The 57106-nt window shown below is 68.1% G+C and carries 54 protein-coding genes, 1 tRNA gene and 1 pseudogene (2 of these 56 running past the window's edge); 49 read left to right on the top strand and 7 right to left on the bottom strand.

The genetic code is table 11. The features are described 5' to 3' along the window. From argH to FJX73_03500, 30 genes and pseudogenes are all read left to right on the top strand, one after another. Positions 1–461: the 3' end of an argininosuccinate lyase gene (gene argH / locus FJX73_03645; GenBank protein MBM3469867.1), read on the top strand. It extends 1018 nt beyond the left edge of the window; only the last 461 of its 1479 coding nucleotides appear in the window; its start codon lies off the left edge, out of view; the stop codon is at positions 459–461. Positions 462–472: 11 nt separating this feature from the next. Next, positions 473–925 (top strand): arginine repressor, encoded by a 453-nt coding sequence (locus FJX73_03640; GenBank protein ID MBM3469866.1) that lies wholly within the window; start codon positions 473–475, stop codon positions 923–925. 63 nt (positions 926–988) lie between these two features. Then, the gene (locus FJX73_03635; GenBank protein MBM3469865.1) at positions 989–1990 is read left to right on the top strand and encodes a PhoH family protein; all 1002 of its coding nucleotides are present in this window, start codon (positions 989–991) and stop codon (positions 1988–1990) included. Then, positions 1987–3411, top strand: a complete 1425-nt coding sequence (locus FJX73_03630; protein ID MBM3469864.1) for an HDIG domain-containing protein — start codon at positions 1987–1989, stop codon at positions 3409–3411. Before FJX73_03635 ends, FJX73_03630 begins: the two co-directional genes overlap by 4 nt. Before the next feature lie 9 nt (positions 3412–3420). Next, positions 3421–3891, top strand: coding sequence for an rRNA maturation RNase YbeY (ybeY, locus tag FJX73_03625; GenBank protein ID MBM3469863.1), 471 nt, complete (start codon positions 3421–3423; stop codon positions 3889–3891). Positions 3892–3900: 9 nt separating this feature from the next. Next, positions 3901–4365 (top strand): diacylglycerol kinase family protein, encoded by a 465-nt coding sequence (locus tag FJX73_03620; protein MBM3469862.1) that lies wholly within the window; start codon positions 3901–3903, stop codon positions 4363–4365. Between the two features lie 62 nt (positions 4366–4427). Then, positions 4428–5708, top strand: a complete 1281-nt coding sequence (locus tag FJX73_03615) for an HlyC/CorC family transporter (GenBank protein ID MBM3469861.1) — start codon at positions 4428–4430, stop codon at positions 5706–5708. Then, positions 5708–6331 carry a DUF502 domain-containing protein gene (locus FJX73_03610; GenBank protein ID MBM3469860.1) on the top strand — a complete coding sequence of 208 codons (624 nt, stop codon included), beginning with the start codon at positions 5708–5710 and terminating at the stop codon, positions 6329–6331. Before FJX73_03615 ends, FJX73_03610 begins: the two co-directional genes overlap by 1 nt. 56 nt (positions 6332–6387) lie before the next feature. After that, positions 6388–6765, top strand: a complete 378-nt coding sequence (cdd, locus tag FJX73_03605) for a cytidine deaminase (GenBank protein ID MBM3469859.1) — start codon at positions 6388–6390, stop codon at positions 6763–6765. Positions 6766–6905: 140 nt separating this feature from the next. Beyond that, positions 6906–8177: a magnesium transporter gene (locus FJX73_03600; GenBank protein MBM3469858.1), complete on the top strand. Its 1272-nt coding sequence runs from the start codon at positions 6906–6908 to the stop codon at positions 8175–8177. A 30-nt stretch (positions 8178–8207) separates the two neighbouring features. Further along, a complete protein-coding gene (locus FJX73_03595; GenBank protein MBM3469857.1) occupies positions 8208–9416 on the top strand; it encodes a divalent metal cation transporter in 1209 nt (402 codons plus the stop codon). A 3-nt stretch (positions 9417–9419) separates the two neighbouring features. Continuing rightward, positions 9420–10160: a DNA repair protein RecO gene (recO, locus tag FJX73_03590; GenBank protein ID MBM3469856.1), complete on the top strand. Its 741-nt coding sequence runs from the start codon at positions 9420–9422 to the stop codon at positions 10158–10160. Between the two features lie 40 nt (positions 10161–10200). Beyond that, complete coding sequence (locus tag FJX73_03585) at positions 10201–10455, top strand: hypothetical protein (GenBank protein MBM3469855.1); 255 nt, start codon at positions 10201–10203, stop codon at positions 10453–10455. A 143-nt stretch (positions 10456–10598) separates the two neighbouring features. Beyond that, on the top strand, positions 10599–11492 hold the full coding sequence (locus FJX73_03580) for a glycine--tRNA ligase subunit alpha (GenBank protein MBM3469854.1): 894 nt from the start codon (positions 10599–10601) through the stop codon (positions 11490–11492). Continuing rightward, positions 11443–13623 carry a glycine--tRNA ligase subunit beta gene (locus tag FJX73_03575; protein ID MBM3469853.1) on the top strand — a complete coding sequence of 727 codons (2181 nt, stop codon included), beginning with the start codon at positions 11443–11445 and terminating at the stop codon, positions 13621–13623. Before FJX73_03580 ends, FJX73_03575 begins: the two co-directional genes overlap by 50 nt. 16 nt (positions 13624–13639) lie before the next feature. Beyond that, positions 13640–16534: a pyruvate, phosphate dikinase gene (locus FJX73_03570; protein MBM3469852.1), complete on the top strand. Its 2895-nt coding sequence runs from the start codon at positions 13640–13642 to the stop codon at positions 16532–16534. Positions 16535–16538: 4 nt separating this feature from the next. Beyond that, the gene (locus FJX73_03565) at positions 16539–17603 is read left to right on the top strand and encodes a deoxyguanosinetriphosphate triphosphohydrolase (protein ID MBM3469851.1); all 1065 of its coding nucleotides are present in this window, start codon (positions 16539–16541) and stop codon (positions 17601–17603) included. A gap of 42 nt (positions 17604–17645) precedes the next feature. Beyond that, positions 17646–19601 carry a sodium-translocating pyrophosphatase gene (locus FJX73_03560; protein ID MBM3469850.1) on the top strand — a complete coding sequence of 652 codons (1956 nt, stop codon included), beginning with the start codon at positions 17646–17648 and terminating at the stop codon, positions 19599–19601. Between the two features lie 105 nt (positions 19602–19706). Further along, positions 19707–20276, top strand: coding sequence for a ribosome-associated translation inhibitor RaiA (raiA, locus tag FJX73_03555; protein MBM3469849.1), 570 nt, complete (start codon positions 19707–19709; stop codon positions 20274–20276). 41 nt (positions 20277–20317) lie between these two features. Then, the gene (locus tag FJX73_03550; protein MBM3469848.1) at positions 20318–20971 is read left to right on the top strand and encodes a hypothetical protein; all 654 of its coding nucleotides are present in this window, start codon (positions 20318–20320) and stop codon (positions 20969–20971) included. A 91-nt stretch (positions 20972–21062) separates the two neighbouring features. Continuing rightward, positions 21063–23711, top strand: coding sequence for a preprotein translocase subunit SecA (secA, locus tag FJX73_03545; GenBank protein MBM3469847.1), 2649 nt, complete (start codon positions 21063–21065; stop codon positions 23709–23711). Beyond that, the gene (gene lnt / locus FJX73_03540; GenBank protein ID MBM3469846.1) at positions 23708–25714 is read left to right on the top strand and encodes an apolipoprotein N-acyltransferase; all 2007 of its coding nucleotides are present in this window, start codon (positions 23708–23710) and stop codon (positions 25712–25714) included. Before secA ends, lnt begins: the two co-directional genes overlap by 4 nt. Before the next feature lie 48 nt (positions 25715–25762). Beyond that, on the top strand, positions 25763–26851 hold the full coding sequence (prfB, locus tag FJX73_03535; GenBank protein MBM3469845.1) for a peptide chain release factor 2: 1089 nt from the start codon (positions 25763–25765) through the stop codon (positions 26849–26851). Continuing rightward, entirely contained in the window at positions 26851–27540 is a 690-nt protein-coding gene (locus tag FJX73_03530; protein MBM3469844.1) for a DUF2993 domain-containing protein, read from the top strand. The genes prfB and FJX73_03530 overlap by 1 nt, the downstream gene beginning before the upstream one ends. Before the next feature lie 1327 nt (positions 27541–28867). Next, positions 28868–30568 (top strand): polysaccharide pyruvyl transferase CsaB, encoded by a 1701-nt coding sequence (gene csaB, locus FJX73_03525; GenBank protein ID MBM3469843.1) that lies wholly within the window; start codon positions 28868–28870, stop codon positions 30566–30568. 102 nt (positions 30569–30670) lie between these two features. Beyond that, positions 30671–30934, top strand: coding sequence for a stage V sporulation protein S (locus FJX73_03520; GenBank protein MBM3469842.1), 264 nt, complete (start codon positions 30671–30673; stop codon positions 30932–30934). 9 nt (positions 30935–30943) lie between these two features. Then, positions 30944–31897: a ribose-phosphate pyrophosphokinase gene (locus FJX73_03515; protein ID MBM3469841.1), complete on the top strand. Its 954-nt coding sequence runs from the start codon at positions 30944–30946 to the stop codon at positions 31895–31897. Positions 31898–31904: 7 nt separating this feature from the next. After that, a complete protein-coding gene (locus tag FJX73_03510) occupies positions 31905–33392 on the top strand; it encodes a glutamate--tRNA ligase (protein ID MBM3469840.1) in 1488 nt (495 codons plus the stop codon). Then, a pseudogene (locus FJX73_03505) lies at positions 33391–33564 on the top strand (acyl-CoA dehydrogenase). The gene FJX73_03510 and the pseudogene FJX73_03505 overlap by 2 nt, the downstream one beginning before the upstream one ends. Before the next feature lie 20 nt (positions 33565–33584). Then, on the top strand, positions 33585–34043 hold the full coding sequence (locus FJX73_03500) for a hypothetical protein (GenBank protein ID MBM3469839.1): 459 nt from the start codon (positions 33585–33587) through the stop codon (positions 34041–34043). Here FJX73_03500 and FJX73_03495 read toward each other — a convergent pair. Further along, positions 34040–35776 carry a glutamine--tRNA ligase/YqeY domain fusion protein gene (locus FJX73_03495; protein ID MBM3469838.1) on the bottom strand — a complete coding sequence of 579 codons (1737 nt, stop codon included), beginning with the start codon at positions 35774–35776 and terminating at the stop codon, positions 34040–34042. The genes FJX73_03500 and FJX73_03495 overlap by 4 nt on opposite strands. Before the next feature lie 116 nt (positions 35777–35892). Between FJX73_03495 and FJX73_03490 the strand changes: the two genes are divergently transcribed. From FJX73_03490 to FJX73_03440, 11 genes are all read left to right on the top strand, one after another. Beyond that, positions 35893–35966 (top strand) — tRNA-Gln (locus FJX73_03490). 71 nt (positions 35967–36037) lie between these two features. Then, the gene (locus FJX73_03485) at positions 36038–36361 is read left to right on the top strand and encodes a helix-turn-helix domain-containing protein (GenBank protein MBM3469837.1); all 324 of its coding nucleotides are present in this window, start codon (positions 36038–36040) and stop codon (positions 36359–36361) included. Between the two features lie 126 nt (positions 36362–36487). Further along, positions 36488–37678 (top strand): ATP phosphoribosyltransferase regulatory subunit, encoded by a 1191-nt coding sequence (gene hisZ / locus FJX73_03480; protein ID MBM3469836.1) that lies wholly within the window; start codon positions 36488–36490, stop codon positions 37676–37678. Continuing rightward, positions 37675–38325, top strand: coding sequence for an ATP phosphoribosyltransferase (locus tag FJX73_03475; GenBank protein MBM3469835.1), 651 nt, complete (start codon positions 37675–37677; stop codon positions 38323–38325). Before hisZ ends, FJX73_03475 begins: the two co-directional genes overlap by 4 nt. Then, positions 38318–39649 (top strand): histidinol dehydrogenase, encoded by a 1332-nt coding sequence (gene hisD / locus FJX73_03470; GenBank protein ID MBM3469834.1) that lies wholly within the window; start codon positions 38318–38320, stop codon positions 39647–39649. The genes FJX73_03475 and hisD overlap by 8 nt, the downstream gene beginning before the upstream one ends. Further along, positions 39646–40758, top strand: a complete 1113-nt coding sequence (locus FJX73_03465) for a histidinol-phosphate aminotransferase family protein (GenBank protein MBM3469833.1) — start codon at positions 39646–39648, stop codon at positions 40756–40758. Before hisD ends, FJX73_03465 begins: the two co-directional genes overlap by 4 nt. Further along, on the top strand, positions 40755–41336 hold the full coding sequence (gene hisB / locus FJX73_03460) for an imidazoleglycerol-phosphate dehydratase HisB (protein MBM3469832.1): 582 nt from the start codon (positions 40755–40757) through the stop codon (positions 41334–41336). The genes FJX73_03465 and hisB overlap by 4 nt, the downstream gene beginning before the upstream one ends. A gap of 24 nt (positions 41337–41360) precedes the next feature. Further along, positions 41361–41984 carry an imidazole glycerol phosphate synthase subunit HisH gene (gene hisH / locus FJX73_03455; protein ID MBM3469831.1) on the top strand — a complete coding sequence of 208 codons (624 nt, stop codon included), beginning with the start codon at positions 41361–41363 and terminating at the stop codon, positions 41982–41984. Between the two features lies 1 nt (position 41985). Further along, complete coding sequence (locus tag FJX73_03450) at positions 41986–42735, top strand: 1-(5-phosphoribosyl)-5-((5-phosphoribosylamino)methylideneamino)imidazole-4-carboxamide isomerase (protein ID MBM3469830.1); 750 nt, start codon at positions 41986–41988, stop codon at positions 42733–42735. Further along, on the top strand, positions 42735–43523 hold the full coding sequence (gene hisF, locus FJX73_03445) for an imidazole glycerol phosphate synthase subunit HisF (protein MBM3469829.1): 789 nt from the start codon (positions 42735–42737) through the stop codon (positions 43521–43523). The genes FJX73_03450 and hisF overlap by 1 nt, the downstream gene beginning before the upstream one ends. Beyond that, complete coding sequence (locus FJX73_03440) at positions 43523–44176, top strand: bifunctional phosphoribosyl-AMP cyclohydrolase/phosphoribosyl-ATP diphosphatase HisIE (protein MBM3469828.1); 654 nt, start codon at positions 43523–43525, stop codon at positions 44174–44176. Before hisF ends, FJX73_03440 begins: the two co-directional genes overlap by 1 nt. A gap of 16 nt (positions 44177–44192) precedes the next feature. On the opposite strand, the gene FJX73_03435 is transcribed toward FJX73_03440, so the two are convergent. From FJX73_03435 to FJX73_03410, 6 genes are all read right to left on the bottom strand, one after another. Continuing rightward, the gene (locus FJX73_03435) at positions 44193–45344 is read right to left on the bottom strand and encodes a BMP family ABC transporter substrate-binding protein (GenBank protein ID MBM3469827.1); all 1152 of its coding nucleotides are present in this window, start codon (positions 45342–45344) and stop codon (positions 44193–44195) included. A gap of 77 nt (positions 45345–45421) precedes the next feature. Further along, positions 45422–46282, bottom strand: coding sequence for an ABC transporter permease (locus FJX73_03430; GenBank protein MBM3469826.1), 861 nt, complete (start codon positions 46280–46282; stop codon positions 45422–45424). Then, positions 46275–47378: an ABC transporter permease gene (locus FJX73_03425; GenBank protein ID MBM3469825.1), complete on the bottom strand. Its 1104-nt coding sequence runs from the start codon at positions 47376–47378 to the stop codon at positions 46275–46277. Before FJX73_03425 ends, FJX73_03430 begins: the two co-directional genes overlap by 8 nt. After that, positions 47375–48808, bottom strand: a complete 1434-nt coding sequence (locus tag FJX73_03420) for an ABC transporter ATP-binding protein (protein ID MBM3469824.1) — start codon at positions 48806–48808, stop codon at positions 47375–47377. The genes FJX73_03425 and FJX73_03420 overlap by 4 nt, the downstream gene beginning before the upstream one ends. 149 nt (positions 48809–48957) lie before the next feature. Continuing rightward, the gene (hpt, locus tag FJX73_03415; GenBank protein ID MBM3469823.1) at positions 48958–49515 is read right to left on the bottom strand and encodes a hypoxanthine phosphoribosyltransferase; all 558 of its coding nucleotides are present in this window, start codon (positions 49513–49515) and stop codon (positions 48958–48960) included. A 2-nt stretch (positions 49516–49517) separates the two neighbouring features. Beyond that, positions 49518–49862 carry a hypothetical protein gene (locus FJX73_03410; protein ID MBM3469822.1) on the bottom strand — a complete coding sequence of 115 codons (345 nt, stop codon included), beginning with the start codon at positions 49860–49862 and terminating at the stop codon, positions 49518–49520. 57 nt (positions 49863–49919) lie between these two features. Between FJX73_03410 and FJX73_03405 the strand changes: the two genes are divergently transcribed. From FJX73_03405 to FJX73_03370, 8 genes are all read left to right on the top strand, one after another. Then, a complete protein-coding gene (locus tag FJX73_03405; GenBank protein MBM3469821.1) occupies positions 49920–51173 on the top strand; it encodes a HEAT repeat domain-containing protein in 1254 nt (417 codons plus the stop codon). Positions 51174–51221: 48 nt separating this feature from the next. Then, the gene (locus tag FJX73_03400; GenBank protein ID MBM3469820.1) at positions 51222–51572 is read left to right on the top strand and encodes a divalent-cation tolerance protein CutA; all 351 of its coding nucleotides are present in this window, start codon (positions 51222–51224) and stop codon (positions 51570–51572) included. Further along, complete coding sequence (gene amrB / locus FJX73_03395) at positions 51451–52419, top strand: AmmeMemoRadiSam system protein B (GenBank protein ID MBM3469819.1); 969 nt, start codon at positions 51451–51453, stop codon at positions 52417–52419. Before FJX73_03400 ends, amrB begins: the two co-directional genes overlap by 122 nt. Before the next feature lie 29 nt (positions 52420–52448). Next, positions 52449–53213: a 5'/3'-nucleotidase SurE gene (gene surE, locus FJX73_03390; GenBank protein MBM3469818.1), complete on the top strand. Its 765-nt coding sequence runs from the start codon at positions 52449–52451 to the stop codon at positions 53211–53213. 89 nt (positions 53214–53302) lie between these two features. Beyond that, a complete protein-coding gene (gene ftsE, locus FJX73_03385) occupies positions 53303–53989 on the top strand; it encodes a cell division ATP-binding protein FtsE (protein MBM3469817.1) in 687 nt (228 codons plus the stop codon). Then, entirely contained in the window at positions 53955–54905 is a 951-nt protein-coding gene (locus FJX73_03380; GenBank protein ID MBM3469816.1) for an ABC transporter permease, read from the top strand. The genes ftsE and FJX73_03380 overlap by 35 nt, the downstream gene beginning before the upstream one ends. After that, positions 54902–56044, top strand: coding sequence for a hypothetical protein (locus FJX73_03375; GenBank protein MBM3469815.1), 1143 nt, complete (start codon positions 54902–54904; stop codon positions 56042–56044). Before FJX73_03380 ends, FJX73_03375 begins: the two co-directional genes overlap by 4 nt. An 85-nt stretch (positions 56045–56129) precedes the next feature. Continuing rightward, a protein-coding gene (locus FJX73_03370) for a S41 family peptidase (protein ID MBM3469814.1) crosses the window boundary here: on the top strand, positions 56130–57106 show its 5' portion. 241 nt of this gene lie beyond the right edge of the window; only the first 977 of its 1218 coding nucleotides appear in the window; its start codon is at positions 56130–56132; its stop codon lies off the right edge, out of view.

Genomic DNA, 57106 nt, shown 5'->3' with positions numbered 1-57106 from the left:
CCTTTCGATCAGCCGGGATGGCTGTCGCTGCCATGACCCTGGTTGTAGAGGGGATGGTGATCCGTCCGGAACGGATGAGGGAGGCCCTGCGGGGCGGGCACCTCACGGCGACTGAGGTCGCGGATTACCTGGTGCGGCGCCGGGTTCCGTTCCGCGAGGCGCACCGCCTTGCCGGTCAGGTGGTGTGCGCGGCCGAGGCCGCAGGCCGCGAGCTGTGGGAGTTGCCACTGGAAGACTACCGCCGGATCTCCCCGGAGTTCCAGGGCGATGTGCTGGACGCTGCTACCCCCGAGGGCGCAGTTGCCTCCAAGGACGTGCCAGGTGGCACGGCGCCCGCAAGGGTCGCGGGGGCAATGGAGTCCGCTCGCGCCGCGCTGGAGGCGCAGCGTGCCTGGCTCAATCAGGTTCGGGCTGCTCAACAGGCAGCCACCGCCCGCCTGTTGAGCGCCGCCCCAGAATAGGGGGCCTATCTATGCGGAAGAGGGATCGCCTCCTGCTCGAGATCGTCGCCCGCCACCCTATCAGAACCCAGTCGGGTCTGGTGAAGGCGCTGCGTCGTGCCGGCGTCAAGATAACGCAGGCCACGGTTTCACGGGACATTCGGCGCCTCGGCCTGATCAAGGTCCCGACCGGCGTCGGTGGCTACCGGTACCAGGCCCCTGCGCCGGCGCGCCCGCCTGCGGGTGAAGCCGAGGCCAGGCTGCGCCGCGCCTTCGCGGACTATCTGGTGAACGTGGAGGAGGGCAGCGGCCTCGTGCTGGTCAAGACCACGTTCGGCAGCGCCGGCGCGGTGGCAGAGGCCATTGATGTTGCCGCCTGGCCCGAGGTGGCCGGGACCGTGGCCGGCGACAATACCATCCTGGTAGTACCGCGCCGACCAGGTCGGCGCGCCGCCCTCCTGCGCAAGCTCCGCGCGCTCACCTGAGGCGGCTGAGCCGGGAGGAGGGTTCCGGCCGGCTGCCGAAGGTGGTCGCAACAGGAGGCCCGATTGGCGCAGCCTGGCACGAGCGAAGTCACAGTCCCCCTTCCCCCCGGCACCGACATCGTGGCCGTGGTGGGACAGCAAGACGCGCTCCTCCGGGTCATCGAGGAGGAGACCGGAGCATCGGTTGCGGTTCGCGGCGACGCTCTGGTAGTTCGCGGTTCGCCTGCGCAGGTGGATTCGGCCGTCCGGCTTCTCCGGCAGTTGATCGCCACCGCCAGATCCGGGCAGATGGTGGCCCCGTCCGACATGCGCCGCACCCTGCGCCGGAGCCAAGGCCTTGCCGCGGCCGGGGAGGTGACGCTCGGGGGCGAGACCCTCGTCGTCACCGCCAGCGGCAAACAGGTCGTCCCGCGCACGAGCGGGCAACGGGCGTACGTCGAGGCCATGAAGCACCACGATCTCACGTTCGCGGTTGGCCCGGCAGGGACCGGCAAGACCTACCTGGCGGTGGCAATGGCTACGGTGGCGCTGCGCGCCCGGAGCGTGCAGCGGATCGTGCTGACGCGACCGGCGATCGAGGCAGGGGAGAAACTCGGGTTCCTGCCCGGAGACATCGCGGCCAAGGTGGATCCCTACCTGCGCCCGCTCTACGATGCCCTCTACGAGATGGTTGGGCCCGAGCGGTTCGGCCGGCTCAGCGAGCGCGGGGTTATCGAGGTGGCACCCCTGGCGTTCATGCGCGGCCGGACACTCAACGATGCGTTCATAATCCTGGACGAAGCGCAGAACACCACCCGCGAGCAGATGAAGATGTTCCTGACGCGGTTAGGGTTTGGATCCAAGGCGGTCGTCACAGGAGACATCACGCAGATTGACCTCCCGCGCGATCGGGCCTCAGGCATGGTTGAGGCGCGCGAGATCTTCAGGGGGCTGGAGGGGATCGCCTTCGTCGAGCTGACCGAGGGGGACGTCGTGCGCCACGAGCTGGTCCAGACGATCGTGCGGGCCTATGAGCGATTCGAGGCCTCCCGTGGCGAGGGCCCATCCGGGGCATCGCCATCATGAGGGCATCCTCGCTGATCCGCCCGATGTGGGTGAGGCGGGTTCTGCTGGGTCTGGTGACCCTTTTCTGCTTGGTCTTGATCATCGGCCTGGACTATCTTCCTACAGGGATATCCTGGGCCAGCGTGGCCGGCGCGACCTTGGTTGTCGGACTGGTGCTGGCAGTAACCGGGGTCTATCTGTGGCAGCACCAGCGCGAGATCTGGGAAGCCGACCGGCTCCTGGTCCTCTGGAGCCTGGTGGCGATAGGCACGCTGGGCCTTGCGCAGGTCTTCGGTGCGCCGCGTTTCAGCAACTATCTGGCTCCAGCGCCGGCAGGGGCAATGCTGCTGTCCATACTGCTGCGTCCCAGGCCGGCCCTGTTCTCGTCCGCTGCCTTCGCCATCCTGGTTGGCCTAGCCGCCGAGCAGCAGTTCCCGACGGTTGTGGTTGTCTTCATCGGCGGCTTGGTCGGCGTCTTTGCCTGCCGTCAGGTCAACCACCGGTCGGACTTCGGCGCTGCCGGGCTGCTCGTGGGCGCGGCCAGCGCGATCGCGGCGCTGGCCACAGGGCTGCTGGAGGGTCTGCCCATCTACCCTGCCATCGCGACCAACGCCGCCTACGCCTTCGGCAGCGGATTGCTCGCGGCGGTCGTCGCCGTTGGGGTCCTTCCCTTCCTGGAGCAGCTCTTTGGATTGATCACCCCGATCAAGCTCCTGGAGCTGGCCAGCCCGGCGCACCCATTGCTCCGGCGCCTCCAACTGGAGGCACCCGGGACATACCACCACAGCATCATGGTGGCCAACATGGCCGAGGCCGCGGCCGAGGCCGTGGGTGCCGACGCGCTGTTGGCCCGCGTGGGCACCTACTACCACGACATCGGCAAGCTCCGCCGACCCGCGTTCTTCGTGGAGAACCAGGTCGGCATAGATAACCCACACGACAAGATGACGCCGAGCCTGTCGGCGCTCACGGTCAGTGCCCACGTCCGGGACGGGATAGACCTCGCGCGCGAGTACGGGCTTCCCCAGCCGGTGGCCGACTTCATCCCCCAGCACCACGGCACAGCGCTGCTGACGTACTTCTACCACCAGGCCCTGGAACGCGGAGATCCCCTGGACGAGTTCGCGTTTCGGTACGAGGGACCCAAGCCGCAGACTCCAGAGGCGGGTGTCGTGATGCTGGCCGATGCCGCGGAGGCGGCAGTCCGGTCTCTCAACCGGCCCACCCCGGACCGGCTGGAGGACGTGGTGCGCAGGATCATCCGAGACAAGCTGGAGGACGGCCAGCTCGACGAGTGCGGCCTGACCTTTCGCGACCTGGGCCGGACCGCCTCTGCGTTCGCGCGGATTCTGGCAGGGGTGCTGCACCCGCGCCTGGAGTACCCTGATCTCGAGGGGGAACTCGCACGGCGACGCCGCGACCGCCCGGCCAAGGCGCGCTGAGGTGGTTTGATGCGCGTCCACATCGCGGCGGCGGGCGTCCGGCACTCAATTCCCCTAGGCCTGCTCAGGGGGGCGGCCCTGACGGCGATGAGGGCCACCCGGTGCCCCCGCAGGGCAGAGATTGAGATCGCCCTCGTGGACGACGCCACAATCGGCCGGCTCAACCGCCGGTTCCTGGGTCACCGGGGACCTACCGACGTGCTGGCATTCCCGGGTGAGCCGGCCTCCCCGGCGGCGCGGACTCATTCAGCAGAGCCGGGCCTGCGCGGCCCCTTGCTTGGGGAGATAGTGATCTCTGTGGAACGGGCCCGTGCCCAGGCGCGCGACGCCGGCTGGTCGGTTCGCCGTGAGGTGGTGCTGCTGTTGGTGCACGGCCTTCTCCATCTGCGTGGCTACGACGACCACGCGGTGCGAGACGCCGGAGTGATGCGGGCGCTCGAGCGAAAGATCCTGGAGCGGATCTTCGGATCAGGAGGGTAGGGTTGAAACATGCGGCACACACTGTGGCAGAGCTTCGAGTACGCGGGCCGCGGGCTGGTAGCGGCCATGAACTCCCAACGGACCATGCGGATTCACGTTCTCATCGCGTGCGCGGTGTCTGCCGCTGTGATGTGGCTGGAGCTGCCGGCCGCGGAGACCACCGTTCTCATCGTCGCGATGGCCGGCGTGATGGCCGTCGAGCTGTTGAACACCGCGGTGGAGGCGGTGGTGGACATGCACGTCGGCGGCCGGCACGATTCACTGGGCGGGCGGGCGAAGGACATGAGCGCGGCGGCCGTGCTGGTTGCCGCGATAGGCGCCGCGATCGTGGGCGTGGTCACCCTGGGGCCACCCGTGGCGACCGCGGTCGGGATGGGAAGGGCCGACGCCCTATTCGCCGGCCGGGTGGTTGTGCTGCTTGGTGTGCTGACCTGCGCGACCCTGGCCCTCTGGCAGGCCGGTTCGCGGCGGTAGGTCTGTGATATAATCTAGGAGATCCGGCTGCCGCCCGGCCAAAAAGGCAGGCACAACTTCCCTTGGACGCGTCAAGTTATGCGATCGAACTGCTGCTCCTGGGCCTTCTGCTTCTCCTCTCGGCCTTCTTCTCGGGATCCGAGACGGCTCTGTTTGCGGCCAACCGCCTCAAACTGCGTCACCTCAAGGAGGATGGCAACTCCCGGGCCAGGGCCGCGCTGGGCCTGCTGGACAATCCAGCCCGGCTCCTCTCGACCCTTCTGATAGGCAACAACATAGTCAACATGGCAACGGCGGTCGTCGCCACAACCGCCCTGGTCAGGTGGCTGGGGCCGGAACGTGGCCCGGTCTACGCCTTCGCCGCTGTCACGCTGGCGGTGCTGTTGTTCGCAGAGATCACCCCCAAGACTATCGCGGCCCATCACGCCGATCGGTTCTCCCTGCTGGCCGCCCGCCCGGTCGCATGGTTCTCGGCGCTGCTCGCGCCGGTCAACCGCGTCCTGTCGTTCCTGACGAACGTACTGGCACGGCCGCTGGGAGGGCGCGTGCGTCCCGACGCGCCGATGGTGACCGAGGAAGAGATCCAGATCCTGGTCCGCATGGGAGAGGAGCAGGGGGTCCTCGAGCAGGACGAGAGCGAGATGATCCACTCTATCATCGAGCTCGGTGACACCGTCGTGCGTGAGGTGATGGTACCGCGCGTGGACATGGTTTGTGTCGAGGCCGATGACCCGATCGAGGCGATCCTGGACGTCGTCCGCACTCACGCACACTCGCGGGTCCCGGTCTACCACGATACCGTGGATCACATCGTCGGCCTGGTGCACGTGAAGGACCTGCTCTCGGGATTCAAGGACGGTCGCCTGGAAGGAACAGTGCGCGATTTCACGCGGCCGGCCTACTTCGTTCCTGACAGCAAGCGGCTGGATGATCTGTTCCGCGAGATGCGCCGAGAGCAGGTGCACATGGCGATCGCGGTGGACGAGTACGGGGGCACGGCCGGGCTGGTCACCATAGAGGACCTCCTAGAGGAGATCGTGGGGCCGATCCGGGACGAGTACGACAAGGAGGAGGCGCCGATCACCGTGCACAGCGACGGCGTGGCGCTGGTGGACGGTCGCCTGCACATCGAAGAGGTCAACGCCGCGCTCGACTTGGAGTTGCCCGTGGGCGAGGTGGACTCTCTGGGCGGATTCGTGTACAGCCTGCTCGGGCACATGCCTACGCAGGGAGAGCGGGTCACGTTTGACGGCGTGGAACTCAGGGTCGAGCGCGTGGATGGCCACCGCATCGAGCAGGTCAGGATCACAAGGATCGCTCCCAGCGCAGAGCCCGAAGATTGATGCGACACCACTTTCAGAGGCACCTGGTTGCGGGACTCCTGGTGGTTCTGCCCGCGGGCGTCACCGTGTTTGTCCTGCTGGCCCTCTTCCGCTTCCTCGACAGCCTGCTGGGTCCGGTCTTCACCTATCTGTTTGGGACTCGGATCCCGGGGCTGGGCCTGGTGGCAGGGATCCTGCTGATCCTCGTGACGGGCACGCTGGCCAGCAACATCATCGGGAGCCGCATCGTGCGGGTGTTCGATGGGTTCATGATGCGGATACCACTGGCCAGGACCGTCTACTCGGCCACCAAGCAGATCAGTGACGCGCTCCTGCTGCAGAAACGCGGGGCGTTCCGGCAGGCCGTGCTGGTGGAATGGCCGCGTCAAGGCATCTACACGATCGGGTTCGTCACCGGCGAAACGCGAGGCGAGGCGCAGGAGAAGACGGCCCAGCGCGTGATCAACGTCTTCGTGGTCACCACGCCGAACCCCACAACGGGTTTCCTCTGCCTGGTGCCCGAGAACCAGGTCACGCCCCTGGAGATGAGCGTGGAGGACGCGCTGAAGCTTGTTGTCTCAGCGGGCATCGTTACCCCGCCCTATGCCGCGAACGCCAGCCCCCCCGAGGGCAGGTTCGAGTGAGCCGGTCAAAGTCCCGGCCGGGCCCGCGGGGTCCATCGGGGCCCGTGCTCAGGGAGATGGTGCGCGCTGCGCGGGCGGCCCGCCGGCGCGCCTACTCGCCCTACTCTCGCTACGCCGTGGGTGCCTCGGTACTGACCGCGTCCGGGGCGGTGATCTCGGGTTGCAACGTGGAGAACGCGTCGTACGGGCTGTCACTGTGCGCCGAGCGCGTCGCGATCCACCGGGCGATTGCCGAGGGGCACCGCAGGATGCGCGCGGTGGCCGTCGTCACGGACGCCCGGGCTGCCATGCCCTGCGGTGCCTGCCGGCAGGTGATGCACGAGTTTGGGGTCCGGGAGGTTATCGTGGCCGGGCCCAGAGGCGCACCCCGGGTCTTCCACCTGGACGACCTGCTGAGCATCCCCTTCGATTCCTCCCACCTCGGCCCTCGGTAGCCCGCTGTCCGCGTGCGAAGCGCGGTCGCCCTTTCTTGACGATCCTCTACGGCTGCCCGTATATTTAGTCAAAGGCCGAGTGGGGTGTTCCATGAGCGCAGACGAAGCCACGCAGGAGCCTCCCCTTGCACGTCACATCCATGCCCTTCAGCCGCTTGCTGGGCAGGCGGGTGCAGGATGCCGACGGCTTCGTGCTTGGGCGCCTGGCAGACTTGGCCGCAGAGGTACATCCGACACGCCCGCGCATTGTCGGCCTGCTGCTTGATGTAGATCGCCCTCGCGTCGCGCTGATTCCCTGGAGCGCGGTCCGCGGACTGGAACCCACGATCACGTTGGCCGCGGTACGGGCCGCCCTCAGCCCGCGCCCCCTGCAACCCGACGAGATCCCCTTGAGGGAAGCCCTGCTGGACAAGCAGGTTGTGGACACCCACGGCCTACGGATCGTGAAGGTCAACGACCTGTTTCTCACCTCTGGCGATGGTGAGCTCTACCTGACCGGCGTGGACGTGGGGCTGAGCGGTCTTCTGCGCCGCCTGGGCGCCGAGAGCGCTGTCCGCTCCGTGATGCGCCGGCTGGGGCGCCCGCTCGCCGACCAGGCCTTGCCGTGGACCGTCGTGGCCGCGCTGGGCGGGCCGGTTACACCCCTGAAGCTGCACATCTCCAGGGAACGCCTGGAGGCAATCCACCCGGCCGATCTCGCAGAGCTGCTCACAGAGATGGACAGGGAAGAGCGCATGGAGGTCATGTCCGCCCTGAGCCAGGAGGACGCGGCCGAGGTGCTCGAAGCGGCCGAGCCAGAGGTACAGGCCAACATCCTGCGGTCGCTACCGGCGGAGCGGGCCTCGGACATCCTAGAGGAGATGGAGCCCGACGAGGCCGCGGACGTACTGGCCGAGCTTCCGGCGGAGACCGCCTCGGACCTGATCGTCCGTATGGAGCCCGAGGCCGGTGCAGAGGTCACCCGGCTGCTCGCCTACCCGCCGACTTCGGCTGGCGGGCGCATGACGCCCAACTTCATCGCCATACCGGACTCCTTCTCAGCGGGGCAGGCGATTGCCCACCTCCGCGAGGTGGCCCCTGACGCTGAGTCCATCTACTACATGTACGTGGTTGACGCCGCCGGAAGGTTGGCCGGTGTCCTCTCGCTGAGGGGACTACTTATCGCGGACCCGCAGACCCCTGTGGTCGAGATCACCTCACGTGAGGTGATAGCCGTGCGCTCCGACGAGAGCGACGAGGCGGCCGCGGCGCTGCTGATCAAGTACGATCTCCTGGCAGTACCGGTGGTGGACACCGAGGACCGCCTCCTCGGCACCGTTCTGGTGGACGACATCATGGATCTCCTGGCCGAGCGCCTGGGCGGGCGAATGCCGCGACGCCTGGAACGGCTCAGAAGGCTTCGGCGGGGGTAGGCGGGCTTGCTCTGGCTCAGACGGCGCTGGATGGGCCTGGCGCTGTTCCTCACGGTGGCGGGTCCCGGGATCATAACCGCGGCCGTGGACAACGATGCCAACGGCATCGCCACGTACTCGACCGCCGGGGCCCACTTCGGATACGCCCTGCTCTGGTCCCTTCCGGTTGCCCTGATCGCCCTGATAGTGGTCCAGGAGATGGCCGCGCGCATGGGCGCGGTGACCGGCATGGGACTGGCCGACCTGATACGCGAGCAGTTTGGGGTTCGCGCGGCCGCGGCGATCATGGGCTCGCTGTTGCTGGCGAACGCGGCCAACACGATAGGAAACTTCGCGGGCGTGGCTGGCAGCCTTGAGATCTTCCGGCTGCCGCGCATGGTCGGCGTCCCGATCGTGACCGTGGCGGTGGCCGTCCTTGTGCTGCGCGGAGGCTACCGGCTGGTGGAGCGCATATTCCTGGGCGCGTCGGCCATGTACTTGCTGTACGCCGTCTCCGCGGTGCTGGCCCGCCCCGACTGGGGCGTGGCGCTGCGCTCCGCGGTGGTGCCCGCCTGGAGGCCCGAGCCCGACTATGCCTTCTTGCTGGTCGCCTTGATAGGCACGACCATAGCGCCGTGGATGCAGTTCTACCATCAGGCATCGGTGGTGGACAAGGGGTTGACCGCGGACGATCTCCGGCTGGAGCGCGTGGACCTGACGCTGGGTGCGCTAATCACCGTGCTGGTCGCGGGCTCGATAATCGTCGCCACGGCTGCCACGCTCTTCCCCCACGGCATCCAGGTAGAACAGGCCGAGGACGCCGCGCGCGCGCTGGCGCCGCTGGCCGGTGAGTACGCTTCCCTACTGTTTGCCCTGGGTCTTCTCAATGCCGCCGTCTTCTCGGTTGCGATCATTCCGTTGTCCACCGCCTATGCGGTGTGCGAGGCCTTCGGGTGGGAGGCCGGACTGGATCGCTCCTTTTCACAGGCGCCCATATTCTACGGCCTGTTCCTCGCGGTGCTGGCCGGCGGCGCGCTCGTCGTCCTTTGGCCGGGACTGCCCCTCGTTCCGGTAATGATCGCGTCGCAGGCGCTCAACGGCATCCTCTTGCCGGCGGTGCTCGTGATCATCCTGCGCCTCGTAAACGACCGGCGCCTCATGGGGAGCCGGGTAAACGGCGCTGGCGCCAACCTCATCGCCGGCACGACTACCACGCTGCTAGTGCTGTTGACCGTGATACTGCTCGTCAAGAGCTTCTGAGGCATGGGCCTTTACAAGATAGAGGCCGTTGTCCTGCGCCGTCGCAACCTGGGGGAGGCGGACCGGCTCGTCACGGTTCTTTCCCGGGACAGGGGCAAGCTGGTGCTCGCCGCCAGGGGAGCGCGGCGTCCGCGCAGCCGGCTGGGCGGCCGCCTGGAACCTCCGACTCGATTTCGCGCGCTGGTGGCGGAAGGCCGCACGCTCGACGTGGTCTCCCAGGTGGAGGTGCTCGACGCCCATGTCGCTCTTCGGAACGACCTCGAGCGCATGGGATCCGTGGCCGTGGTGCTGGAGATGGCGGACCGCGCCCTTGCGGAGCGGAATCCGCACCCCGAGGTCTACGGGTTGCTGCGCGATGCCCTGACCCTGCTGGAAGGCGGCCACGAGTGCGCGGGCCTGTGGTTTGCCGCCAGGTTGCTCGCGCTGACGGGCCACCGCCCCACGGTGAGTCGCTGCCCGGCCTGTGGCCAGCGCCTGCGCGGAGCCGCCGTCTGGAGCAGCGCGCTGGGCGGGTGCGTGCACGCGACCTGCGCGTCCACGGATCCGCGGGCGATCCCTGTGGCCCCGGCCGCGCTCGCCCTCCTGCGGTTCCTGCTGGATGCGCGGCCGCCTGCGGTCCGCCGCCTGGCGCCCGCGTCCGCGGTGCGGTCGGCCGTGGCCGGGTTACTGTTTGGCTACGCGGAGACGTGCTGGGAGACCCGATTGCGATCTCCCGCGGTCGTCCGAGCGCTCTCTGTGGTATAGTCAGCGTGGTTGAGCGACCCAGTAGAGAGGAGGTATCCGCATGGACATTGATCTCGACCGGGCGCGGCGGGCGATCATTGACCTGGGCGCCGCCCTGGCCGAAGCCCGCGGCGTGGTCCAGCCCGGGGCAGCGTCCGTCGTGCGCCTCAAGACGGAGTCGGACGTGATCGAGTTGCCCGTGTCATGGGCAGTTGCCGGGCTTGTGGCGTTCGCCGCAGCCGCTGTGGTTTCGGCCCTCCCGGTTCCCTCAATTCGCCGGTGCTCTCGTGAAGAGGAGCCGCTGGGCATCGGCTAGGTGCGTTGACCCGATACAGCGCGGTTGATAAAATGGCGGAGTATTCCAATCAGCCGCGCCCGGGGCATCAGGCCGCCGAGGGAATCAGGGTGGAACCGCGGAGCCTCCGTCCCTGAGACGGGGCTCCCTTTCTGTGCATGCCAATGGCCAAGCGCACGCAGGCGCTCAACTTCCAGGAGATGACCCTCGCTCTGGATCGGTTCTGGGCACGGGAGGGCTGCGTGCTGGAGGAAGCGTACGATGTTGAGGTAGGCGCCGGCACGCTGCATCCGGCCACGTTCCTCCGCACCCTGGGGCCCCGACCCTGGCGGGTGGCGTACGTTCAGCCCAGCCGGCGGCCCGCGGACGGACGCTACGGCGAGAACCCCAACCGGTTGTACAAGCACTACCAGTACCAGGTGATCCTCAAGCCCGCGCCCGATCGGGTCCAGACGCTTTACCTGGCCAGTCTGGAGCGGCTGGGTCTGCGGCTCGACCATCACGATGTTCGCTTCCTCGAAGACGACTGGGAGGCCCCCACGCTGGGCGCGTGGGGTGTTGGCTGGCAGGTGTTTCTGGACGGGCAGGAGATCACGCAGTTCACCTACTTCCAGCAGATGGGAGGGCTCGACCTGGATGTCATCTCGGTCGAGCTGACCTACGGCCTGGAACGGCTGGCCATGTTCCTACAGCGCAAGGCATCCGTCTTCGATCTTGTCTGGGCTCCAGGCGTGACCTACGGGTCGCTTCGCCGCGAGGAGGAACGGCAGCACTCGGCGTACGGGTTCGAGCACGGGGATCCCACGACGCTGCGCGCCCTGTTCGAGGCGCACGAGGCCGATGCCCGCCGTCTGCTCGAGATCCCGTTGGTCCTGCCGGCGTACGACGCGGTGCTCAAGTGCTCCCATCTCTTCAACCTGCTCGGCTCCCGGGGCGCGATTGGTGTGGCCCAGCGAGTCGAGCTGATGAGCCGGACGCGCGCGCTGGCCCGGGCATGCGCCTCCGCCTATCTACGGCTGCTCACGGCGGCAGACTCAGAGGAGTCGCGAGGTGGCTAAGCGATCCACCCTGGCGCGGCCTTCCACAGCCCGGCTTCTCCTGGAGATCGGGACCGAGGAGCTTCCGCCGGCGGCGGTGCGTCCTGCGCTGGAGCAGCTCCAGCGCGGCGCGACGGCCGCGCTGGAGGAAGCGCGGCTGGATGCCGGGCGGGTACAAGCCACCGGTACGCTGCGCCGGCTGGTGCTGACCGTAGACGGCCTGAGCTCCTGGCAGCGAGACCTCGTCGCCCAGGTACGAGGCCCCGCGGCCAGGGTTGCGTACGATGCGGCAGGCCAGCCCACACAGGCGGCACAGGGATTCGCAAAGTCTCAGGGAGTTCCAGCAGAATCACTAAGGGTGCTTGAGATCGAGGGCGGCCGGTACGTGGTCGCCGAGGTGCAGGAGGCCGGACGCCCGGCCCCGGATGTCCTTGGCGAACTGCTGCCGCGCCTGGTGGCGGGTCTATCGTTTCCCAAGACGATGCGGTGGGCGGCACACGGATTCCGCTTCGGCCGTCCCATAAGGTGGGTGGCCGCCCTCTTGGACGGAAGGGTCATCCCGCTGGAGATCGCCGGCATCCGGGCGGGACGGCGCACCATCGGGCACCGCTTTCTCTCTCCTGGGCCAGCAACCATCACGGAGGCGGCCGTATACGAAGACGTCGTGGGCCAGGCGCACATCGTGCTGTCCGAACAGGAGCGGCGCGCCCGCATAGCCGACGGCGCCGCAGCGTTGGCCGAGCGCATCGGCGGCCGGCCCGTGCTTGATCCGGCGCTCCTCGAGGAGCTGGTGTGGTCCACCGAGCATCCCACCCCGGTGCTTGGGACGTTTGAGCCGACTCTTGTTGCCGCGTTGCCGCCCGTAGTTGTCCTGGTGACACTGCAGCACCATCAGAAGTGTTTCGGCATTGTGGATGGCTCGGGCACACTGATGCCTGCGTTCGTCGCGGTTCGGGACGGTGGGAACTCCCACCTGGACACGGTGCGCACCGGCCACGAGTGGGTGGTGAAGGCACGGCTCCAGGACGCACGGTTCTTCCTTGAGGAAGACCGCAGAGGTGGCTTCGGGCAGTGGAACGAGGCGCTGGCCCGCGTCGCCCACATCGCAGGGCTGGGTACGGTGGCCGATCACGTGACACGGGTGCGCCGCCTCGCCGGATGGCTGGCTGGCGCCGCCGGCGTCTCGGAGAGCGACCGCCGCACGCTGGATCGCGCCGCGGAGCTGTGCAAGGCCGATCTGACAACGTCCCTCGTGCGGGAGTTTCCGGAGCTGCAGGGCACTATCGGGGGCATCTACGCGAAGGAGAGGGGCGAGACCGCAGGAGTCGCGGCTGCCATCCTGGAGCACTACGATCCAAGGGCCGCGGGTGCGGACCTGCCGCGCACGCTACCCGGGGCGCTGCTCTCGGTGACCGACCGCGCGGTGCTGCTGGCCGGTGCCGTACTGGCCGGGCTCGAGCCCAGCGGTTCCCAGGATCCCCACGGCCTTCGGCGGGCCGCGGCCGGGCTCGCGGCCGTCCTCCGGGAGGTGGGGCTTCCGATCTCCCTGCGACGGCTCTTCGACCAGGCCGTCCTGACGTTCGACGCGCCGGATGAGGCCCGCGGTCAGGCCGTGGAGACCTGCCTCAGGATCGTGCGAGCACGGCTCCAGGGCATGCTGGCCGACGATGGAATCGCCTACGATACCATCAACGCGGTGGCCGCGGTGGGCGCCGATGACGTTCCTGATCTCATCGCCCGGGCACGCTCCCTGCACGAGTTCCGCTCGCAGCCCGCGATGTCGCTGCTGGCCACGGGCTACCTGAGGGTACACCGCATCCTGATCCAGGCCGGGCACGTCTTTGACGCCGAAAGCGCCGGCGCGCGTGTTCCAATGGCGTTTCGGGAGGAGCTCCTCGTCGAGCCGGCGGAGATCGAGCTCCACGGTGCCTGGCGCAGGATTCATCCAAGGCTGACGGAGGCCGCGGATTCCAAGCACTACACGCTTGCCCTGGCGGAGATCGCTGCCCTGGCAGATCCAATAGACGCTTTCTTCGACAAGGTGCTCGTGAACGCGCCCGATCCGGTGCTCCGCGAGAACCGCCTGGCCCTGCTTGAAAGGGTGTCCGGCAGCTTCAGGAGGATCGCCGACTTCAGCCTGCTCGTGATCTAGAAGGGAGTGAGGGTAGATGGCAGCAGCAAGTAAGGCCGCGGCCACCGGGTTTCGGTGGACGCAGCTCTTCGAGGAAGGCGACGCTTCGATGCGCGAGTTGCTGGGCGGCAAGGGCGCGGGGCTGGCCGAGATGTGTCGCGTGGGGCTGCCGGTTCCGCCCGGGTTCACCATCAACACAAAGGCCTGCGTGGAGTACATGCGGACGGGGCGGAAGATCCCTGCAGGGCTTCTCGACGAGGTATGGGCGCAGATGGGCGCCCTCGAGGAGAAGCTGGGCAAGCGCTTTGGAGATCCCTCTAACCCGTTGCTAGTTTCGGTGCGGTCGGGCGCGCTTTTCAGCATGCCCGGCATGATGGACACGGTCCTCAACCTGGGCCTCAACGACAGAACCCTGGATGGCTTGATCCGGCTGACGGGTAACGAACGGTTCGTCCGCGACGCCTACCGCCGGCTCATCCAGATGTTCGGCAAGACCGTCCTGGGTATCCCGGGCGAGAAGTTCGAGCACATAATCCAACGCGCCAAGGCGCGCAGGCGAGTGGCTGAGGATACGGCCCTTGGGGCGGAGGACCTCCGCGGCATCGCCGATGCTTTCCGCCGCCTGATAAAGTCCGAGCATGGCACCGAGTTCCCGCAGGATCCGCGCGAGCAACTCCGGATGGCGATCCTGGCGGTGTTCGACTCCTGGCAGGGCAAGCGGGCGATTGACTACCGCAACTTCCACGGGATCTCCCACGACCTGGGTACGGCCGTGAACGTGCAGGCCATGGTCTTCGGCAACATGGGCTCCGACTCCGGGACCGGCGTGGCGTTCACCCGCAACCCGGCAACCGGAAGCCGGGGCGTTTTCGGCGAGTACCTGATAAATGCGCAGGGCGAGGACGTGGTCGCGGGCATCCGCAACCCCAAGCCGATCGCCGAGCTGGCCAAGGACCTTCCGCGGGCCTACGAGGAGTTCCTGGGTGTCTGCGAGATGCTCGAGCGGCACTACAGGGAGGTGCAGGACCTCGAGTTCACGATCGAGCGCGGCCGCCTGTGGATACTGCAGACGCGGAGCGGCAAACGGACCGCGCAGGCCGCGGTCAAGATCGCCGTGGACATGGCGCGCGAGGGGCTCATCTCCAAGGAGGAGGCGCTGCTGCGCGTTGAGCCCGGCCAGATTGACATGCTGCTCCACCCCCGCTTCGATCCGCGCTCCAAAGAAGCCGCGGTGGCAGACGGCCGGCTCCTTGCGCGCGGCCTCAACGCATCTCCCGGCGCAGCCGTGGGCCTGGCGGTGTTCGATGCCGACACGGCCGAGCAGTGGGGGAAGGCCGGCCGGTCCGTCATCCTGGTCAGGCCCGAGACCAACCCCGATGATGTGCACGGGATGCTGAACGCCAAGGGGATCCTGACGAGCCGCGGCGGTGCCACCAGTCATGCGGCGGTTGTAGCGCGCGGGCTCGGCCTGCCGTGTGTGGCAGGCTGCGAGGTGCTCCGTGTGGACGTTGAGGCGAGGCATCTCTCGGTGGACGGGAAGAAGATCCGCCAGGGCGAGCGCATCTCGATTGACGGCGGCACCGGCGAGGTATTCTCAGGCGAGCTGCCAACGATAGAGCCCCGGCTTGAGGACCAGGCCGAGCTCATCGAACTGCTGTCCTGGGCGGACGAAACCCGCCGTCTGGGTGTTTGGGCGAACGCCGACTACCCGCGCGACGCGGTCCGCGCCCGCGGCTTCGGCGCGGAGGGGATCGGGCTCTGCCGGACCGAGCACATGTTCTTCGAGGAGGACCGTCTGCCCACCGTGCGCCAGATGATCCTGAACGCCGGGGAGGCCCAGGCCCTGATTGACAGGGTTCGGGCCGCTGAGCGCGCCGCGGCCGAACGGCCCGAGGACAAGAATCTCAAGGCCGAGGTCAAAGCGGCAGGGCGGGCGCTGCGGACTTCCGGGGTCGCCCGCCGATACCAGTCCGCGCTGTCAGCGCTCCTGAAGTTGCAGCGGCGGGACTTCGAGGGGTTGTTCCGGGCAATGGACGGACTGCCGGTGATCGTCCGGCTCATTGATCCGCCGCTGCACGAGTTCCTCCCCTCGCACGACTCGCTTCTGGAAGAGACCAGCGCGCTGCGCGCCCGGATCGAGGCACTGGAAGGCGTCCGGCGGTGGCGGCCCAGGAAGGGCCAGCCCTCTCTGAGCACGATGCGCGCCGCGCTGCGCCGCAAGGAAGCGCAACTCCAGGCCGTGAACGCGATGCGTGAGGCCAATCCAATGCTGGGGCTCCGCGGGATCCGGTTGGGGCTAACCTACCCGGCGATCATCGCGATGCAGGTTAGGGCCATCATGGAAGCGGCCTGCCGCGTGACCAAACGCGGTGTTGTCGCGGTGCCGGAGATAATGATCCCGCTGGTCAGTCACGTCAATGAGTTGCGCGAGACGCACCGCGAGCTGGTCAAGGTGGTTCGCGACGTGCTCGAGCGCGAGGGCGTCAAGGTCGCCTACAAGTTCGGGACGATGATCGAGCTTCCGAGGGCCTGTTTCGTGGCAGGAGAGATCGCGCAGCAGGCCGAGTTCTTCTCGTTCGGCACGAACGACCTCACGCAGACCATCTTCGGTATCTCCCGCGACGACGCCGAGGGGAAGTTCCTGCTGCAGTTCGTGGAGAAGGGAATCCTGCCGAAGAACCCCTTCCAGACGATTGACCGCGCCGGCGTGGGTGAGGCGATGAAGACGGCCGTGGCAGGCGGGCGCGCCCAGCGCCCGGGGCTGGAGGTCGGCATATGCGGCGAGCACGGTGGGGATCCCGAGTCCATCGAGTTCTGCCACGCGCTGGGCCTCAACTACGTCAGTTGTTCGCCGTACCGCGTGCCCGTGGCCCGGCTGGCCGCCGCCCGTGCAGCCCTGCGGGATCGCGTGAAAGCAGCAAGGGACGTCTAGGCGCGTGCGCGGGCGCGAAGAGACCGAGAGGTGGGAGGCCGCGGCTCTGGTTCCGCGCGCCTCCCGCTCGGGTGAGTCGCGCGGGAGGGCCGAGGTCGAGCCCGATGACCCGCTGCGGACCGCCTTCCAGCGGGATCGCGACCGCATCGTGCACGCCAAGGCGTTTCGCCGACTCATGCATAAGACGCAGGTGTTCCTGGCGCCCGAGGGCGATCACTACCGCACGCGACTCACGCACACCCTGGAGGTTGCGCAGATCGCGCGAACGATCGCCCGGGCCCTTCGCCTCAACGAGGACCTGACCGAGGCGATCGCGCTGGCGCACGACCTGGGCCACCCGCCGTTCGGTCATGCAGGTGAGGCGGTGCTGGACGAGGCGATGGCGCCGTGGGGCGGGTTTCGTCACGACCAGCAGAGCCTGCGCATTGTGGACCGCCTTGAGTACCGCAATCGGGCCGACGGCACCACCGTGGCCGGGCTGAACCTATCCTGGGAGGTCCGGGACGGGATCGCGTGCCACTCCAAAGGCCTCCGCGACCTGGGAGGCGAGGACAGGGGCGCGGAGGGTCCGTCCACGCAGGAGGGTTGGCTGGTCAGGGCGGCCGATCGCGTGGCCTACCTGCACCACGACACCGACGACGCGATCCGGGCAGGGATGATACGGGAAGCCGACATACCTCGGGAGATCACCGCGGTGCTGGGCGAGCCCCGAGCGCGATGGCTGGACGCGATCGTCCACGACATCGTGTCGGTGGCATCCAGCACGGATGCGGTTGACCTGTCGGCCCCGATGCGCGAGGGCCTAAACGGGCTCAAGGACTTCCTGGCGGACAGGGTCTACCTGAGCGCTCCGTCCAGGATGGAGGCAGTTCGGGGCCAGCGCATGCTCCGACTCCTGTTTGATCACTTCGCGGCGCATCCCGAGGAGATCCCCGGTGACCCGATGTGCACCGGATCCACGGAGTCGCCGCACAGGGCCGCCTGCGACTTCGTGGCCGGGATGACCGATCGGTACGCGGTCCGGACCTTTGCCGGGCTCTTCATGGTAACGGGGATCGATGGCGGTTAGCATCTCGTTTCGCAGGCGGGAAATCGCTGGCTGGGGGAGGCCGTGATGGAACTGCTGTGGTGGGGCCCGATAGCAGGGGTGGCAGCGCTGGTGTATGCCGCGGTCCTAGCGTACCGGGTGAAGACGCACGATCCCGGCACGCCCGAGATGCAGGCGATCTCCGGTGCTATTCGCAGCGGGGCGATGGCGTTCCTGGCACGGGAATACCGGGCCATCGCGCTCTTCGTGGCAGTTCTGTTCGCCGTTCTTGCATCGGGCCTGGTGCCGGGGATCGCGCTTCGGACCGCGGCGGCGTTCCTCCTGGGCGCAGGGTGCTCGGTGTCCGCCGGGTACTTCGGCATGCGCGTGGCCACCCAGGCCAACACGCGTACCGCCCAGGCGGCGCGGTCAGGCTTGGCCTCTGCGGTTGCGGTGGCGTTTCCAGGCGGTGCCGTGATGGGGATGACCGTGGTGGGGTTGGGACTGCTCGGGGTAGGCGTTCTGTACATGCTCTTCCGGGACGCCAACCAGGTCATCGGTTTCTCGCTCGGCGCATCGTCCGTAGCGCTGTTTGCGCGCGTGGGAGGCGGCATCTACACCAAGGGCGCCGACGTGGGCGCGGACCTGGTCGGCAAGATAGAGGCAGGCATTCCAGAGGACGACCCGCGCAACCCAGCGGTCATCGCGGACGCGGTGGGTGACAACGTCGGGGACGTGGCCGGCATGGGCGCGGATCTGTTCGAGTCCTACGTCGGAACAGTGATCGCCGCCATCGCCATCGGGTTCGTTCAGTTGAAGGAGCCCGGGGTCCTGACGGCGGTGCTGCTGTCTGGCGCCGGCATCGCGGCCTCGATCATCGGCACGTTGTTCGTGCGCGGGCACAATCCGCAGCAGGCGCTGCGCCGTGGGATGCTGGCCAGCGCCGCTGTCATGACCGGCGCCGCCTTCCTGGTAGTACGGGTGACGCTGGGTGATGTGAGTTACTTCTGGGCAGTCGCCATGGGCCTGGCATCAGGCGTGGTCATTGGGCAGGTGGCGGAGTACTACACCTCGGGCCGCGAGGTCAGGAACCTGGCTGCTTCGGCCTTGTCCGGGCCGGCCCCTCTGGTCATTGAGGGCACCGCGCAGGGAATGCTGAGCGTGGCGCTTCCGCTGCTGGTGATCGCGCTCTCCACGATCTTCGCCTTCCATCTGGCGGGCTTCTACGGCATAGCCCTGGCGGCGGTCGGCATGCTCTCGATCACCGGCATGACGGTGTCCGTGGACGCCTACGGGCCCATCGCCGACAACTCCGCGGGGATCGCCGAGATGAGCCACCTGGGTCCTGGTGTACGGCAGGTAGCCGACTCGTTGGACGCCGCGGGAAACACGACCGCGGCCATAGCCAAGGGTTTCGCCATTGGTTCTGCCGCGCTTACGGCGCTGGTACTGTTCTTCTTCTACCGTCAGGCAGTGGGCATTCAGACGATTGACCTGCTGAACCCCGGGGTGCTCGCCGGCCTTCTCCTCGGCGGCGCGGTCCCGTTCCTGTTTGCGGCGCTGGCCATGCGGGCGGTGGGCCGTACCGCGCAGACGATGGTGGGAGAGGTCCGCCGACAGTTCCGCAGCATCAAGGGATTGATGGAGGGCGAGGCAGGGCCGGACTACGCCCGATGCGTGGACATCGCCACCCAGGGCGCGCTCAGGGAGATGGTCGTCCCCGGGCTGCTGGCGGTCCTGATCCCCATCGCCGTGGGTGTGTTCCTGGGCAAGGAAGCCCTCGGCGGGTTGCTGGGAGGCGCCATCGTGACCGGGGTGCCGCTTGCGCTCTACCTGGCCAACGCAGGAGGGGCGTGGGACAACGCTAAGAAGTACATCGAGGCCGGGCACCACGGCGGCAAGGGGAGCGATCCGCACAGGGCCGCCGTAATAGGCGACACCGTCGGCGACCCGTTCAAGGACACCGCGGGGCCGGCCTTGAACATCCTGATCAAGCTGATGACGGTGGTTGCCCTGGTATTTGCTCCTCTGTTCCGCTAGGGAGCGCGCGCGGGAGGAGGGTTCGGCGCCGCCGAAGAAGCATCGTGTATTCCAGGGCACCCCGACAGGAGGCGAGTCATGGCTGAGCGCAAGCGGGCCGGAGAGATCCCGGTTCGCGTCCAGGGAAAGCACATCGCCGTGACGGGCGCGCTGCGGGCGTATGCCAAGCAGAAGCTCTCGAAGCTGCCGCGGTACTTCGACCGAATCCAGGACGCGCAGGTAGTGCTCAGCGTGACTCGCGACAGCGCCAGGGGCCGTGCGCAGGGAGTCGAGGTGACCGTATGGTGCGATGGGATGGTGCTTCGCGCCGAGGAGACCTCCGAGGACATGTACACCTCGCTCGACCGCGCCGTGGACAAGTTAGAGAGGCAGATCGAGAAGTATCGCAGCCGGATCATCGAGAAGCGGAGGCTCGACGAGTCGCGCCGGCGGCGCCGCGCTCAGCAGTCCGCGGAGGCGGTGCTGCAGGCCCGGGGGGCGGCGGCTCCCTCGCAGCCGCAGATCGTGCGTGTCAAGAGGTTCGCCATGAAGCCGATGACGCCGGATGAGGCTGTGCTTCAGATGGAACTGCTGGGGCACGTGTTCTTCGTCTTCCGGCACGCGGGGACGCAGGACATCAACGTGTTGTACAAGCGTCGCGACGGCGACTACGGGTTGATCGAACCCGAGGCCTAACCGCGGCTCGTTCCTGACCAGCCGGACGCCGGAGGTGCTCAGTGGCCAGTGATCTCGGTCGTACCGAAGCGGATCAAGCAGAGGAGATCATACGCCGCCTCCGGGGGGTCGTGGCTGCGAGGGTAGTGCCAACACCCGAGGGCCTGATTGACGTGATCCACGTCTTGGGTCAGGCGGACCGCAGCCCCAAGTTGATTGCGCTGGACGTGGTCTCTGCCCTGGCGGCCGAGATGGGCGCGTCGCTGGAACCTCGCCAGGTTCGGGTTGCCGCGATGCGGCCGGAGGAGAGTACCTCGGCGGTACCCCAGGCGCGGCTCAAGTTTGTGGGCCTTTCGCAGAGCGTTATTCGGGACTGTGCGGAGATCAGGGTACACCTTGAGGACCGCGGGATGCTGTACGAGGGGACCGCGGCAGGGCCCAACGTCTCCCGCCACCGCCTTGGCCTGGTCGCGCAGGCGACGTTGCGTGCGGTTGAGGTCTTCCTGCGGGCTCAGGGGATGCTGGTCTTCGAGGGCGTCGCGGTGCAGCAGGTGGCCGAGCAAGAGGTGGCCGTGGTCACCGTTACGCTGGCAGGAACCGAGCACGAGATGCTGGCCGGCGCGTCGGTCGTGCGCGACGATCCCCGTGAGGCGGTCGTGCGCGCGGTGCTGTCCGCGGTGAACCGTCCCATCTCCTGGTTGGCCGCCAACCGCTAGGGCTCAGGCGCGCTCCCCACCAGGTCTGATAGAATCTACGATGGTTGTTGCCCGGCCGGGGCAAAGCGTGCCCCGGCCTGAGAGGTGCATCATGCGAGGGTTATTGGGCCGGCTTCTGGGCGATCCGAGCGAGCGCGAGGTGGCGCGGCTCCGCCCCACCGTTGAGGAGATCAACGACCTGGAGCCCGAGTTCCGGCAGTTGAGCGACGAGGCCCTGAGGGAGCGCGTGGGCGTCTGGCGCGCCGGGGTCACGGGGGCGATCGAGGGCCTGGAGGGTGACGAGCGCAAGGCGGTCCAGGCGGCCGCCCTGGATGAGTTGATGTCCCAGGTGTTCGCCGCGGTGCGAGAGGCCAGCCAGCGCACCATAGGCCAACGGCACTTCGACGTGCAGCTGATCGGCGGGGCGGTGCTCCACCGCGGCAAGATCGCCGAGATGAAGACCGGCGAGGGCAAGACGCTGGTGGCCACGCTCCCGATGTCCCTCAACGCGCTGACGGGCCGTGGCGCGCACCTGGTCACGGTGAACGACTACCTGAGTCGGCGCGACGCGGGATGGATGGGGCCGATCTACCACCTCCTCGGGTTCTCGGTGGCAGCGATCGGGCACGAGTTCTCCGGAGTGTACGATCCCGCCTACACCGATCCCAGGCCTCACCACGATGATCGTCTGAATCACTTCCGCCCCGTCAGCCGGCGAGAGGCCTACGCGGCCGACATCACCTACGGCACCAACAACGAGTTCGGCTTCGACTACCTCCGCGACAACATGGTCCTGCGCGAGCAGGACCTGGTGCTGCGCGAACTCCACTATGCCATCGTGGACGAGGTGGACTTCATCCTGATTGACGAGGCCCGCACCCCCCTGATCATCTCTGGGGTGGTTGAGGGAGGGGTCGAGCGCTATCAGCGCTTTGCCCGCGTCGTGCCCCGGCTGCAGCGCGACGCGGACTACACCGTGGACGAGAAGCTCAAGAACGCGATCCTCACCGACCAGGGCGTGGCCCACGCCGAGCGGCTGCTGGGGATTGACGACCTCTCCGACCCCGAGCACGGTGACCTGATGCACCAACTGCACCAGGGGCTTCGGGCGCACGCCGTCTACAAGCGTGACGTGGACTACGTGGTTAAGGATGGCCAGGTCATCATAGTGGACGAGTTCACCGGCCGCCTGATGTTCGGCCGGCGCTACTCCGATGGGCTGCACCAGGCCATCGAGGCCAAGGAAGGCGTCAGGGTGGAGCGTGAGAGCCAGACCCTGGCCACGATAACGTTTCAGAACTACTTCCGCATGTACGAGAAGCTGGCCGGCATGACCGGTACCGCCAAGACCGAGGAAGAGGAGCTGTCCAAGATCTACAACCTGCCGGTGGTCGTGGTCCCCACGCACCGGCCGATGGTCCGCGCGGATCACACGGACGTGATCTACAAGACGGAGAGGGGCAAGTGGAAGGCGGCGGTCGAGGAGATAGCCGAGTGGCACGCTCAGGGCCGTCCCGTCCTGGTCGGTACACGCTCGATAGAGAGGAACGAGCACCTCTCGGAGCTGCTGCGACGCCGGGGAATACGTCACGAGGTGCTCAACGCCAAGCAGCACGAACGCGAGGCGGAGATCATCGCGCAGGCGGGCAGAGTGGGCGCGGTGACGATCGCGACCAACATGGCCGGCCGCGGTGTGGACATCATCCTGGGGGGGAATCCACCCGATCCCGCCGAGGGCGAGCGCGTGCGCTCGGTGGGCGGTCTCCACGTCATAGGGACAGAGCGCCACGAGGCGCGGCGTATTGACAACCAGCTCCGCGGGCGCTCCGGCCGCCAGGGTGATCCTGGGTCCAGCCGGTTCTACATCGGGCTGGACGACGAACTCATGCGCATCTTCGCCGGCGAGCGCATCGCGGGCCTGATGGATCGCCTGGGGCTGGACGAGGACACCCCAATCGAGCACAACCTCATTACCCGGCAGATCGAGTCCGCCCAGAAGAAGGTCGAGCAGTATCACTTCGACATGCGCAAGCACGTGCTCGAGTACGACGACGTCATGAACGTCCAGCGCAGGGTAATCTACGCCGAGCGCCGCAAGGTGCTCTCAGGCAGCAACATCCGCGAGAACGTGCTCGACATGATTACCCGCCTGGTCGATACACAGGTTGATGCGACCTGCGTCAAGGATGTCCATCCCGAGGACTGGGACCTGGAAGGGCTCCTCGCGGAGATATGCCAGATCATACCGTCGCTGACCGGCCTGCGGATCGAATCGCTGCGCGGGCTGAGGGCCGACGACGTGAAGGACCGCCTGGCGGACGCGGCCCTGGAGGCATACGAGCGCCGCGAATCCGAGATCGGCGCCGCCACGCTCCGCGAGATCGAGCGGCTGGTGCTGCTGCAGACGATAGACCGCAAGTGGATAGACCACCTGCACAACATGGACGCCCTGCGCGAGGGCATAGGCCTGCGCGCCTACGCGCAGGCGAGTCCCCTGATCGAATACCAGCGGGAGGGCTATGATCTGTTTCAGGCCACGCTCCAGGCCATCCAGGAGGAAGCCGTTCGGATGCTCTTCCGTGTGGAGGTGGTCCCCGAGGAGCGCGCGGTCGCGCGCCCGTTGGCGCCGGCGCGTGAGCCGGCCGTCCACGGCGCCAGGTCCGGTGCTGGCGGCGCCGGCCAGCGCAAGGTCGGACGGAACGATCCCTGCTGGTGCGGGAGCGGGAAGAAGTTCAAGAAGTGTCACGGCCGGGAGGCGTGAGGGAACCCCGCAGGCGCCTCAGGATCGCCGGCGCCCTTGCCAGCGGGCTGCTGTTTGCCCTGGCCTTCCCTGGCCCCGACCTCGCATGGCTGGCCTGGGTAGCGCTGGTGCCGCTTCTGTTGGCCATCCGCGATCTTTCTCCGGCGCAGTCCTTCAGATACGGCCTCCTGGCCGGGCTGCTCGGTTTCGGCCTTCTGCTGGAGTGGATCAGGATCTTCGGACTGCCGGCCTGGACGCTGCTCACGGCGGTCCTTGCCTTGTACCTGGGTGGCTTCGCAGCCGGCACGTCTCTGCTCGTCCGCGGAAGGCCTGTTGCGCTGCTCTGGGCGGCTCCTCTCGCCTGGGTGGCGGTAGAGGTGGCTCGCTCGGTCGGGCCGCTTGGCTTTCCGTGGGGTCTGCTCGGCCTGACCCAGTACCGGACGCCGGCTGTGCTCGGGCTGGCTTCGGTTGCTGGGGTCTACGGGATCTCAGGGCTGATCGCCCTGGTGAACGCCACCGTGGCGGTTGCGCTATCGGAGCGTCGCATCGACCGCGTATCGGGCGCGGCAATGGCTGCTGCTTCGCTCGTGGTTGCGGCCGCGCTCGCGTCTGGCGCGGTCTCGGCTGGAGCCGTTCGGGAGGGAGCACGGCGCGCTGAGCACCGTATTGTCGCGGTGGTGCAGCCCAATGTGTCTCCATTGCGGAGGGGCATTCCGTCGGATGTCGCGCAGATCACCGCCGGGCTGCTGCGCCAGACAGGCGAGGCGAGGTCTGCTGGTGCGGAGATCATCGTCTACCCCGAGACCGCGGTGCCCGCCGATCTCGGTGAGGCCCCCGAGTTGAGGGCGGCCATAGCACACGGCGCAGCAGGGGCTCTGGTGGTGGCAGGCGCGTCCCTCGGGGGCCCGCGCAATGGAGCGGTTGTGTTGGATCACGAGGGAGAGCCGCTGGGCACTTATGCCAAGCAGCGGCTCGTTCCCTTTGGCGAGGCCGGCGTGGTCCCGGGCGTTGATGCGCAGCCGGTGCGGACAACGAAGGGGACGATCGGCTTGGTGATCTGCTACGAGTCGGCGTTTCCCTTCATGGTTAGATCTCTGGCCAGCGGCGGCGCAGGCGTGATCACCGTGCTCACCAACGACGGGTGGTTCGGACCGTCCGCAGGACCTGCTCAGCACGCTGCCCACGCGGTAGTCCGGGCCATGGAGACCGGCCGCAGCGTGGCGCGCGCCGCGAATACTGGATCCTCGATGCTGATCGGTCCGGACGGCACCGTTCTGCGCTCGCTGCCTCTCGATACCGCAGGAGTGCTGGTGGCATCGCTTCCTGTTGGTGGCCTAGCGACGCCGTACGTGTCATGGGGGTGGCTGATAGCACCACTGGCCGCCGCGGTGTGGGTGCTGGCCGCGGCGCCGGCTGGGATCGCGGCCCTGCGCCGGAGGCCGGCCGCTGCCTGGAGACTGGCTGCGGCCCTGGCCATCCCTGCGGTGCCCTGGGTCCTGGGACGCCTGCTCACTCCCGGTGGTGATGGGCCAGGTCCTCTGGTGGCCCTGGGTGTGCTACTGGCCTCCATGCTGGTGGGGCGGGGCCACCTCCTGAATCGCCGGGGGGTCTGGGTCTCGGCAGCCGTCTCGCTGGGGGCCACGGGCCTTCTCGTCTGGGCGATACGGGCGGCCTACGCGCAGTACGGGTTTCAGATGCCGGCCGGGGTTCCCGCGGGCGGGTGGTTTGTCGCCGTCTTGGGGTATGCGCTGGGCGGGATCGCGGTCGAGGCCTGGCTCCGCGGCGCGGTATTCGCCGCGGCCCAGGCGTTGGGCGGATGGGTGCTTGCAGTGGCGGTGTCAACCTCCATGGGAGTCGGTCTGTACCTGGGCCTGGGCCGGGTTCCGCAGGAGATCCTGTTCTGGCACCTCATCACAAGCGCCGGATTCGGCCTGCTGCGCGCTCGCACAGGGGACGCTGTGGGCCTGGGTCCGGCGCGCGGCCTGGGTGACGCCGCGATTCTTGCGCTCTCGGGGTTGCGGTAGAGCCCGTCCGGGCGTTCTGATATAATGCATTGGCCATGATCCAGCTCGATGACCTGCACGTCCGGCTCAATGAGAGCCGCCGCCGCCTCCAGGACCTCCGGGGGCATCTTTGACCTGCCGGCCAAACAGACCCGCATCGCCGAACTTGAAGTAGCCATGCAGCAGCCCACGCTCTGGGCCGACCCGGAGCGGGCCCGGGCCGTGGGAGTGGAGCTCAGCCAGATCCGCACCACCGTGGAAACGGTGGGGGCCCTGCAGCGGCAGCTCGACGACCTTCAAGCGTTCCTGGAACTCGCAGCCGAGTCCCCTCAGGACCTCGACCCGTCCGAAATCGAGGCCGAAGCGCGCGCGCTGACAGACGCCCTGTCCCGCATCGAAACCGCAGCGCTGCTCTCGGGCCCTCACGACGCCTCCAATGCCATCCTCTCGATCCATGCGGGTGCCGGAGGTACGGAGTCCCAGGACTGGGCCTCGATGTTGCTGCGCATGTACATTCGGTGGGCCGATGGACGCGGCTACACCGCGGAGATCGTGGATCTGTCCCCTGGCGAGGAGGCCGGCCTAAAGAGCGTGACCGTGATCATCAGCGGTCCCTACGCCTACGGCCACCTCCGGACGGAACGGGGAGTCCACCGTCTGGTACGGCTTTCGCCCTTCGATGCCGCCCACCGGCGGCACACCTCGTTCGCGCTGGCGGACGTCATTCCAGAGGTGGAGGACGTGGACGTCGAGATGCGCGAGGAAGACGTGCGCGTCGAGACATACCGGGCTGGCGGCGCCGGCGGACAGAACGTCAACAAAGTGGAGACAGCGGTCCGCGTGATCCACGTGCCTACCGGGATCGTGGTGCAGTGCCAGAACGAGCGGTCCCAGCACGCCAACAAGCTGACCGCGCTGCGCGTCCTGAAGGCCCGTCTGGTGCAGGTGGCCGAGGCGCAGCAGCGCGAACGCCTGGCCGAACTCCGCGGGGAGTACCGAGAGGCGGCCTGGGGGAACCAGATCCGATCGTATGTCCTGCATCCCTATCAGATGGTCAAGGACCACCGGACCGGAGTTGAGACCGGCAACTCCGCCGCTGTGCTGGACGGCGCGCTCGACCAGTTCATTGAAGCCGCGCTGCGCCTACAGTCGGTCTGATGCGCCGGGCCGTGTGGTTGCTGGTCGGGATCGCCGCGCTTGCGGCGCTCTGGTGGTGGGTGCCGTCGTCCCTAGTTCAGCACCAACTGGCCGCCTCGATCCGCGCTCAGATATCCAGCCCGGGCCAACTGAAGGTGAAGGCACGCACAACGGCGTTGTCGCTCGCGCGTGGGCACGTAGACCGCCTCGAGATTGAAGTGCGAGACCTGCCCCTGGGCAAGGCCTCTGCCCGCCGGTTCCGCGCCAGATTGGCGGGCGTCGAGATGGCAGGGCCGGGCCAGGGCGGAGCGGCGGTCCGCAGCGTTGAATCCGGCAGCGCAGAACTCGAGATTGGCCCGCCGGATCTGGAGCGCCTGCTGGCAGCCCACGGTATTGCCGACCCTGCGGTTACGATTGACGCCGATGGGGTCACCGCGACCGGGATGGTGCACGCCGGTCCGTTCGGAGGACCCGCGAGGATCCGCGGACAGTTCTACGCGGTCTCCGGGACCGAGCTCCACTTCCGCGTGACGTCCCTGGTAGTCAAGGGAGAGGAACTGCCTCCGATGCTCGCCAACGCCGTGCTGATCCTGGCTTCGCAACCCATCCTGTCGCTGAACGGCCTGCCCGTGCCCGTTCGGATTGAGCGGGTGGTCTCGGAGCCGGGCCGGATTGTCGTATCCGCGCAAGTGGTGGGGGTCCTGCGGTGACGCGGCGCATTCTGGTCTGGATGGTCGTGCTCGGTCTGGTGGCCTCCGCGGCCGTGCTGGCCGCGCGCCACCGCCTTGAATCCCGGTACCGCGCGGTCGAGATCGTGCTGGACGGCGACGATTGGGTGGCGTTGATCCGGCGCGAGGGACGCCCGGTTTCCTCGGTGATGGCCGACCTCGGGCGGCGCGGCGCGGTCTCGGTGGCGCTTGGCGACAACACGCTCAAGCGTCTCGCCGAGGAGGGCGCGGTCAGCTACGCCGGCGGCGGCTCGCTCACGTCCACAGGACGGCTGGCCGCATTGCGTGAGCCCTTCGCCGGCCTGCAGGCCAGGGGCGCGCTGCGTGCGGACGCGGTCTACGTTTCGGGGTCGCCGGACGCGCTGGCGTTTGTCTCCGAGCGCCTCACCGCGCTGCTGGGCCCGGACAGGGTGCGGGCGCTCGGAGGCGCGGTAGAGGTCCTGGGCACGGTGCCGGACCTCGAGGAGCTGGGTCTGGGATTCCGGCCTTCGGACGCCGCTGCACACCGGGCGGCAGGTTTGGAGGTTGTGCTGCGCCCGCGCAACTTCCGCGGGCTGACTCCCGAGAGCCTGGGCGCGATGGTCGAGAGCTACGCGGCAACGACGGCCTCGCCGATACTGATCTTCGCGCTCACCGAAGTCCAGGGTTACGAAGGGCTGCTTACCGAAGCCGCGGCCGCCTACCAGCAGGCCGGAGTCCGCTACGGCCGGATCGAGGTGTTCACGGCGCGCCGGAAGCAGAAGGGCGAGGACCGCCTCACCGCCCTGATGCGGCCGTCGGTGATCCGCGTCTTCAGCATCACCCCGGAAGAGCTGCTGGTGCTGCGGCCTGGTGAGGCGGTAGACAAGTTCGTGCGCGCGGCGGCGGAGCGCAACATCCGGCTGCTGTACATCCGGCCGCTGCTCTCGACGCCCGCTGGGGTGCCCGCGCTGGAGATCAATCTGGATATGGTCGAGACGGTCGCCCGGGAGTTGCGAGCGCTGGGCCTGACCCCCAGCCGGGCGCGGCCGCTTCCGCCCCTGGAGGTGCCGGCTCCGCTGATCTGGGTGGCGGCGCTTGGGGCTGCTGCTCTGGGCCTGCTGGTCTCCGACGACCTGGCGCGTGTGCTCGGCATCCGTGTTCCTGGTGGCGCCTACGGTTTTGTTCTGAGCGCAGCCGTGCTGCTGAGCGTACTGGCCGGGCTGACCAGGTTTGACGCGTTGTGGAGGCAGGTGCTGGCGCTGGCTACCGCAATGACAGGTGCTGCCGGCGCGACCGTGTGGGCACTGCCCCGCTCCGGGAAGTCGGGCGCCGATGCCGTTGCCGAGGGATGGCTTACTCTCGTTCGCGCTGCCGCTGTGGCGGCCGTAACCGGCGTCTTCGTGGCCGCGCTGCTCAGCAAGTGGGAGTTCATGCTGGCCTTCTCTACCTTCCTGGGGGTGAAGGCAGCGCACGTGGTGCCGGTCGTGCTGGTGGCCCTGATGCTGGCGTTCGATCGGCCGCGGGAGGGCGACTGGCGCACAACCCTTCAAGAGATGGACGACTGGATGGCTCAACCGCTCCGGCTAGGCGCGGCGCTGGTCGTGCTACTGGCCGCCATGGGAGGTGTCATGCTGCTGGCGCGGACAGGCAACATAGGTCTGCCCCTTGCAGGAGCCGAGCAGAACCTGCGCACGGTGCTGGAGAACCTGCTCGTGGCCCGCCCGCGCACAAAGGAGTTCCTGATCGGTTACCCGGCGCTGGTAGTTGCCGGTGTCGCGGCCTCGCTGGGATGGCGACGTGTCGCGCTGGCGTTCGCGCTCGCGGGCACAATCGGCACCGCTGGTGCGATCAACTCGTTCTCCCACCTGCACACCCCTCTGGTCTACACTGCGTGGCGGACCGGGAACGCGCTCCTCCTGGGCGCGGCCCTCGCAGTCCCCGCGGTCATGGTGCTCCTCTGGCTGTCGCGGCGACCGGTCCGGTCCTAGTAAGCGGGTACTACGGCTTCGGGAACCTGGGCGACGAGGCCGTCCTCGCCGGGCTGATCGCCGGGCTGCGCGTATCTGGGGCAGACCCGCGGCTGGTGGTGCTCTCCGCCGATCCGGCGGAGACGGCGGCGCTGCACGGGGTGGAGGCCCATCCGCGCTCCCCGGGGGCAGTGTGGCAGGCGCTTGCCGGTGCGCGCCTGCTGATCAGCGGAGGCGGATCCCTGGTTCAGGACGTGACCAGCGCGCGTAGCGCCCTGTATTACATCGGCACCATGCTGGCGGCGTCCGCGCGTCGAGTGCCGTTCGCGGTGGTCGGGCAGGGGGTCGGGCCGGTCCGCAGGCGGTGGGTGGGGCGGCTGGCTGCGGCGGCGTTCAACCGCGCGCAGGCGATCAACGTGCGTGACGCGGCATCTGCCCGCGCACTCCGGGCGATGGGAGTGGTCCGCCCGATAGAGGTCGGAGCAGACCTGGCCGCGCTGTTGATCCCGTCCACGCCCGAGCGTGCGGAGGAGCTGCTCGCCCGAGTCGGGCTGGGCGCCTCTGCCCCGCGCCTGGGAGTTGCGGTGCGCCCGTGGAAGGGCCTGACTGAGGTCTCGGCCATGAGCAGGGCTGTACGGCACTTCGCAGCGGCTCACGGCGCGCACGTTGCGGTATTCCCGTTTGACCGGGTTCGCGATCTGGAAATAGGCCAGGCCGTCGCCGCGGCCACCGGCGGCCGCGTCGTGCAGGCCGCGACCCCCCAGGACCTGCTGGGGCTGGTGGGTGCGATGGACCTGGTGTTGGGCGTTCGCCTGCACGCCCTTATATTCGCGACGATCCAGGCCGTGCCATCGGTGGCCCTTGGCTACGATCCCAAGGTGGCCGCGTTCGCGTCAGGGACGGGCCTGCCCGACCCCCTGCCCCCGGGTGCCTCCGAGGAGATACTCGAAGGAGCGCTTGCCGATGCCTGGCAGTCCCGCGCAGTTGCGCGCGCCCGGCTGCGGTCGGCCGTTCCTGCCCTCAAGGAAGCGGCCGCATCCGGAATCGCCGGTGTTGTGAGGTTGCTGGCGCCTTCAGCGTGATCCGGTTCCGGCAGGAGTTCCGCTCCTGCGAACGGAATAGCCCTCCGGATACCGACTACGACACACGCTTGTCATCGCCGCATTCGAGGAGGCGCCGCCACCATGACGGAGGTGCTCAAGGTCTCCGCGGACTCCAAGCCGAAGGCAGTGGCAGGGGCAGTGGCCGCAGTTGTGCGGGAGAAGGGCTCGGTCGAGATACAGGCCATAGGCGCCGGCGCTGTGAACCAGGCGGTCAAGGCGATCGCGATCTCCCGGGGATACGTAGCGCCTAACGGGATAGACCTCGTGGCCATCCCGGCATTTGTCAAGGTCGAGATAGACGGGGAGGAGCGGACCGCGATCAAGTTCCTCATTGTGCCGCGGTAGCCAGCACCAGTGGATGCTACCGACTACGGGAAGCTAAAGCTCTTCTGCGGCAGCTCGGTACCCACCCTGGCCCGGGAGATCGCCGACTACCTGGCTATCCCCCAGGGTCAGGTGACGTTGGCGCGCTTCGCCGACGGAGAGGTCTACTGCCGCTTCGAGGAGAACGCGCGCGGCGAGGACGCATTCGTGGTTCAATCCACCTGCCACCCGGTCAACGAGCACCTGATGGAGCTCCTGATCATGGTGGACGCGCTCCGACGCGCCTCGGCCGGGCGCATCACGGCCGTGATTCCCTACTACGGCTACGGCCGGAAGGACAAGAAGGACGCACCGCGTGAGCCGATTACCGGGCGGCTCGTGGCGGATCTGCTTACGACGGCCGGCGTGAACCGCGTCCTGACGGTAGACCTGCATGCAGGGCAGATCGAGGGCTTCTTCACCATTCCGGTGGACCATCTGCGTGCGCTTCCCCTGTTCTCGGACTACCTGGCTCGCAAGGGCCTGACCAACGGCGTGGTGGTGGCGCCGGACGACGGCGCGGTGCGCCGCAGCAAGCAACTCGCAGACCGGCTGGACATGCCCCTGGCTGTGATCTTTCAACGGCGCGTGGGTACCGATGCCAAGGAGCCGATACAGGTTGTGGGTGAAGTCCAGGGGCGGACGCCAATACTCATAGAGGACATCATTGATACCGCCGGGACCGTGGACCGGGCCATGGACGTGCTGCTCGCGCAGGGCTGCGTGCCCGAGATCTACGTCTGCGCGACGCACCCGGTATTCGCGGGTCCTGCGTTTGATCGCCTGTCCCGCCCCGAGATCCGCGAGGTGATCGTCACGAACACGATCCCGTTCCCCGCAGGTGGGCCGCCCGCAAAGGTCACCCTGCTCTCGGCGGCGCCTCTGCTGGCGGAGGCGATCCGCCGCATCCACCTGAACCAGTCCGTCAGTTTGCTGTTCGTCTGATTCCGGCATGCCCCAGGTCCGCACGCGCTACGCGCCATCGCCCACCGGGTACCTGCACATGGGCGGGGCCTGGATGGCCTTCTTCAACTGGCTGCACGCCCGCCACTGCGGCGGGCAGTTCATCCTGAGGGTGGAGGATACCGACCGTACGCGCTCTACCCAGGAGTACGAGAACTCGATCTTCGAGGACTTCGACTGGTTGGGAATCAAGTGGGACGAGGGGCCTGATATGGGCGGGCCTTTCGGTCCCTACCGGCAGACCGAGCGCGGCGGCATCTACGCGCGCTACGCGCAGGAGCTGCTCGACCGCGGAGCGGCCTACCCATGCTACTGCTCCACCGATGAGCTTGAGGCCGAGCGTCAGCAGGCGGCCGCATCCGGGCGGTCGCACCGCTACTCGGGCCGCTGCCGCGATCGCAGCAGCGCGGACCGCGCGGTCCTGGAGGCCGCCGGGGTGCGCCCCTCGCTCCGACTGCGTGTGACCGGAGGTCACGACCCCATCGTTGTGGACGACCTGGTGCGCGGCCGAGTGGTCTTTGAGCCGGAGCACCTGGACGACTACATCATCGTCCGATCGGACGGCACGCCGTTGTACAACTTCGCCAACGTGGTGGACGATCACCTGATGCAGATCACGCACGTGATCAGAGGTAGCGAGCATCTCTCGAACACGCCCAAACAGCTCGTCATGTATCGGGCGCTCGGCTGGACGCCGCCCGCCGTGGCCCATCTGCCCACTATCCTGGGCGCGGACCGCAAGAAGCTCAGCAAGCGCCACGGCGACACCGCCGTACGCGAGTACCGTGGCCAGGGCTTCCTGCCCGAGGCGATCCTTAACTTCTTCGCGCTCATGGCCTGGCATCCCGGGGCCGAGCGCGAGGTGTACGCACTGGAAGAGCTGATTGGGGGATTCCGCCTTGAGGATGTCGGCCGCGCGTCGCCGATCTTCGATCTCGACAAGCTCACCTGGCTGAACGGGGTGTACATGCGGGGGCTCCTCGAGAGCGACCGAGGGCGCGTCGTGGGGATGTGCGCCCGCATTTTGGAGCGGGAAGGGCTGCTTGCGGGGGAGATGACACCGGCGCAGCGGCGATACCTGGAGCGGGTGATCGAGGTGGTGGGGGACCGCCTGAAGACCGGCGGCGACGTCATGGTCTACGGCGACTTCTTCTTCCGCGACCCCGTATACGATCCCGAGGCCGCGTCACGGCACCTGCAACCCGCTTCGGCCACGCTCCTTGAGGCGCTGGCAGCGGGGTTGGAAGGTCTGGAAGCGTTTGACCGCGGGGCGATCGAGGCGGTGCTCCGCAGGGTCTGCGCGGATGCGGGTGTGGAAGCCCGAGCCCTCGTGCATCCCGCGCGTGTGGCTCTCACAGGGAAGACCGCGGGCCCAGGCCTCTTCGAGCTCATGGAAGTCCTGGGAGCAGAGCGTGTGCTGGAACGGCTGCGTCGCGCCGCAGCGCTGGCGGCGGGAGACGGACGCGCAGGGGTCTGAACAGAAGCTGCGCGACACGCGCCTGGCGATGATATGGACCGGTACAAACGAGATCATGAACCTGGTCATCCAGCACGAGTATTTCAGGGAGCTGGGACTTCCCGCCGCCCAGAGGGATGTCGAGGCCGACGCGGTGGAGGCGGACCGAACCGAGGAGAAGGTGTACGAGTAGCCGGGAGCATCGGGCGGAAGATGGCGATCGAGCAGATCAAGAACTTCGTTCAGGTTGACAACCGGCTGGGCACCGCAGGCCAGCCGACCGAGGATCAGCTGCGCGAGGTGGCCGCATCCGGCTACGAGGTGGTGGTGAACCTTGGCCTCCTCGATCCCAGGTACTGCCTTCCGGACGAGGCCGGCCTGGTCCAGGCGCTCGGGCTGGAGTACCATGCGATCCCCGTCAAATTCGATGCCCCCGCGGTTGAGGAGTTCCTGCAGTTCCTGGTCCTGATGGACCGCTGCCGCGCCAGGAGGACGTTCGTCCACTGCGCTGCCAACTACCGAGTATCGAGCTTCGTTGCATTGTACGGGCAGGCCCGCCTCGGCTGGACCGCGCAGCAGGCCGACGCGCACGCCAGGCGGTTCTGGGATCTCGATGACGTGTGGATGGGGTTCATCCAGGCGTGCCGGCGCCGCCTGGGTCTTGAGGGCTAGCCCGAGCGCCCTTGTCCTGCCCCGAGCCTCTCCCTTGCCTTCGCCCAGGAGTCGCGCAGCGCCACGATGCGGTTGAAGACCATGTGCCCGGGTCCGGAGTCGACCGGGTCCTGCCAGAAGTAGCCCAGACGCTCGAACTGATACCGCGTGTCTGCGGGGTCTGTCAGGACGCTGGGCTCGATGTAGCCGTGGGCAACGGTCAGCGATTCGGGGTTCAGATGCTCCGCAAACTCGCCCCCGGCCGCCTCGGGGTCAGGCACGCGGAACAGCCGATCGTACAGGCGCACCTCGATCCTCACCGCGTGCGGTACCGACACCCAGTGAATGGTGCCGCGAACCCGGCTGCCCCCGGGTTGCCTGCCCAATGTGTCAGGGTCGTATGTGCACCGAAGCTCGGCAATCCCGCCGGAGGCGTCGCGCAGTACCTCCTCGCACCGTAGCACATAGGCATGCCGCAGGCGCACCACGCCGCCTGGGACCAGCCGGTGGAACCCCTTGGGCGGATCTTCCATGAAGTCGTCGCGCTCGATGTAGAGGTCTCTCGAGAACGGCACCTTCCTCGATCCCTCTCTTGGGACGTCGTGCGGCCAGTAGGGAGCATCGAGGTATCGGACCTCCCCTGCCGGGAAGTTGGTGATCGTGACCTTGAGGGGTCTCGAGACCGCGAGCACACGCGGCGCCTCGTAGTTGAGGTCGTCGCGCACGGCCGACTCGAAGATCGCGACGTCCACGCGGCTGTTCGCCTTGGCCACGCCGATTCGGTTGGCGAACTCCCGGATCGCGGATGCGGTGACCCCCCGCCGCCGCAGCCCCGAGATCGTGGGCATGCGCGGGTCGTCCCACCCCTTCACGTGCCCTGCTTCCACCAGCCGTATCAGCTTACGCTTCGAGAGCACAGTGTAGTCCAGGTTGAGCCGGGCGAACTCGTACTGGTGCGGGCGGTGCAGCTCGGGCAGGCCACACTTGCCCCGGAGGTTCTCCAGGAGCCAGTCGTAGATCGCGCGGTTGTTCTCGAACTCGAGCGTGCAGATGCTGTGCGAGATGCCCTCCAGGGCGTCTGAGAGCGGGTGCGCGAAGTCATAGAGGGGGTATATGCACCACGTCCGCCCCCTGCGGTAGTGCGCGGCGTGGACGATGCGGTAGAGTACGGGATCGCGCATCTTCATGTTCGGGCTAGAAAGGTCGATCTTGGCCCTCAGCACGTGCGCCCCATCTGGAAACTCACCTTGGCGCATGCGCTCGAAGAGAAGCAGGTTCTCCGCCACGCTTCGATCGCGGTAGGGGCTCGGCCTGCCGGGCTCGTTCACGGTGCCCCGGTATGCGCCGATCTCCTCGTCGCTCAGGCTGTCCACGTAGGCCGCGCCATCCCGGATGAGCTGCACCGCCATCTCGTGGAGGCGCTCGAAGTAGTCCGAGGCGTAGAGCTCCCTCGTCCACCGGAAGCCCATCCACTGCACATCGCGCTTGATCGCCTCGACGTACTCGATGTCCTCGGTCTCGGGGTTGGTGTCGTCGAAGCGCAGGTTGCACTCGCCGCCGTAGTCCAGCGCGAGCCCGAAGTTGAGGCAGATCGACTTCGCGTGCCCGATGTGGAGATAGCCGTTGGGCTCGGGCGGGAACCGGGTGATGACCTCTGCGACGCGTCCCTGCCCGAGATCACCGTCAATGATCTCCGTGATGAAGTTGGGGCTGACGCGCCGCTCTCTGGCAGGCGTGCCAGATTGGCTGCTCATGGCAACTCCTGCGGTGATTCCTGCGCCCCAGGATACACCATGCTTGACCCTGTTTCGAGCCCTTCACTATAATCAGGGGAGTGAAGCGCCGCGGTCCGCCCGCGGCATCCGCGTGCTGGGGGATCGTCTAGCGGTAGGACGACGGGCTCTGGACCCGTTAGCGGGGGTTCGAATCCTCCTCCCCCAGCCAGCCCACGGCAGGGAACCGCCTCGGGCAGACGAACCAAAGGGCGATCGTCCATCTCCTTGCGAGGAGGCGCCATGGGCCGCCGCCGTGCACCTACCGTGCATCCCCGGCTGCGCGATACGCTGGCCGACCAGCTCTGCCGCGCCGTGCTCACGCTGCGCACGTCGGAGGAGGGCTACCGCTTCCTCGAGGACCTCTGCACCGTGTCAGAGATCAGGGCGATGGCGTCCCGCTTGGAGGTGGCCCGCCTCCTGGCGGCCGGGCATACCTACGACGAGATCGTCCGGCGCACCGGCGCCAGCAGCGCGACGATCAGCCGGGTGCGCCGTTTCCTCGAATACGGCGCCGACGGCTACCGTATTGTCCTCGAGCGTCTCGGCCGGACCGGTCGCGCTTGACATCACCCCGCAGGGCATGCTAGGGTAACTCCGTTTTGAACTTCATCGCTTTATCGCGATAAAGGAGTAAAGTCAGTGAGGATCCGCTTACGGGAGCGGCCGCGGTGGCGCGCTTTGCCTGCTGGCATGCGCGATCAGTCCGCCGCGGAGGTCGCCAACCGCCGGCGGCTGGAAGGGCGGTTGCTCGCCCTCTTCGCGCGGTGGGGCTATGTCGAGGTCGCCACTCCGACGCTCGAGTTCTACGAGACTTTCCTGCGGGGGGCCGGGCCAGGGATCGGAGACCGGCTGCTCAAGCTGGTGGACAACGGGGGTGAGGTGCTGGCGATGCGGCTGGAGATGACCGTGCCGCTGGCGCGGCTCGCGGCCACCCGGCTGCTCCCGGCAGGCCGGGTCCCGGTGCGGCTGTCCTATGTGGCGCCGGTGTTTCGCGGGCAGGAGCGCGGGTCAGGCCGCCAGAGGGAGTTCATCCAGGCCGGGGTGGAATTGATCGGCGCCGCCGGGCCGCGCGCCGACGCCGAGGTAATCGCCCTCGCCGCCGAGGCGTTGAAGGTTGCTGGCGTTGCGGGCGCGGTCATTGGCGTGGGGCACACGGGATTCCTCCGCGGGGTGATGAGCACCTTGCCCGAAGCGGCGGTTGATGTCACGCGCGACCTGCTCTACCGCAAGGCCTTCGCGGACCTGGACGCGACGGCGTTGCCAGGCCAGGCCCGCGAGCTGCTGCGCGTGCTGCCGACGCTGCGCGGCGCGGGCGCGTTGGGGCGGGCGGCGGGGCTGGTCACGAACGGAGAGGGTCGTGCGGCGCTGGAGGCGCTCGGTAGGATACTCGAGGCGGTGGAGGTCCACGCGCCGGAGGTCCAGGTAGAGGTGGACCTGGGTCTGATCCGGGACTTCGACTACTACAGCGGCGTAGTGTTTGAGGCCCATGGTCCTCACTCCGGCCTGCCGCTCCTCGGGGGCGGGCGATACGATGACCTGCTGGCCGGCTTTGGGCATCCCGCCCCGGCGACGGGGTTCGCCCTGGGCGTCGAGCGGATCCTCGAGGTCGCGGCGGAGGCCGACGGCTGCGCCGCTCCCATCGTCGTCGCCTACGCGGGGGACTGTTACTCGAAGGCCGTTGCGGTGGCGGCCCGGCTTCGTGAAGCGGGCATGCCGACCGTCGTGGACCCGGTAGGAAACGCTCCTGCTGCGGAAGAGGCGCTCTGCATCGCTGTTGTGGCCGGTAGGGGCCTACGCGTGCTCTGCGGGAGCCGCGAGGAGGAGGCCACGGGTGAGACGGTTGTCGAGGCCGTCCGCGCGGTCATGGCGGCACGGCCGTGAAGGCCCTCGCCCTCGCCGTACCGACCGGCCGGCTTCGGGACGGGGCGGAGCGGCTGCTTCGGACGGTCGGTCTGCTGCCAGATGGGCTCGCGGCGGACCGGCGGTTGCTGGTGGAGACCTCTGGCGGCGCGCGGATCCTTTCGGTTAAGCCGGCCGATGTGTTGACCTATGTGGAGCAGGGCGCCGCGGACGCGGGCATCGTTGGCCGCGACATGATCCTGGAGCAGGCTCGTGATGTCTACGAACTTCTCGACCTGGGATTCGGTGGCTGCCGGGCGGTGGTGGCGCTGCCGGCGGCGCGCGCCGCGGGCCTGTGGCAACCGGGACGCGTGGTGCGCATCGCCACGCAGTACCCGCGCCTCACCGCGCGCTACTTCGAGGCCGCGGGCCGGCCGGTGGAGGTCGTCGTCGTTTCCGGTACGGTCGAGCTGGCGCCGCTTGTGGGACTGGCCGACGGAGTCGTGGACCTGGTCGTGACCGGGCGAACGCTGCGGGACAACCATCTCGTGGAGGTCGCGGAGATCGCGCGGTCTACCGCCCGCCTGGTCGTGAACCGCAGCAGCCTCAGCCGCTCGCCACGGGTTGCGGATCTGGTCGAGCGCGTGCGGGCCCACCTGGCAGAGGGGGAGCCGTCTGTTCGTGTCTAGCCCATTCCGCCCGACCGTGACACACCTGCGCAGCCTGCCGCCGGACGAGCGCCGGCGGCGCCTGCGCCGCTCTGCGGCTGCGGTCTTCGGCGCGGAGATGCGCGCCTATGCCTGCCGCGTTCTCGAGGACGTGGTTGCCGGCGGCGACGATGCCGTTGCCCTGTACACGGCTCGCTGGGACGGCGTGGACCTGGCGCCCGCTGGGTTTGTCGTTGGCAGCGCGGAGATCGAAGCCGCCCGCGACGCGGTGAGCGGTACCCTCCTGGAGGCGCTGGAGGTCGCGATCGGCCGCGTGCGGCGCTTCAACGAGTGGCTTCTGCCGCCTGAGATGACGACCGTGCAGCTCGAGGATGGGATTACGACCGGCATCCAGTACCGGCCGTGCCACTCCGCCGGGCTCTACGTTCCGTCGGGAAAGGGCAGCTTCCCGTCTATGATGATTGCCATGGGGACACCAGCGGTTGTGGCCGGCGTCGAGCGGATCGCCGTTGTGCTACCTCCCCGGCCGGATGGGAGCGTCGATCCGGCCGTGTTGGCAGCGGCCGATCTTCTTGGGATCCGGCAGATCTTTCGTTGCAACGGTGCCGCCGGGGTCGCGGCGCTGGCCGTGGGGACCGGGACGATCCCCCGGACCCAACTGGTGGGCGGGCCGGGTAGCCCGGTGATCGCCGCGGTGCAGCAGGCCTCTGCCGTCTTTGGGGCGACGCCGCTGGTCGCGCTCGGACCCAGCGAGGCGATCGTACTAGCGGATGCCACTGCCGATCCTGCCTCGGTGGTGGTGGACCTGCTCACCGAGGCGGAACACGGCGCGGACTCCGCGGTCATGCTGGTAGCCACGGACGCCGGCCTGGCCAACGCGGTTGCCGGCCTACTGCCTCAGTACCTGGACCGGCTGCCCGAGCCCCGACGCTCTTACGCTCTGACAGCGCTTACCGATCTTGGCGGGCTGTTCCTGGCCGCAGACCTCGACGAGGCGCTCGCCTGGATCAACTCCTATGCTCCGGAGCACCTGCAGCTCGCCGTTGCCGATCCGCTCGCCGTCGCCGGACGCGTGCGCCATGCCGGAGAGATTTTGCTTGGGCAGTGCACGCCGTTTGCCGCGGCCAACTACGCCATCGGCACCCCGGCCGCCCTGCCGACCGGGGGCGCGGCCCTGGCGGCTTCAGGGATAACGGTGCTGTCGTTCCTGAAGGCCACCGCGATCGCCGGCCTGACGCTCGACGGCCTGCGCGCGGTCGCGCCGGTTGCATCGCGCCTGGGCTGGTACGAGGGGTTTCCCGCTCATGTGCAGGCGATCACGCACCGGGAGCCGCACCTCGCATGACGACCACCGGCGCTCCGTCCAAGATGCCCGACCGGGGCGTGGCCTGCGTGCGTCCCGAGATCCGGAACTTGCACGCCTACGGCCTGGTCACCCAAGCGGTCCCTGCCGGGAAGCCGGTGCGCCTGCACCAGAACGAGGCGCCCGATGACTGGCCCGAGGACCTCAAGCGCGAGATCGCCAACCGCCTGGCGACCCTTCCCTGGCACCGGTATCCGGCTGCGAGGGCCGATGCGGTCTGCGCCGCCCTGGGCCGGATGCAGGGCACACCGCCGGAGATGGTCGCGGCCACCGCAGGATCCAACGAGGCGTTGGGGGCAGCATTCGCCGCGTTCGCCGCGGGTGGCACGGTGGTGATGACGTCACCGACCTACTCGATGGCCGCGATCCTGGCGGTTGCCTCCGGCGCGCGCGTGGCCCAGGTGCCACTGGGACCGGGGTTCGAGCTCGACGCCGGCGCCGTGCTGCGGGCCGCGCGTGCCCACCGCGCCGGGGCGATCTACCTGGCCTCGCCCAACAACCCAACCGGCAACGCGCTGGCCCCGGACGCGGTCGCCGCGGTGATGGACGACGCGCCCTGCGCGGTCGTGCTTGACGAGGCGTACTGGGAGTTCGCGAAGACCTCCTGGCTTGAGTCCGTGCATGCCCACCCACACCTGTTGGTAGTGCGGACCTTCAGCAAGGCGTTGGCCGGGGCCGGGCTGCGCGTGGGGTGGATCACGGCTCAGGCGCCGCTGGTCGCGGAGCTACTCAAAGTGCTGCCGCCGTACAACGTCAACGTCTTTGCTCAGGTGGCGGTGCCAGTCCTCGCCGCGCGCCGCGACGTAGCCGCGTCGCGAGTGCGGGCGATTGTCGCCGAGCGTGATCGAATCGGTCGCGCCCTGTTGGCGATGGGCGCCCGCGTCTATCCAAGCGAGACCAACTTCCTGCTGTTCGAGCCCGGGCGACCGCCGGGGGAGGTCCACCGCGGACTGGCCGGGCTCGGGATCCTGGTGCGCGACGTCTCGGCGGCCCCGGGCTTGGCCGCGTGCCTGCGCGTCTCCATCGGGACGCGCGCCGACAACGACCGGTTTCTGGGAGCGCTGGCCGACGTGCTGAAGGGGGGACCATGAACAGGACGGCTGTGGTTGAGCGGGCGACCGCCGAGACCCGGGTTACCGCCGAACTGACGCTCGACGGGAGCGGGCGGGCCGCGCTCGAGACCGGCGTGCCGTTCTTTGATCACCTGCTGGCCGCGATGGCCCGGCATGCGGGGTTTGACCTGGACCTGCGAGCGTCCGGAGATCTCGAGGTGGACCCTCACCACACCGTCGAGGACTCGGCCATCGTGTTCGGTCAGGCGTTCCGACAGGCGCTGGGAACCGGCGAGGGGATCGCCCGGTACGCCTCGATCCACCTGCCGATGGACGAGGCCCTGGTGCTGGTGGCGCTCGACATCTCCGGCCGGCCATTTGTGCAGTTCGACGTGGCGTTTCCCGCCAGCCGTGTGGGGAGTTTCTCCGTGGATCTGGTCGAGGAGGCGTTGAGGGCGTTCGCGGCCCACGCCGCGGTGACGCTGCACGTGGATCTGGTCCGCGGCCGGAACACGCACCACATCGCGGAGGCGGTGTTCAAGGCGCTTGGCGTGGTTCTCGGCCGGGCAGCGGCGGTTGTTGGCCAGGGCGTTCCTTCCACGAAGGGCATCCTGTAAGCCATCAGGGGGCATTGGCACGGGATGCGAGTTGCGCTGATTGACTACGGGGCCGGTAACCTCCGGAGCGCCCATCGGGCGCTGGAGGCAACCGGCGCAGCACCGGTCGTGGTTTCAGAACCCGAAGGGCTGCGGGACGCGCAGGCGATCGTCGTGCCTGGCGTCGGCGCGTTCCCGCCTGCGATGGCCGCGTTGTCCGCGGCCGGTCTGGTGGAACCGCTGCGCGCGGCTGCCGGTAGCGGCATACCGCTGATCGGGATCTGCCTGGGAATGCAGCTCCTCTTCGACCGCAGTGAGGAGGGCAGCGGCGCGACCGGGCTGGGCCTGCTCGCCGGTGAGGTGCGTCGCTTGCCGTCGGGCGTGAAGGTCCCCCACATGGGCTGGAACACCCTGCGGCCGCGCGCCGAGGATCCGATCCTGCTTGGACTGCCTGAGCTGGCTCACTTCTACTTCGTGCACTCGTACGTGGCGGCGCCTGCCGACGCAAGCGTGGTTGTTGCGGAGGCATTCTACGGTGCTTGGTTCCCCGCGATCGTGCGCAGTGGAGCCGTTTGGGGACTGCAGTTTCATCCCGAAAAGAGCAGCCGGCTGGGCGCGCAGATCCTGCACAACCTGCTGGCCATCCTGACAGCGCGGCGGGCGGGATGAGATGACCGTGTATCCCGCGATTGATCTGCTGGCCGGCCGCGCGGTTCGCCTGCAGCAGGGCGACCCGGCGCGGCAGATCGTGGTGGCAGATGACCCGGTGGGTCTGGCTCGGCGCTGGGAGGCCGAGGGCGCGCGCTGGCTGCACCTCGTGGACCTCGACGGCGCGTTCACGGGCCGGCCGTGCCACCTCGACCTGGTGGGTCGAATCTGCGGCGGCGTTGGGATCCCCGTCCAGATCGGGGGCGGCCTGCGCACGATGGCCGATCTCGATCTGGCGTTTGAGGCCGGTGCCGCCCGTGCGGTCCTCGGCACCGCGGCCCTCGGTGCCTCGGATCTCGTTGCTGCAGCCCCAGTCGGCGGGCTGCTCGCGGAGGCGCTGGCGCGCTTCACCGACCGGATCGTGGTGGCGCTGGACGCGCGCGACGGTGTGGTTGTCACCGAGGGGTGGCAGCACGCCTCCGGGGCGTCGGTCGTCGAGACGGCCCGCCGCTTGGCGGCCGCGGGTGTGAGCAGGTTCGTCTATACCGACGTGGCCAGTGACGGCATGCTGGCCGGTCCCAACATGAGCGGACTGTCGGCCGTCATGGCAGCGTCGCGAGTGCCCGTGGTCCTCTCAGGAGGGATCTCGACGCTCGACCACCTCCGCGCGACGGCCGCCGCGGGCGCAGAAGGCGCCATCGTGGGCCGGGCTTTCTACGACGGGCGGTTCACCCTGGCGGAGGCAGTAGTCGCCGCGGTCGGCGCAGGGTGATGCTGGCCAGGCGGGTTATCCCGTGCCTGGACGTGCAGGCAGGCCGCGTGGTGAAGGGCCGCGCCTTCGTGGATCTCCGCGACGCCGGTGATCCGGTTGCGCTGGCGGTCCGCTACGACCGCGACGGCGCCGACGAGCTGGTGTACCTGGACATCAGGGCCTCGGTCGAGGACCGGGGAATCCTGTTGGACGCGGTAGCGCGCACCGCCGCCGAGGTTTTCATACCGCTTACCGTGGGCGGTGGCGTGCGCGGCGTGACCGACATTAGAGACCTGCTGCTGGCCGGAGCCGACAAGGTTGCCCTCAACACCGCGGCCGTGGCTCGGCCGGCCCTGATCGCGGAGGCCGCCAGCCGCTTCGGCAGCCAGTGCGTGGTCGTGGCGATGGATGCCAGGCGCAGAGACGTCAGGGCCGGTACTTACGAGGTCATGACCCACGGCGGCCGCCGGCCCACAGGGCTCGACGCGGTGGATTGGGCCATCGAGGCCGTGCGGCTCGGCGCCGGTGAGATATTGCTGACGAGCGTGGATCGGGACGGGACCACCCGGGGGTACGACCTGGAACTGACGCGCAGCGTGGCGGCGGCCGTTGGCGTCCCGGTGATCGCGTCCGGCGGCGCCGGGGTACCCGCGCACCTGGTCGAGGTGCTGACCGCGGGGTGTGCTGATGCGGCGCTGGCCGCGTCGATCTTCCATTACGACCGGTATCCGATTCCGGTGGTGAAGCGGGCGCTGGCCGCCGCCGGCGTTCCGGTGCGGTTCGGGACGGAGGGTGGGGTGCGTGAATGATGGGGGAGGGTACCCAGGTGAGCGACGAGGCGCCGCCGATCCCGGCTGAGATACCGATTGACTGGACGGACGGGCTGCTGCCGGTCATCGTGCAGGACGCGAGCTCGGGCGAGGTCCTGACAATGGCGTGGATGAACCGCGACGCCTACGCCCGCACCCGGGCCGCTGGCGAGATGTGGTTCTGGAGCCGGTCGCGCCAAGCGTTGTGGCACAAGGGCGAGATCTCCGGGAACACGCAGCGCCTGGTGGAGTTGCGTCTGGACTGCGACGGTGACGCCCTCCTCGCCCAGGTTATCCCCCAGGGCCCGGCCTGTCACACGGGGCAGCGGTCCTGCTTCCACCGGACGCCCGAGGGTGAGCCCCGGCTTACCGGCGGGTCCGTGCTCGCACGGCTCGAGGCGAGAATCTGCGAGCGTCGCCAGGCGATGCCAGACGGCTCGTACACCGCCCACCTGTTCCGCGCGGGCATCACCACGGTGGGCGCCAAGGTGCGGGAGGAAGCCGAGGAGGTCGTCCGCGCCGCGGAGCGTGAGAGCGACGACCGCGTGGCCGAAGAGGCGGCGGACGTGCTTTACCACCTGATGGTCTTGCTGGCCGCGCGCGGCATCCCGCTCGAGCGCGTGATCGAGGTTCTCGCCGCGCGCGGCGCCTAGTTGCTATCCTAGAAGGTTACGGCTCCTTGGGCCAGGGGCCCACGACGCCCGGCGCCGCCCACTCCATCGTGTTGAGTTCTCCCACGGTCATGCGCTTCCCGCTCTGGACCCGGAGGACGCCCTTACGGTCCTTGATCGGGCCTGTGAACGGCTCGAAGGTCACCTTGGGATCCGACATCTGGGCCAGTCGCTTCATGACCAGGTCGTAGACCGAGAGCCGGCCCAGGTCAGGCGTCCCTACCTTGACCGCCTGCATCCTGCCAGCCCATTCGGGATTGATCGGCATGCCGAAGTCGCCGCCCAGCTCCGCCGCGCCCTCGGCCAGGAGCCACCAGTAGTCCACGTTGGCCAGGTTCTCGGCCGTGTACTTGCCCGCGTACACCTTGGACAGGAAGTCCACGTAGATCTTGTCCCAGTGGACGAGCTGACCCGAGACCATGTGCTTGGGGGCGAACTTGTGCATCGGCGAGTAGTGGCCGAAGCTGGGCAGCCCTCGCTTGGCCGCAACCTGCACGACGGTGGGTGAGTCCTCGGTGAACGCGAACACGTCCGCGCCCTCGGCGATCAGGGCTTCGGTGGCTTCCTTGGCCGCCGTGGGGCTGAACCACTCGTAGATCCAGCGGACGTGCACGGTGGCCTTGGGGTTGACCGCGCGGGCGCCCAGCGCGAACGCGCCGATGTGGCGCTTCACCTCGGGGATCGGGAAGGCGCCCACATAGCCGATCTTGCCGCTCTTGGTCACCGCGCCGGCCATCAGGCCGTTCAGGTAGTACACCTGATAGAAGTCGGCCATGTACGTTGCCACGTTGGGCGCGCGCTTGAAGCCTGACGCGTGCGCGAAGATCTGGTTGGGGTACCGCTTGGCCGCGGCCAGCGTCCCGTCCATGAACCCGAAGCTGGTCGTGAATATCACCCGCGCGCCCTGCTGGATCAGCTTGTCAATGAACGATTCCGTTTGGCCCTCGGGCACCTTCTCGACATAGAGGGTCTCCAGCCAGGGGAGCTTCTTCTCCGCGATCTTGCGGGCGAAGTCGTGGGCGTGCGTCCAGCCGTAGTCGCCGATCGGGCCGACGTAGACGAACCCGGCCTTGAGCTTCTGTTGGGCGATGCCCGGCGCGGCCAGGCTGCCCGCGAGCACGAGTACCACCAAGATGGTCAACCAGCGCATGGTCTCCCTCCTCTGTTGTCCTTCCTCGTCTCTCCTCGGCTATTCGGCGTGGACCCGGTCATCTCCCGCCTCAGGTGTCATCTCTCCCCGGAGGCGTACGGCAGCCCCAACGCCTCGGGTGCTCCCTGGCCCCTGCGCCTGCCCGCGGTGGCTGCCAGCACCAGAATCGTGAAGGCAAACGGCATCATCCTGAGCGCCTCCGGCTGGATCCAGGCCTGCAGGCGGAAGGAGAGGTGGAAGAGGGCTCCAAACAGGAAGGCCCCTGCGACCGCGCGGAGCGGGTCCCAGCCCGCGAAGATGGTGATTGCTATGGCGATCCACCCCAACCCGGCGGTCATGCCTTCGGTCCACGAGGGGCGGTAGGCCACGGAGAGGAATCCACCGGCCACGCCGGCAAGGACTCCGCCGAAGACCACGCAGAGGTAGCGTACCAGGTAGACGTTCACGCCCAGCGCGTCCGCGGCCGCCGGCGACTCTCCGGTGGAACGTATCACCATGCCCATCCGCGTATGGTGTAGGACCAGCCAGAGTCCTGCCGCGAGCAGCAGCCCCATATACGTGAGCCAGGAGATCTCAGGAAGGGTGTTGAGCAGGGGTGTCCCTTCCCATCCCCGGCCGAGCACACCGGCCAGGCCCAGGCCCAGCATGGTCAGGGCCAGCCCAGAGACGTACTGGTTGGCCCGGAGCGTCACGGATACGAAGGCGTGGAGCAGGGCCGCCAGGCCGCCGGCGGCCGCCGCTGCCAGCAGGCCGGCAACCGGGTAACCGGTTACTTGCGCGACGACGAAGGCCGACAATGCGCCCAGGATCATCATACCTTCGACACCTAGGTTGATAACGCCGCTCCGCTCCGCGTAGATCTCTCCAAGCGAAGCCCACAGGAGCGGGGTGCTAACCGCCAGCGCCCGGACGATCGCGGTTAGGACCCATTCAAGCATCCGCGGTCTCCACGGGCCGCCCGCCGGGTGCCCAGCGTAGCCGGTAGTTGAGCAGCCGCTCGCTGCCGATGAGGAAGAAGAGAATCAACCCGTTGAAGACGTCGGTCACGCGAAACGGCATCTGCAGCGTCACCTTCATCACGTCTCCGCTGGAGTAGATGAGGCCGAGGAACAGCGCCGTGATGATGGCGGCCAGCGGGCTCCCGCGCGCTAGCCATGCCACGATGATGGCGGCGTAGCCGTAGCCCAGCGAGACCTGGCCGGGCGCCAGCAGCTTGTGGTGGATGCCCGCGACCTCGCCTACTCCTGCCAGCCCTGCCGCGCCTGCGGAGAACACCATGGCGAGCAGGATTGTCCGCACCGGGTCTATCCCCGCGTACCTTGCCGCGACGGGGTTTTCGCCCAGCACCCGGATCTCGAACCCGAGGCGTGCCCGCCCCAGGAAGAAGGCCAGCGCGCCGGCCAGGGCGATCCCCAGGACCAGCGTGGGCCAGTGCACGCGCGTGCCCGGGATAAGGGCCAGCCGTGCGGCTTCAGGGAAGGTATCGGTATAGGCGAACCCGAACGCGGTCTTCCCTTTCCACGGCCCGTGGATCAGCCACTCCACTGAGAACAGGGCTACGTAGTTCATCATCAATGTGGAGACGACCTCGTTGACCTCGAGCTTGAGGCGGAGCAGTGTGGGGAGCATGCCCCAGAGCGCGCCGCCCAGGAAGCCCGCTACGAACATCGCGGGCAGCAGCCATGGAGCCGGGATGGGGGTGAACAGCGCTACTCCGGTCGCGGCGACCGCGCCGGCGAGCAACTGGCCCTCCGCTCCGATGTTCCAGAACTGCGCCCGGAACGCCAGCACCAGCCCAAGCCCGCCGAGCAGCAACGGGGTGGCCTGGCGCAGTATCTCGGGTGCTGCCCTCCTGTCCGCCAGCGTGCCCGCAAAGATCATCGCGTAGGCACGCAGGGGGTTGATCCCGAAGGCCCAGAAGATCATGCCCGCCGCCACCAAGGCCGCGGCGACCGCTCCCAGGGAGACCGTCAGGACCCAGGCCCCGGATGGAACCAGCACCCGCTCGACCCGGAACGGGCCCAGCCGCTTCATTGGCGCTGCCCCATCATCAGGAGTCCGATGCGTTCCCGATCGGACTTGGCCGTGTCCACTACACCCACGATCTCACCCGAAAGCAGCACGGCGATGCGGTCGGACAGGGCCAGGATCTCGTCCAGGTCCTCTGACACAAGGAGAACCGCTGCGCCTTCCTCACGGCGCTTCAGGAGCAGCCTGTGGATCTGCTCGGCAGCGCTGACATCCAGCCCGGAGGTGGGGTGCGCGGCTACGATCACGTCGGGCTGGCCCGACAGTTCGCGGCCCAGGATCAGCTTCTGGATGTTGCCCCCTGAGAGCAGCCGCGTTGGGGTGGCGGGCCCCGGCGTTACGATCTCGTACTCTGAGATCATCCGGCGCGCGAACTCGCCCATGGCCTGGCGGTTCATCACCGGCCCGCGCGAGAAGGGCGGGTGGCGGTAGTCCCTCAGCACCAGGTTCTCGGCTACCGACATTCCAGGTACGATTCCCATGCGCATCCGGTCCTCGGGGACGTGAGCCACGCCTGCCAAGTGCACCGCGCGCGCCGACAGGTTGGTGACGTCCCTTCCCAGTACCTTGACGCGACCGCCGGTGGAAGGGCGCAGCCCGGTTATCACTTCCACCAGTTCGCGCTGACCGTTGCCGGCCACGCCGGCGATGCCCAGGATCTCTCCGCGCTGCACCGATAGGGAAATCCCCCGCAGCGCCGGGAGACCGCGATCGTTCCTGGCCACAAGATCCTCTACGGCAATCGCCTCGCCGTCAGGTGCGCGGGCACTCCTGCGAAGCCGGAACTCCACATCCCGGCCGACCATCAGGCGCGCCAGCGAGTGCCTGTCGGTCTCCGCGACCGGCAGCGTGGCCACCCCCCGACCCTTGCGCATGACCGTAACGCGGTCGGCGATCTCGGCGACCTCATCCAGCTTGTGCGAGATGAAGATCACCGCTTGGCCCTCCAGCTTCATCCGGCGCAGCACCTCGAACAGCCCGCGGGCCTCCTGCGGTGTGAGCACGCTCGTGGGCTCGTCCAGGATGAGAAGCCTCGCTCCCCGGATCAGCGCCTTGACGATCTCCACACGCTGCTGCTCGCTGGGTGAGAGCTGCCAGATGTGGGCGCGGGGATCCACCGAGAGACCGTACCGATCTGCCAACTCCCTTATCCGCGGCTCGATCTGCCGGGCCGGAGCGATGAAACCTGGACCCGGCAACCCTAGGGCGACGTTCTCGGCAACGGTGTGCCTGCGGACCAGAAGGAAGTGCTGGGGCACCATGCCAATACCCAGCGCCAGGGCATCGCGGGGCGACCGGATGCGCACCTGCCGCCCCCGCAGCCATATCTCGCCGCTGTCGGGCTGGTGGATTCCGTACAGCACGTTCATCAGTGTCGTCTTGCCGGCGCCGTTCTCGCCGAGCAAGGCGTGGACTTCCCCGGCCCGTACCGCCATCGTGACCCCGTCGTTGGCTACCACACCCGGGAAGGTCTTCCTGACGTCCCTCAGGAGGAGCAGTTCGGACGGCTCGACAGCAGGGGTACCTGTTTGGGTTTCGGGAGGTTGCGCTCGCGTCACGCGATTCGGCGCCCCTGTTCGCCGCCTCAGGAAGAGGCGGGCTCGCGTCGCAGGAAGTCGTCTCGGATCACGCCGATGTACGGGAGGTTCCTGTGGAACTGCCGGTAGTCCAGGCCATAGCCGACCAGGAACAGGTCGGGCACCTCGAACCCGCGGTAGCGGATCGGCAGGGTGTGGGCTATCCGCCGCGCGGTCTTGTCGAGGAGCGTGCAGACCGCCAGGTCGGCCGGGTCCCGCGCCTGGAGGCTGCGCAGGAGGTAGGAGGCCGTCAGGCCCGTGTCAATGATGTCCTCGACCAGCAGCACGTGACGGCCGGTGAGGTCCTCGTCAAGGTCCTTGACGAGGCGGACGGCGCCGGAAGGACCCTTGCCGCCCCGGTAGGAGCTGATGGCCATGAAGTCAATGGCCAGCGGTATGTCCATCATGCGGGTGAGATCGGCCAGGAAGTACAGGGCACCCTTGAGGACCGACACGACGAGCAGATCGCGTCCCGCGTAGTCGTGGCTTATCTCGGCCGCGAGGGCGCGCACACGCACGCGGATCTGCTCCTCGGTAAGGAGCACCTGGCTGATTTCGGGAGTCACCATCAGGGCGCTGCGATCGGATGGAGATCGTACTTGGCCAACAGGTTCCGGAAGTCCCTACCGTAGAATACCTTGACACGTACCTCGGGGTACAGGTCACGCAGTCGCCGCAGCTTGCGGTTCTTCCTGGTTACCAGACTCTGCTTCAGCGTGGTCAGCTCAAGGTACAGGTCGAGATCCGGAAGGTAGAAGTCCGGGCTGAAGCTCTCGACCACGCGTCCCTGTTCGTCCCAATCCAAGGGGAAGGAGCGGGGCTCGTACTCCCAGCGAATCCCGTAGAAGTCTAGGATTCGCGCCAGTTCCTCTTCGCTTGCGTGGGCAAAGCGCAGGTTGGCTCTGTCTCCCATTAGGATCAGTATACGGAAGCACGGCCTGAGACGCAAGCAGGGAAGGGGCTCCAGCCCGTGAGCAGGATGGTGGTGCGGGGCCGCAGAATAGTGCATAATGGGTGCAGTAGGTGCCACGCAGTTCCCCTGCGTCCAACAGGAGGAGCGTTCATGCCGGAGACCGGCAAGGCCGACGAGCTACAGCGCTACCTGCAGCAGCTCGAAAGCCACGATGTGACCGTTCGCAGCGACGCGGCGCACGCGCTCGGCAAGCTCGGTGACGAATCCGCCGTGCCGGCGCTGGCGCGTGCCTTGCAGGACTCCGACGAGTATGTCCGCAAGAGCGCTGTCGTCGCGCTCCGGCGCGTCAGCGGGCCCGCCGCGGGTGAGGCACTGCGCGCCGCGCTTGCGGACCGGAGCGAGCAGGTGGTCCTCCAGGCGGTGAACGGCCTGCGCGACATCCGCGACCGGGGCGCCGTCGAGCCGCTGATCCGCGTCCTTGCACGCCGTGAGAGGTCGCTGCAGCTGGCGGCCACCGAGGCCCTCATGCGGATAGGGCCCGAGGCGGTCGGACCGCTCCTGGCCACCTGTGAGGACAAGGTACTGCGACGAAAGATTGGCGCGCAGGTCATGAAGATTCTCATCGAGGTCGGCCCGCGCGCGATTGAGGCGCTCCTCGAGGCCATGGAGCAGGAAAGCCAGGTCATCAGGGCCACGGCCATCTCGGTCCTGGGGCGCGTCGGGGATCAGCGCATCGTACGACCGCTGGTGGACCTGTTCCTTCGCGATCCGCGCATGCAGGAAGCCGTGGTGGCCACCCTGGCCCGCCTGGAGGAGCGCGGCATTCTGGACGGCGAGGGCCCGCACGTGGACCGGGAGGTCAGCCCCACGCGCATGGTGATGGAGGCCCTGGGGGGCCGCCCGCGTACCGAGGTCATCGAGCAACTGCGCGTGGCGCTTGAGAACCCTGTGCCCAAGGTGCGGCGATTCGCCCTGAGGGCCCTCCATGCCTTGTTCGGCGACGGTGCCTCGGACCAGTTTGTCGCCTCGCTCGAGGACGAGGACATTGATGTAAAGCGGCTGGCGATACGCATCCTTGGCAAGCTTCGCAACAAGCGTGTGATCGAGCCGCTTGTGGCACTTGTGCAGCGCGAGGGCGGCGAGCACGTGGAAGAGGCCGTCTGGAACACGCTGAAGGTCCTAACCGACCTGCGCGAGTTCGAGCAACTTCGCGCGCGGGTGGCCAGGGAGCGGACCGCCACGCGTCCCGCCCCTCGAAAGGCCAGGTCGCTGCGTGACGTATCGCCGGATTGGTGGCGCGAGCAGGACTAGCACGGGCACCCAGCCGCCCTCCGGATCTCGTCCGAGATCGGCAGAGAGATGAGCGAACCCTTGGTTGTGCTGGTCATCGCCAGCAGCCGTGATGAGGCAGATCGGGTGGCATCGGCGCTCGTGGAGGAGGGACTGGCTGCCTGCGTGAACGTGGTGCCCGGGGTGCGCTCGGTGTACCGCTGGCAGGGCCGGGTCGAGCGCGCGGACGAGTTGCTGCTCGTAGTCAAGACCACCCATCACCACCTGGCCGACCTGGTGGCGCGCGTGGAAGGCCTCCATTCGTACACGGTGCCGGAGGTGCTCGCCCTTCCTATCATGGGAGGATCGGCTGCCTATCTCGACTGGCTGGCAGGTGCCGTGCTTCCCGAGGCCGGCTCAGGGGAGCCGCAGGGGGAGTAGCGTGGTCGGCGGGCGCGCTCGCCCGGCCGCGGTCAGGGGCGTGTTCTACAGCGCGGATCCCGACGCGTTGCGCGCTCAGGTGGAGTGGTGCTTCAAGCACCCTGTGGGCCCTGGCCGCCTTCCGGCACCCTGGGGCACGGGTCGCGTGATGGCACTCGTGGTTCCGCATGCAGGGCTGGCCTATTCGGGGCCGGTCGCGGCTCATGCCTACCTGCGCCTGGCAGGGGCGCGCCGGCCAGGGGTCGTCGTGGTGATAGGTCCTGATCACAACGGCGCCGGCCCGCCGTCGGCACTGTCCCCGGAGGAGCACTGGCAGGGCCCGCTGGGGGATGTCACCACCTACCATCCGGTCAAGGACGCGCTTCAGCAGGGCGGCATCCCGATGGATGCCCGAGGCCACCGACGGGAGCACTGCATCGAGGTCCAACTCCCTTTTTTGCAGTACATGGGCTATGATGGACCGGTCGTGCCGATAGTGATGGCCGACCAGGACGCGGCCACGGTGGAGCACCTGACCGGTGCGCTCGCCGCTGTCCTGGCGGGTCAGGACGCGGTCCTGGTCGCCTCGACCGACCTCAGTCACTACCTGCCGCATGAGCGTGCCGTCGAGACGGACCGGATCGTGCTCGAGGCGCTGGCTTCTGGAGACGGGGGTCGCCTGCTGAGGGAAGTGCGGCAGGGAGGGATCACGATGTGCGGGGTCGGTCCAGCCGCGGCGGTGCTGGATGCCGCGCGCCGCCTGGGATCCGTTCGCGTTGAGATCCTTCGATACTCCACCTCCGGAGAGGTCTCCGGTGAGAGGGGCGCGGTGGTAGGCTACGTGGCAGCGGCGGCCGAAGCCGTCTAGCACACCCGAACAACTTGAAGCGAGGGAAGATGCGGGTCCTGCTCACCAACGATGACGGAATCCACTCACCGGGCTTGCACGCCCTGGCCGAGGCCTTTGCGTCACGTCACGAGACCGTGGTTGTGGCTCCTGAGCATGAGCGCAGCGCCACCGGGCACGCGGTCACGCTGCACAAGCCGCTGCGCGCCTGGCGCTCCGCGGTTCTTCCAGAGGGCGTGACCGCCTGGGCGACGAATGGCACGCCTGCTGACTGCGTGATACTCGGCGTGCTCGACCTCCTGGGCCGGAGGCCGGACGTTGTGGTCTCGGGCATCAACGTCGGCCCAAACCTGGGCCGCGACCTCACCTACTCCGGCACCGTCTCCGGCGCGATGGAAGGCGCGATCATGGGGATTCCAAGCCTGGCGGTCTCGGTGGCGGCATTCGTGGACGTCAGGTTCGAGGTGGCCGCGCAGTTCGCCGAACGGCTATCGCGGTTGGTCGTGGAGCGCGAGTTGCCCGCGGACGCGCTGATCAACGTGAACGTGCCTAACCTCCCGCTGGAACGGCTGAGCGGGGTGGCGATTACCCGCCAGGGTTCGCGCCGCTACCTCTCGCAACTGGAGAGGCGCACGGACCCGCGGGGGAGACCATACTACTGGCTGGCCGGAGAGCCCGAGCCCCTGGGCGATGAGGAAGGGACGGACAGCTGGGCGGTAAAGGCCGGGTACATCTCGGTGACGCCGATCGACCTCAACATGACAGGCGACCGCCTGCTGCATGACCTGGCGGCCTGGGGCCTGACCGTGTCCTGATAGGGCGGCAGGACCATCGCGCCGCTGCGTAGAACTACAACAAGAAGGAAACGTCGAAGCGCTGGACGCACCCATTCGTCGGAGCAGCGATGATCAACCTCGACGGCGTCGGAAAGCGATATCCCACCGGCGTGGTCGCCTTGCAGGACATCTCGCTGCGGATAGACTGCGGTGAGTTCGTCTTTCTCGTGGGCCCCACCGGTAGCGGGAAGTCCACGGTTCTCAAGCTCATCCAGCGGATCGAGCGCCCCACGGCCGGCCGAGTGGAGGTGGACGGGCTAGACCTCTGCTCGCTTCCCGACTCCCAGGTGCCACTACTGCGACGCAGGTTGGGCGTCGTCTTCCAGGAGTTCAAGCTGCTGTCCGACCGTTCCGTGGCCGACAACGTGGCGTTCGCGCTGCGGGTGACCGAAACCGACCCGGTGGAGATCGCGCCGCGCGTCCTGTGGGCGCTGGAGACCGTCGGCATGGCCCACCGTGCGGACGACCTGCCGGCCAGGCTCTCGGGCGGGGAACAGCAGCGCGTCTGTCTGGCCCGTGCGATCGTAACGCGGCCGCGAGTGGTGTTGGCGGACGAGCCCACCGGCAACCTTGATCCCCAGGCGGCGTGGGAGATCATGCAACTCCTAGGCGCCGTCAACCTGCGTGGAACGACGGTCTTGGTGACCACGCACAACAACACGCTCGTGGACATATTGCGCCGGCGCGTGGTCGAACTGCATGCCGGTCGCGTGATGCGCGATGAGTCGAGGGGCCTCTACCAGACAGCCCGCTGATGCGGCTGCCCGGCGCTCGCTGCGGGCGCGCGCGTGGCCCTGGGCGCGAGGGGAGGCCCTGCGCGAGGCGATCGGCGGCCTGCGCCGAAACGGCCTGATGGCCGCGGCCGCGACCACGACCATCGCCATCGCGCTCATGGTGGCCGGAGGTGGAATCCTGGCCTCCGTGAACCTGGCGCACCTGGCCTCTGTCCTTGAGGCGCAGGTCGAGATAGTTGGGTTCCTACGGCGGGATCTCACGGTCCAGCAACAGCAGCGCGTGCTGGCCTCTGCGAAGGATCTGCCAGGGGTCCTCTCCGCCGAACTCGTGGGACGCGCCGAGGCGCTGAAGCGGTTGCAGAAGACCTACGGATCCCTGGCTTCGGTCGGCTCTCACCTCAAGACAAACCCTTTGCCGGACTCGATCGAGGTTCGCGCCGGCGGTGCTGGTCAGGTACGAGGGGTCGCCGCTGCGCTGGAGCAGATTGCGGGTGTCGAGGAGGTGCTGTACGGGACGCCGGTGGTGGACCGGCTCGTGGCGCTGACGCGCGCCGTCCGGATAGCCGGTGCCGCCGTGGCCGGGGCGCTGTTCGCCGCCGCGCTCCTGATCGTTCTCAATACGATCCGGCTGACAATCGCCGCGAGGCGTCAGGAGATCGAGATCATGACCCTGGTGGGCGCCACGCCAGGATTCATCCGGGGACCGTACGTCCTGGAAGGCGTGCTGCAGGGAGCCGCCGCGGCCCTGGCGGCGACCGTGATTCTGGTGGCGGTCTACGCCCACCTGGCCGTCCAGATCGCGGGCTCACTTCCGTTCCTGCCGGTTCTGCCGGCCCGGGCGGCACTCCCAGGCGCCCTTGCCGTGGTCTGGTTCCTGGGTATTGCTGTTGGGATGGCCGGAAGCGAGATCGGAATGCGGAGGTACCTCCGGGCATGAGCGTGCCCTCAACGGTCCGGCTGGTGGCTGCGGCGCTGCTGCTGGCGGCTGCCGTGGCGGCCGGGATGAACGAGGCCATCGCCGCCTCGCCCGCGCCCCTATCGTCCAAGCAGGAGGAGCTTTCGCGCCTGCAGCGGCAGCTCGAGACCGAGCGCCGGCGGCTGCGGCAGGTCAGGCATCGTGAGCGGCGGATGGCCGACGAGGTTCAGAATCTGGACCGCCAGCGCGAGGCGACCGAGGAGCAGTTGCGGCGTCTGGCCTTACAGTTGCGCAGAGTCCGGCTCCGTACGCGGGCCGCGGCCGTCGAGCTGGCCCGGGCCGAGGCGGCGCTGGCGCAGCGCCGGGGTCTGCTGGCCAGCCGGGTAGTGGACCTGCACCGGTACGGCCGCGCCGGCTACCTGGACGTTGTGCTCCGCGCCACCTCGTTCCCGGAATTCGTGGCGCGCTCGCGGTTGGTAGGGGCCGTCATGCGGGAGGATGCCAGGCTGATCAGCGCCTATACCCGAGACCGCGACCGGACCGCGGCGCTGCGGGAAGAGCTGATCGCGCAGCAATCGCAGTTGCAGGAGGTCGCCCGCCAGACCCGGGAGCGCGAACTGGAGCTATCAGAGCAGGTGGCGGCGAAGCGCCGAATCCTGGAGGCGATCATGCACGAGCGGGCCGCCGCCGAGCAGGCCGTCCGGGAAACCGAAGAGGACTCGGCCTCAGTGCAGGCCCTGATTCAACGACTCCAGGGTGGCGCCGCGCCTGCCAGGGAGAGCGCAATGACAGCCCTCATATGGCCGCTGAGGGGACCGGTAACGTCGCGCTTCGGCTTTCGCCGCCACCCCCTCTTTCGGCGCCACCACTTCCACACCGGGGTGGACATATCGGCGCCGAGGGGCACGCCGGTGCCTGCGGCGCATGCCGGGAAAGTGCTCTTCGCCGGGTGGTACGGAGGATATGGCAAGCTGGTCATCTTGGACCACGGCGATGGTGTAAGCACCCTCTACGGACATCTGTCCCGGATAAGCGTAAAGACCGGGCAGAACGTGTCCCGCAGACAGGTCATCGGGTACGTTGGGAGCACCGGCTACAGCACAGGCCCGCATCTCCACTACGAGATCCGTCGGAACGGCCGTCCCATCAATCCAGACTGAAGGAATCGTGCTTGTTCCCGTTCCTGAGCCAGGGTAAGCTACAGCCGGCAGCGGGTGATACCCCGCAGAGAGGCGGTGGACTGTCGTGATCCGGGGTAGGTTGACCGGCGCACTTCTGGTGGTGGCTCTGGTCGTCGGCGTGTTCCTGGCCGGCTTTGGGATGGGGCAGCGCGCGGTGGCGGCGCGGTCGGCCGACGACCAGGGGTTTGCATTGCTGCGTGAACTGCTCACGCAGGTCCGAAGGGAGTACCTGAACCCGGTCCCTGAGGCCTCAAGGCTATTCGACGGAGCGGCGAGAGGCATGCTCGATGCCCTCGGGGATCCCTACACGCGCTACATGGATGCCCGCGTCTACAAGGAGTTCTCGCAGGACGCGAAGGGGTTCTTCTTCGGGGTCGGGATATTCATTGACATCCGGGACGGCCATCTGATCGTTGTCCAACCGATCGAGGGTACGCCTGCCCACCGGGCCGGCCTGCGCGCTGGAGACCGCATCCTGCGCATCAACCAGGTGCCGACCGATGGGATGGCCCTACAGGAGGCGGTGACCCGCATCCGCGGCCCGGCCGGGACCAAGGTGACGTTGCGGATTGGCCGCGCCGGCCAGACAAACGACGTTGAGATTACGCGCGCCCGCGTGCAGATCGTTACCGTACAGGGGCCCGGAACGCTCGACCCGGCGATGCGGAAGCAGCTCTCGGACGCCCGTCTGGGCTACATGCGCGTGCTCACCTTCAACGAGTTGACGTCGAAGGAGGTCGCCTCTGCGCTCGATCGGGTGGAGAAGGAAGGGGTCCGTGGGCTAGTTCTCGACCTGCGGAGCAACGGCGGCGGGCTCCTGGGTGCGGCCACGCAGGTCGCGGACCGGTTCGTGCCGGACGGCCAGCCCGTCGTACACGTCGTTGACCGGGACGGACGCCGGAAGACCGATCGGGCGGGCCCCGGAGCCAAGATGACACTCCCGGTTGTCGTGTTGGTCAACGAGTTCACTGCCAGCGCATCCGAGATCCTGGCCGGCGCGCTCCACGATTCCGCGGGCGCTGCCCTGGTGGGCCAGCGGAC

It is taken from the genome of Armatimonadota bacterium, assembly GCA_016869025.1.
In the GTDB taxonomy this organism is placed as follows: domain Bacteria; phylum Sysuimicrobiota; class Sysuimicrobiia; order Sysuimicrobiales; family Humicultoraceae; genus VGFA01.
Note: the sequence above shows the minus strand (reverse complement) of the source record. Positions and strands in the feature narration are given on the sequence as shown.

What these genes read in the sequence shown, in the direction of transcription:
- FJX73_03420 (MBM3469824.1), bottom strand. Translation starts at nt 48,808, where the DNA reads ATGGCGGTACGGGCCGGGGAAGTCCACGCCTTGCTCGGCGAGAACGGC.
- FJX73_03425 (MBM3469825.1), bottom strand. Translation starts at nt 47,378, where the DNA reads ATGAAGCGGCTGGGCCCGTTCCGGGTCGAGCGGGTGCTGGTTCCATCC.
- cdd (MBM3469859.1), top strand. Translation starts at nt 6,388, where the DNA reads ATGGTGCGCGCTGCGCGGGCGGCCCGCCGGCGCGCCTACTCGCCCTAC.
- FJX73_03600 (MBM3469858.1), top strand. Translation starts at nt 6,906, where the DNA reads ATGCCCTTCAGCCGCTTGCTGGGCAGGCGGGTGCAGGATGCCGACGGC.
- hisF (MBM3469829.1), top strand. Translation starts at nt 42,735, where the DNA reads ATGCTGGCCAGGCGGGTTATCCCGTGCCTGGACGTGCAGGCAGGCCGC.
- hisH (MBM3469831.1), top strand. Translation starts at nt 41,361, where the DNA reads ATGCGAGTTGCGCTGATTGACTACGGGGCCGGTAACCTCCGGAGCGCC.
- FJX73_03580 (MBM3469854.1), top strand. Translation starts at nt 10,599, where the DNA reads ATGGCCAAGCGCACGCAGGCGCTCAACTTCCAGGAGATGACCCTCGCT.
- FJX73_03440 (MBM3469828.1), top strand. Translation starts at nt 43,523, where the DNA reads ATGGGGGAGGGTACCCAGGTGAGCGACGAGGCGCCGCCGATCCCGGCT.
- surE (MBM3469818.1), top strand. Translation starts at nt 52,449, where the DNA reads ATGCGGGTCCTGCTCACCAACGATGACGGAATCCACTCACCGGGCTTG.
- FJX73_03530 (MBM3469844.1), top strand. Translation starts at nt 26,851, where the DNA reads ATGCGCCGGGCCGTGTGGTTGCTGGTCGGGATCGCCGCGCTTGCGGCG.
- FJX73_03410 (MBM3469822.1), bottom strand. Translation starts at nt 49,862, where the DNA reads ATGGGAGACAGAGCCAACCTGCGCTTTGCCCACGCAAGCGAAGAGGAA.
- recO (MBM3469856.1), top strand. Translation starts at nt 9,420, where the DNA reads ATGGGCCTTTACAAGATAGAGGCCGTTGTCCTGCGCCGTCGCAACCTG.
- FJX73_03620 (MBM3469862.1), top strand. Translation starts at nt 3,901, where the DNA reads ATGCGGCACACACTGTGGCAGAGCTTCGAGTACGCGGGCCGCGGGCTG.
- FJX73_03610 (MBM3469860.1), top strand. Translation starts at nt 5,708, where the DNA reads ATGCGACACCACTTTCAGAGGCACCTGGTTGCGGGACTCCTGGTGGTT.
- FJX73_03430 (MBM3469826.1), bottom strand. Translation starts at nt 46,282, where the DNA reads ATGCTTGAATGGGTCCTAACCGCGATCGTCCGGGCGCTGGCGGTTAGC.
- FJX73_03500 (MBM3469839.1), top strand. Translation starts at nt 33,585, where the DNA reads ATGGCGATCGAGCAGATCAAGAACTTCGTTCAGGTTGACAACCGGCTG.
- FJX73_03400 (MBM3469820.1), top strand. Translation starts at nt 51,222, where the DNA reads ATGAGCGAACCCTTGGTTGTGCTGGTCATCGCCAGCAGCCGTGATGAG.
- FJX73_03380 (MBM3469816.1), top strand. Translation starts at nt 53,955, where the DNA reads ATGAGTCGAGGGGCCTCTACCAGACAGCCCGCTGATGCGGCTGCCCGG.
- ybeY (MBM3469863.1), top strand. Translation starts at nt 3,421, where the DNA reads ATGCGCGTCCACATCGCGGCGGCGGGCGTCCGGCACTCAATTCCCCTA.
- FJX73_03495 (MBM3469838.1), bottom strand. Translation starts at nt 35,776, where the DNA reads ATGAGCAGCCAATCTGGCACGCCTGCCAGAGAGCGGCGCGTCAGCCCC.
- secA (MBM3469847.1), top strand. Translation starts at nt 21,063, where the DNA reads ATGCGAGGGTTATTGGGCCGGCTTCTGGGCGATCCGAGCGAGCGCGAG.
- FJX73_03510 (MBM3469840.1), top strand. Translation starts at nt 31,905, where the DNA reads ATGCCCCAGGTCCGCACGCGCTACGCGCCATCGCCCACCGGGTACCTG.
- FJX73_03570 (MBM3469852.1), top strand. Translation starts at nt 13,640, where the DNA reads ATGGCAGCAGCAAGTAAGGCCGCGGCCACCGGGTTTCGGTGGACGCAG.
- FJX73_03375 (MBM3469815.1), top strand. Translation starts at nt 54,902, where the DNA reads ATGAGCGTGCCCTCAACGGTCCGGCTGGTGGCTGCGGCGCTGCTGCTG.
- hisZ (MBM3469836.1), top strand. Translation starts at nt 36,488, where the DNA reads ATGCGCGATCAGTCCGCCGCGGAGGTCGCCAACCGCCGGCGGCTGGAA.
- prfB (MBM3469845.1), top strand. Translation starts at nt 25,763, where the DNA reads ATGACCTGCACGTCCGGCTCAATGAGAGCCGCCGCCGCCTCCAGGACC.
- FJX73_03465 (MBM3469833.1), top strand. Translation starts at nt 39,646, where the DNA reads ATGACGACCACCGGCGCTCCGTCCAAGATGCCCGACCGGGGCGTGGCC.
- FJX73_03450 (MBM3469830.1), top strand. Translation starts at nt 41,986, where the DNA reads ATGACCGTGTATCCCGCGATTGATCTGCTGGCCGGCCGCGCGGTTCGC.
- FJX73_03640 (MBM3469866.1), top strand. Translation starts at nt 473, where the DNA reads ATGCGGAAGAGGGATCGCCTCCTGCTCGAGATCGTCGCCCGCCACCCT.
- csaB (MBM3469843.1), top strand. Translation starts at nt 28,868, where the DNA reads ATGGCTTACTCTCGTTCGCGCTGCCGCTGTGGCGGCCGTAACCGGCGT.
- ftsE (MBM3469817.1), top strand. Translation starts at nt 53,303, where the DNA reads ATGATCAACCTCGACGGCGTCGGAAAGCGATATCCCACCGGCGTGGTC.
- FJX73_03630 (MBM3469864.1), top strand. Translation starts at nt 1,987, where the DNA reads ATGAGGGCATCCTCGCTGATCCGCCCGATGTGGGTGAGGCGGGTTCTG.
- FJX73_03435 (MBM3469827.1), bottom strand. Translation starts at nt 45,344, where the DNA reads ATGCGCTGGTTGACCATCTTGGTGGTACTCGTGCTCGCGGGCAGCCTG.
- FJX73_03585 (MBM3469855.1), top strand. Translation starts at nt 10,201, where the DNA reads ATGGACATTGATCTCGACCGGGCGCGGCGGGCGATCATTGACCTGGGC.
- FJX73_03595 (MBM3469857.1), top strand. Translation starts at nt 8,208, where the DNA reads ATGGGCCTGGCGCTGTTCCTCACGGTGGCGGGTCCCGGGATCATAACC.
- FJX73_03520 (MBM3469842.1), top strand. Translation starts at nt 30,671, where the DNA reads ATGACGGAGGTGCTCAAGGTCTCCGCGGACTCCAAGCCGAAGGCAGTG.
- FJX73_03485 (MBM3469837.1), top strand. Translation starts at nt 36,038, where the DNA reads ATGGGCCGCCGCCGTGCACCTACCGTGCATCCCCGGCTGCGCGATACG.
- hisB (MBM3469832.1), top strand. Translation starts at nt 40,755, where the DNA reads ATGAACAGGACGGCTGTGGTTGAGCGGGCGACCGCCGAGACCCGGGTT.